Here is a 54,890-nt window from a genome sequence, read left to right as displayed (position 1 = left end):
GTTCGTCAGCACGTAGCCGGAGACGATCGGCGAGCCGGAGCAGGTCCACAGGCGGTCCTGCGCGGGCTGCTGGAACCAGGAGCCGTGGTTGCTGCAGCCGCTGGGGTTGTACATGGTGATGACGTAGCCGGCCGGGACGGGAGCCCCGGAGCAGCTCCAGCTGCCGGCCGCGGTCGCGGTCGCCGACGCGGTGCCGGCCGTCGTGCCGGTGAGGGCGGCCGCCAGCACGGCGACCGTGGCGGCCACCCGGCCCGTACGGGTCATCAGCTTGCGCAGGATCTTGGTCACGGTGACACCGTTCCGATCGGTCGTCTCCCCGCCGTCGGCACGGTGGGGGAGGGGCTGGGCGTGACAACGGGGACGCGCCGCACAGTAGCGGCGACGATCAGCTCGCTGATAGATCCAGAACGGTGAACAGACGTACCTGACCGGAAATGATCGATCCGCATCTGTTGGAACGGTGATGAAACCGCGAAACCGCCCCCGCCCCGACCCGGAGGCGTGACGCCTGCCACGGTAGTGTGCGCTGATGGCGGCCGGAGGCGGAGGCTGGGCGGGTGGGGCGGAAAGCGAACTACCGGACCATGTAGCGGTACACCGGGGCACCTTCCCAAGCGGGCGTCTTGTCCCCCAACTCCCGGTAGCCGAGGGCTTCGTACATCTTCATCGCAGCCTCGGCCTCGGGCCGGACCGCGAGCGTGACGCGCTCCACCCGGGGCCCTCCAAGAACGGCGGTATGCAGCTGCCGGCCCAACCCCTGCCGACGCTGACCCGGAGCCACGGCGAGTTCCCGGATCACGAACGTCCGGTGCCCGTCGTCGCGCGTGAAGTCCTCGTCCAGGCCGAGGCCGTCCCACCAGTGACTGCCCGACTGGAGCAGGACGCCGAAAGCGAATCCGACCAGCGAAGCACCTGAACGAGCCAACACCAACCGGAAGCCGGGCATGGTCCGGAACGCCTCGTAGCCCTCCAGGAACCCGGCCAGGTCGCGGGGACCCTCGAAGTACGGCGGCTCAGCGAACACCTGCTCGTACAGTGGCGCTATCTCGTCCAACACCCGGGCAGCGGCATCCGGATTTGTGATGGTCTCGAACACGGGCGTCTGCACGGTTCTCCCTTCAGGCGATCAGAGGCGCGGAACTGGCGGCTGCCAGGGAGGGGTTCAACAGCTTGAGGTGGGAGTGCGCCTCCTGCATCGAGGTGCGCGCCCGGCCGGACGACACCTCGGGTACGGGCACCGCCCGGGCCTCCGGCTCCCTACGACACGCCGGTGCGTGCGGCGAACTCGCGCACGCCGGACACGCTCGCTGGTGCGTACAGGAGGTCTGTCGTCAGCGCCCGCAGCGCGGGCCGGCGCACTTCCTCCGGGGCGACCTGCTCGGTGAACCGCAGGGCGGCGAACGTACGGTGGTGATCGCCGAGGTGGTGCCACATGCGGGCGCAGTCCGTGCCGTACCGGGCCCGGCGCTCCGCGGTCGGCAGCCGCCCCGGGGCGATCCGTGCCGCGTACGGAACACCCTCGTCCGGAGTGCCCAGCGCGGTGTGCACGCCGACCCAGTACAAGTCGGCCTGCGCGCTGGTGGCGTCGACCGTGAACAGCTGGCTCGGCGCTCTGGTGCCGGCGGAGGCCAGGCGGCTGACCGCGTCCTCGGCGCCTCCCATCAGGCCAAGGGCGTCACTGCGACGCCGCCCGCACGCGGCCGTGTAGGCCGCCGTCATCAGCAGTGTTGCCGCGACCGCCTGGGACGTGGCGTCCGGATCCCGGCAGAGAGAGTCGGCAGTGCGACGCAGGAGGTCGACGGCGGCGGCCGGTCGACCGGCACGTCGCATCGTGATCGCCAGCACCCGGGCGGCCTCCCCTTGGACCACCGGGTTTCCACTCGACTGAGCCGCAGCCAAGGCCCGCTCTGCCGCCGGCCAGGCGACGTCCTCGTGCCCCTTCACCGCGAGTTCCGTCGCCAGTACCCAGGCGCGGGCCACATACGCGTGCGCCTCCTCCCGGGCCCGGCCGGACAGCGACTCGCGGGTTGCCTGTGCCGTGCCCAGCAGGCCGGGAAGCGCGGCTCCGAGATTCTCGTACCGGGCCGCCGTGAACTGGTCGCGCGCCAAAGCCAAAGCCCGGCCGAGTTCCTGCAGAGACACGGGCGCTGAGTCGGTCTGTCCGTACAGCGCCCCGACGATCCGGGTCGACGCGTCCGGGCGGTCGGCGGCTGTCGCTGCCGCCGACGGGAGCATTGATGTCCCAGCCGCCGCCATGCCGGCCACGAGCAGCTGCCTGCGGAGCATGGCGTCCTCCTGATCTAGGGTCACATCTCGCGACAGATTAGCCGGTTGGTCCAGGCCGAGGGCGTCAAGCTGCAGCCCCAGCACCTGAACGATGACCGCGAGCGGCTGGTCGGCAGGCCGAAGTAGGCCCGACTCTATCCGGCTGATCGCGGACGCCGAGTAGCCACAGGCCCGGCCCAGTTGGGCCTGTGTCATCCGCTGCGCACACCGGGCGGCCCTGATAGCCGTTCCGAGCCGACGCTGATGTGACACGGCGCCCCTCCGATCCTGTGGGGCCGCCACCGTATCGGCGGGACCGCGCCCGCAGGCAGGGCGTGCACAGGTGGTGCGGGGCACGCACACGGCGTGCGGGAGGCCCCTGCAGGCCTCCCCACGCGGCCGCCAGGCGAGTTGCCTGGTGAGTGCCCCGGCCGGGCGCATCCACATCCCACCCCTCATCCAGAGGAGAGTGCGTCATGAGCGCAGCCCTGATTGACTGCCCCGGGACCCCGAAGCCGACCCACGACACCCCGCAGCCCGGTAACGTGCCGAACAGCGACCAGCCCGCGGCCGCCATGTCGTGCCCGATGTGCGGGTCGGGCGCCACCTACCAGACCATGGACGGCCGGTGGGGCTGCACCCAGTGCGGCTCGACCTGGGCCTGAGCGAGAGGAAGAGGCATGCAGGTCTGCGCCGAGTGCCGCACAGCGAACGCGGTCATCGAGGACCTGGACGTCGATCCCCCACGGCCGTGGTGCCTCGGGTGTGCCACCGCCCTCGTGGCCGCAGGCGATCCGGTGTTGCGCTACCGGGACCTGACCGACGGAGCAGCCCGCTACTCACGCGCCTTGACCACCCGCAGCACTGCGGTGCTGCCGTTCGGGTAGCTGCCGCCGAACACAACGAAGCGCCCCCGCTCGGCCACGGCCGAGCGGGGGCGCTGTGCGGTGCCTTCAGGGAGGCTGACCCCCGCAGGTGCGGGGAGAACCTCGCGCTGCCCGGCGACGTGGAGCGCGTCTACGGCTGACCCCCGCAGGTGCGGGGAGAACAAGGTCGGAGTGACCAGGCCGGTTCCGGTGACCGGCTGACCCCCGCAGGTGCGGGGAGAACATGACGGTGGCGCCATCGTGGCCGTGGATCTCCGGCTGACCCCCGCAGGTGCGGGGAGAACGCTCTGAGCTCCGGCGCCGCCGCCGCGTTCGACGGCTGACCCCCGCAGGTGCGGGGAGAACGCCGGCGGGGTCCTGGAGAAGGCGTCCGGCTTCGGCTGACCCCCGCAGGTGCGGGGAGGACTTGTCCCGCCAGTCCGGGGTGTAGGCGTCGAGCGGCTGACCCCCGCAGGTGCGGGGAGGACAACCCGAAGCCGCCGGCCTTGGTGGGGGTGGTCGGCTGACCCCCGCAGGTGCGGGGAGGACCCTTTTTGACCTGGGGTGATGTGGCGGGTTTGCCATTTCTTTGCAAGGCCTGGTGCGTTGCGGCTTCACGTGTCTCGATGCCACAGTGGAGTTGTTGAGGTGTCAAAGGTCGCGCTAATCATTCCACGTGTCGTCACCGTTGGGCTGCGCGAAGGCTGGCGGCGGCTTTGTCTCTCCCGGACCGTCGTGGTGTCGGTGGCGTGTGCTTGGGTGTGACGACCTGCTATTCGGCCTTGATGACATCGACTGGGCCGCCCTGGGGCACGCCTACGGGAACGCGGCGGACGTGCCCGGCCTCCTGCGGGTGGCCTGCGGGGCCGACAAGAAGGCGCGAGAGGATGCCTTCCGGAGTCTGTTCGGCAACATCTTCCACCAGGGGACGCGATACTCGTCCTCCCCGTACGCGGTGCCGTTCATTGTCCGGATCGCCGTTGACGGTCCGCCGTCCGCGCGGGTGGACGCGCTGTGGTTGCTGACCCGGCTGGCCGTCGACTGGCACGACGCGTACGACCTGCCGCTGGGTATCGACACCGCCGCCTGGCGGGCCGCCGCAGTCCCCCACGAGACGCGTCTCCGCTGGTATGAGGAGCAGCTTGCCGCCGAGACGGACGAGCGGCGTCGCGAGGGGCTCAGCGAGATGCGGGACTACGCGGCGGCCGGCCATCCGATCGACAGCCGCGAGGGCGCGCTGCGCTCCTACGACGCCGTCCGCGCCGAACTGCCCCGGCTGCGCCCGCTCCTGGACGATCCGGACCCGAAGGTCCGCACCCGCTCCGCCTATCTACTGGCCTGGTTCCCCGAGGAGGCCACCGAGAGCCTGCCGCTTCTCGTCCGCCGCGTTGCGGTCGAGCGGGATCTGAAGACGGCGGCCACCGTGCTGCTCTCCGTCGGGCTGCTCGGGAACCCGGGGCAGGCCGAACTACTGGTGCCCGGGCTGGACGCGGAGCACCCGCTGATTCGGTGGGCGGCGGCCACGGCCCTGGCGAGGCTGTTTCTGCTCCCGAGTGAGTCGCGGCTCGTCGACGGCCGGTTGCTGGAACGTGTTCTCGCGGAGCTTGTCGCGGCCTCGGCCGCGCCGGTGCCCGAGCCAGGTACCGACCACGACAGTGACGACCTCCACCGCTACACCTCCCGCACCCTCTTCACCCTCAGAGGCCTCGCCCCGGACGACGGCCGGCTCCTGACCGGAGTTGCCCACTGCCTCCGGTTCATTGACATCCTTGCCCTCAACGACCTCGCTCCGAGCCTGCTGCGAACCGAGTTCAAGCCGGTCGGGGATGGCGAAGGCGCTGTTGCCTTCGAGGACTTGGCGCCTGCCTTGCAGGGCGTCCTGCACGCGGTGGCCGAGCGGATTCCCGGCGACTGGTACGACAACTGGCTCACCGGCTCGAAACTGCGGGATGCCCTGGCCGCCCTCGGACTGCCCGACACTGCCCCCGCGCTGCGCGCCTACGCCGGGCTCCCCATCGAGGAGCCCGCAAGCGGCGACCTCTACCGCCGCCCCGGCCGGCAGAAGGGTGGGGGAGATTAATCAGGGCCGGGACGGCGGCTCGGCAGATCCGGCCTGTGACGGAATCAAGGAGCCATATCGCCGCCTGGTCGGCCGTCAGGTGGCAACGAGTGAGGACGGTGTCCCCGAGTCAGGCCGGGTGACCCCCGCAAGTGCGGGGAGAATGAGACGTTCCTCGTTGCGACCTTCAAGGACGGCGGCTGACCCCCGGGTACAGGGAAGAGGACTCGGTGGTCTCGGTGACCCGCATGCACCACGGCTGACCCCCGCTGGTGCGGGGAGGACTTCGAGGCTGGCCACGGCATCGCAATGGCCACCGGCTGACCCCCGCAGGTGCGGGGAGGACACCACCGCGACGAGCACGAACACCAGCGCCCCGGGCTGACCCCCGCAGGTGCGGGGAGTACTCCGTGGGGCGTGGTTCGGGCTGCTCCAGGGGCGGCTGACCCCCGCAGGTGCGGGGAGGACGTAGAGCAGGGGGCCGTCGGGGATCGGAAGCGCGGCTGACCCTCGCAGGTGCGGGGAGGACGCGCCCGTGGTGGTGGGCGAGGTGACCGCCGACGGCTGACCCCCGCAGGTGCGGGGAGAACTCGGCGACCTTCGCGGCGAGTTCCTCGGCGCGCGGCTGACCCCCGCAGGTGCGGGGAGAACGGAGGAGGCAGATCAGATCACCGATCATCATGTGGCTGACCCCCGCAGGTGCGGGGAGAACCACGAGCACCAGTGGAGCCTGCTCCAGAAGTACGGCTGACCCCCGCAGGTGCGGGGAGAACGTCACCCGGGCCGACGCCGCCGCCGCGATCGCCGGCTGACCCCCGCAGGTGCGGGGAGAACGAGCTGAGTTCTCGGGCGGTGTCCTGCTGAAGCGGCTGACCCCCGCAGGTGCGGGGAGAACCCGAACGTCTCGGCCGCCGAAGCAGGCCCTGAACGGCTGACCCCCGCAGGTGCGGGGAGAACTGCGAGGTCAGGCCCTGGACGTAGAGCAGCTCCGGCTGACCCCCGCAGGTGCGGGGAGAACGTGTGCGCGCCACCTGCGACAGATGGCCCACACGGCTGACCCCCGCAGGTGCGGGGAGGACAGCGGCTCCATTTCCATTACCCGGGCAGGCTCCGGCTGACCCCCGCAGGCACGGGGAGGACCCGATGACCTGACCGTGTCGATCGACGGGCACCGGCTGACCCCCGCAGGTGCGGGGAGGACCTCGCCGCCCTGCGGTTCTGGGTGAACGAGTTCGGCTGACCCCCGCAGGTGCGGGGAGGACCGGCCGACCAGCTGCAGCTCGGCGACGATCTCCGGCTGACCCCCGCAGGTGCGGGGAGGACCAGGCGAGGGTCGCGATGACCAGCTCGGCCGGCGGCTGACCCCCGCAGGTGCGGGGAGGACCCCGACTACCGGCACATCCTGCCCACCCTGGCCGGCTGACCCCCGCAGGTGCGGGGAGGACCCCACCCCGCGCTCGCGGTGGCGTTGCGCGCACGGCTGACCCCCGCAGGTGCGGGGAGGACACCAAGCGCCCGGCCAAGCTCGACAAGTTCCGCGGCTGACCCCCGCTGGTGCGGGGAGGACCGACTCCTGGACGACCTGTCCGAGACCGGCGACGGCTGACCCCCGCTGGTGCGGGGAGGACGGCCTGGAGGGCTCCACCACGATGGAGCACCACGGCTGACCCCCGCTGGTGCGGGGAGGACGTCACCCGGGCCGACGCCGCCGCCGCGCTGGCCGGCTGACCCCCGCTGGTGCGGGGAGGACCCTTCGTGACCTGGGGTGATGTAGCGGCTTTGCTGTTTCTTTGCCAGGGCGTCGCCGCCCCAAGTGGGTGGACGACGGTTGGGAGTTGTTGAGGTGTCAAAGGGCCAGTGCATCGTCCCACATGGCGGTGCGGGTGGTGGCCGAGGTGGGCGTCCGGAAGCCCGACTCGGCCACCGAGGCGGGCCCGACCGCCCGGCTACTTGGTGAGGCGGGACCAGTCCGCAGGCTGCGCCGGGTCGAGTTGGCGGAGCTTGTCGAGGACCTTCGGGTCCTGGGCGTCGAGCCAGTCGGCGACCTGGCGGAAGGAGACGCAGCGGACGCCGTCGCGCTTGCAGACGGTCTTCATCACGTCCTCGATGGCCTGCATGTAGATGCCGCCGTTCCAGTTCTCGAAGTGGTTGCCGATGAACAGCGGGGCGCGGCTGCCGTTGTAGACGCGTTCGAAGCCGGCGAGGTAGCTGTCGCGGGTCTCCTTCTCCCAGGCGTCGTACTTCTTGGGGTCGCCCTTGGTGCTGTCCCCGGACTGGCCGGCCAGGAAGTTGAAGTCCATGGAGAGGCCCTGGGTGGACTTGCCCGGGTAGGGCAGCATTTGGAGTGGGAAGTTCCAGATGCCGTCCTTCTTGTTGGGCCAGACCTGGAACTCGCCGGGTGAACTGGCGTCGTAGCGGAAGCCCTTGGCCTTTTCGGCCACCAGCAGGTTCTTCTGGCCCTCCAGGCACGGGGCGCGGCCGCCGACCAGTTCCTTGGTGAAGTCGAAGGGGAGGGAGGGGAGGTCCTTGTAGCCGGTGTTGGTCTTCCAGTTGGTGACGAAGGAGATCGACTGGTCGAGTTCGCTCGTCCACTCGTCCGTGCTCCAGTCGCCACCGCCCTTGGCGCCGCAGAAGTGCCCGTTGAAGTGGGTGCCGATCTCGTTGCCGTCGAGCCAGGAGAGCCGCAGCTGCTCCAGTGTGTCCTTGATGTGCGGATCGGTGGCGAAGTCGATGGAGGCCTCGCCGGGCTGGTGCTGGGGCGGGTGGTAGAGGCTGCCCTTGGACTTGGGGAGGACGTAGAGGCCGGTCAGGAAGAACGTCATCTGGGCGTTGTTCTCCACTCCGAGCTTGCGGAAGCGGGAGAACTGGCGCTCCTCGCCCTCCAGGGCGCCGTCCCAGGAGAAGACGACGAACTGCGGCGGCTTCTCGCCGGGTTTGAGCTTCTCGGGCTTGGGTGGCTGCTTGGGCTGGGGCCCGGTGTCGGAGGTGGAGCCGTCGCCGAGGATCTTGACCTGACCGTCCCAGGTGGGGGTGGGTGCGGGTGGTGGCGGGGCGGGGGTCTCGGCCGGGCCGCTGGTGGCGGGGGCGGCGGAGCTGGTGTCGCCGGCGGTCGTGGGTCTGCTCGACGTGCTGGAGCATCCCGTCGCCAGGGCGGAGGCTCCGAGGACCCCCATTGCCAGCAGGATGGCCGAGCCGCGAGCAGGTCGCACCGGACCCCCGTTTCTCTGATCTCTGATCAGGACATGTCCGAAAGACGATCGGTGAATACGATCATCAGAACACTTTTGATCGATGTCTGTCGAGGCGGGGCCGGTGCGGCTGCGGTGGACGCCGAGTCGGGATCAACTCCCTTGCGTCACAAGGAATCTGGCGGTGAGGAGTGAAGGAGTCGGTGGAACGCCCGGGCGGCGTCGACGGTGTACCAGCGCTCGATGCGCTCCGGGGCGCGGGCCACGCGCAGGTAGTCGTGACGTTCGCGGTCCCAGATGCCCCAGCACTCCAGCAGGCGGAAGTGCGGGCTCCTGGAGTCGATCAGGCGGACCTCGAACCTGTCGTCGGCGGTGGCGGCGTCGGGCATCACGCGCACCGCCAGGCCGTCGCCACCTGGATGAAGGCGGAGGCCTTCTCCACGCGCTTGGCGAAGTCGTTGAACTCGCCGTCGATGGGGGAGATGGTCGCCTTGCTCGGGACGAGGATCGCGCCGGCCTGGCGGTCCTGGAGGCGCTGGAGGGCGGCCCGGAGCATCGGACGCCGCTCGGGCTCGGCGCGCGTGGTCTCGTCGTCCACGACGATCAGGTCGATGCCCCAGTTGAAGGCCTTGGCGTAGGCCTCGCAGGTGCGCAACTCGCGCTCGGGGAAGTGGGAGTGGGTCTTGGCCAGGTACATCACGACCTGGAGGCGGTCGACGGCCTCGATCCGGCGGGCGTTCATGCCTGCTCCTCTCCGTAATGAAACGGCTACCAGGGGTGCTCACTGTGCTCTAGGCTTGGGAGTCGTTCAACTTGTCTGCATCCCGAGTGGAATTGGATGTGAGCCATGAATCGCAGGGAGCTCGACCCGACGGCATCCCCTCGCGAGGCCTTCGGCGCACTGCTTCGCAGCTCGCGCGAGGCGTTGGGCTGGACGCAGGAGGAACTGGCCGAAGTCAGCGGGTACTCGGACAGCTACATCTCGGCGGTGGAGACGGGCCGCAAATCCACCAGCCTCGTGTTCGTCAGGGCCATGGACAAGGCGCTCGGGACGGGGCAGACGCTGGAGCTGATGTGGGTCGGGATGAGGCGCAGGGGGTTCCTGGAGGGTTTCCCGGAGCATGCTGCGCAGGAGGCGCGTGCGGCCGAGATCAGGATCTTCGAGCCGAACCTCATCCCTGGGCTGTTCCAGACCAAGGACTATGCCTTGGCGCGAGAAGCGGCGGCAGTTCAACGAGGCCGGAGCACGCCGGATCAGGCCGAGGAGCGAGTGAGGTTCCTCATGGCACGACAGCGGCTCCTCAAGCGCGCCGAGCCGCCAATCATCCATGCGGTGATAGATGAGAGCGGCATCCGTCGGCCGGTGGGTGGCGCCGCCGTCATGCGCGCGCAGCTTGAGCATCTCGCTGAGATCGCGACGAGGCCTCATGTGATCTTCCAGATCGCCCCGTTCAGCCTGGCGGAGCATGCCCCGTTCCGATCTGTGGTCACCTTGTTGACCTTTGCCGACCGTTCGGTGGTCGGCTATACGGAAGGCGCGGATCAGGGCCGCGTAGTGCGGGACGACAAGACTGTCCGGGCGTGGGAGAGGGACTACGATCGCTTTCGGGTGGAAGCGCTGGCCCGAACTGCGTCCCTCGACCTGACCCACAAGGCCAGAAAGGAACTCTGACTCATGAGTCGCCCCGACCTGTCCCGTGCTTGCTGGTTCAAGTCGTCCTACTCCGACAACGGCGGTACTTGCGTCGAGGTTTCGGCGGACTATCCCGGTGTGATCCCCGTTCGTGACTCGAAGGACCCGGAGGGGCCGGCGCTCGTCTTTCCGGCGGATGCGTGGCGGTCCTTCGTTGCGGCCGTGGTTGCCGGTGGCCTTGGCGCCGTCTGAGCAGGTTTCGAAGAACAGGAAGGAACTCCGGCCTATGAACCACCTTGATCTGTGTCGCACCTCCTGGGTCAAGTCCAGCTATAGCCAGAACGGTGGCAACTGCATCGAGGTCGCCCCGGGCTTCCTCGGCGTCATCCCCGTGCGCGACTCCAAGGACCCCGAGGGGCCGGCGCTCGTCTTCCCTGCCGCCGCGTGGCGGTCCTTCATCGCCGCCACGGCCGCCGGTGAGTTCGGCTCCATCTGATCCACGGCCTTCCCCGAGAGCCCCCGAGCGTTCAGTTCGGGGGCTCTCGGCATTGACACGGACGCCCCGCCGCTGAATGCTAAGCAAGCGCTTAGTCATCCATAACGCCAAGGAGCCGCCCGATGGCCGAGACCCCCGTCGACCCGCCCGGCCTGGATCTGGCCCGCCTCCGGTCCCACCTCGACCGCGAGCTGCCCGACACCCTCCACGGCCCGCTGCGCGCCGACCTCATCGAGGGCGGCCGCTCCAACCTCACCTACGTCCTCACCGACGGCGCCTCCCGCTGGGTCCTGCGCCGCCCGCCGCTGGGGCACGTCCTCGCCACCGCGCACGACATGGGCCGCGAGTACCGGGTGATGACCGCGCTGCGCGACACCGGAGTCCCCGTTCCCCGCACCCTCCTGCTCGACCCCACCGAGGACACCCTCGGCGCCCCCTGGTACCTGATGGAGTACGTCCCCGGGACTGCTCACCGGGACGCCGCCCCGCTCGCCGCCCTCGGCGAACCCCGGGTGCACGCGCTCGGGAGCCGGCTGGTCGAGACCCTCGCCACCCTGCACCGGATCGACCCGGACGACGTCGGCCTCGCGGACTTCGGCCACCCGGACGGCTACCTGGAGCGCCAGCTGCGCCGCTGGTCCAAGCAGCTCGCCGCCTCCCGCAGCCGCGACCTGCCCGACCTCGACCGGCTGCACGCCCTGCTCGCCGAGCGGCTGCCGGACTCGCCCGCGCCCGCCCTCGTCCACGGTGACTACCGTCTCGACAACGTCCTCGTCGACGACCACGACGCCATCACCGCCGTCCTGGACTGGGAGATGTCCACCATCGGCGACCCGCTCACCGACATCGGCCTCCTGGTGATGTACACCGAACTGGCCGGCGTCGGCGGCGGCATCATCCCCTCCGCCATGACCGCCCCCGGCTTCCCCAAGGCCGACGAGATCGTCGCCCGCTACGCCGAGCTGACCGGCCGCCAGGCCGCCGACCTCGACTGGTACGTCGCCTTCGCCTCCTTCAAGCTCGCCGCCGTCGCCGAGGGCATCCACTTCCGCTTCCAGCAGGGCCGCACCCTGGGCGCCGGCTTCGACCGCGCGGGCGAGATGGCCCCGATCCTCGCCCGGCACGGCCTGGGCACCCTCAAGGAGAACTGAGACCGATGGACTTCGCCTACGACGCCCGGACGAACGAACTGCGCGAGCAGCTGCTCGCCTTCATGGACGAGCACGTCCACCCCGCCGAGCCCGTCCTCGCCGCCCAGCTCTCCGACCCGGCCCGCGACCGCTGGGCGATCCCGCCGGTCGTCGCCGACCTCCAGGCGCAGGCACGCAAGCAGGGCCTGTGGAACCTGTTCCTGACAGGTGAGCACGGCATCCCCGGCGAGCACGGTGCCGGGCTGACCAACCTCCAGTACGCGCCGCTCGCCGAAATCACCGGCCGCAGCATCCAGTTGGCCCCGCCCGCGCTCAACTGCGCGGCCCCCGACACCGGCAACATGGAGCTGCTCGCCCAGTTCGGCAGCGCCGAGCAGCGCGAGCGCTGGCTGCGCCCCCTGCTGGACGCCGAGATCCGCTCCGCCTTCGCGATGACCGAGCCCGAGGTCGCCTCCTCGGACGCCACCAACATCGCCACCCGGATCGAGCGGCACGGCGACGAGTACGTGATCAACGGGCACAAGTGGTACATCACCGGGGCGATGAACCCGGACTGCAGGATCCTCATCGTGATGGGCAAGACCGACCCGTCCGCCGAGCCGCACCGCCAGCAGTCCATGGTGCTCGTCCCGCGCGACACCCCGGGGGTGACCGTCCGACGCGGCATGACGGTCTTCGGCTACGACGACGCCGACCACGGCGGCCACGCCGAGGTGCTGTTCGAGGACGTCCGCGTCCCGGTGGAGAACCTGATCGGCGAGGAGGGCACGGGCTTCGCCATCGCCCAGGCCCGGCTCGGCCCGGGCCGGATCCACCACTGCATGCGGGCGATCGGCCTCGCCGAGCGGGCCCTGGAGCTGATGTGCCGCCGGGCCGGCGAGCGGGTCGCGTTCGGGAAGCCGCTGGCCGAGCAGGGCGTGGTGCAGGACTGGATCGCCGAGTCCCGGGTGCGGATCGAGCAGTTGCGGCTGCTGGTGCTGAAGACCGCCTGGCTGATGGACACCGTCGGCAACCGGGGCGCGCACACCGAGATCCAGGCGATCAAGATCGCCACCCCGCGCACCGTCGAGTGGATCCTGGACAAGGCCGTCCAGACGTACGGCGCGGCCGGCGTCAGCCAGGACACCCCGCTCGCCCAGCTCTGGGCCGGCAACCGCACCCTGCGGCTGGCCGACGGCCCGGACGAGGTGCACAAGCGCTCGCTGGCCCGGCGTGAGCTGAGGAGGTTCCGGTAGGGGGGACGGGGGCGGGCCGCCCGCGCCCTCGACCGGGTCGCCCGCGCCCTCGATGGGGCCGCCCGCGCCCTTGACCGGGGCGACACGGCTGCGGGAGCTTTGCTGCCATGCGAATGCACTTCATCGGCGCCGACCCGCTGGGCGGCCCGGCCATGGTCTGGGTCAACCTGGACACGGGCGGCATCATCGTCAAAGGCCTCAAGGCCCTCCCCGAGGACCTGCGGGCCGCCCCGCCGCCCGGCACCGAGGCCATCGAGCTGCCGGACCGCATGAAGCCGATCCTCCTGGAGGCGGCCGAGTTCTCCCGGTCGCTCGGTCTGGACCGGGACTGACAGGCCCGTGCCCACGGCGCCCCTCGTCGACGCCACCCCTGAGCGACGCCGCCCCTCGACAGCGGTGACCCGTAAGGGTGTCATGCCCGGATATTCAGGGGCCGGTTGGCTCCCTGGGAGGACGGCCGCGACCCGCACCCGCCCGTAGTGTCCTGCGTGTTCGATCGATCGGAACACGGAGGACGACCATGGGCAATCCGGGACGGGCCGCGGTGGCGGTCCTGCTGGCGGCGGCGACGGCACTGGGCACGATCGCCGCGACCGGGGCGGTCGCGGCGGGGCCGGGGGACGCGGGCCCCGGGCGGCGGGCGCGGGCCTGGCTGCCGGAGCCCAGCGGGCCGTACCCGATCGGCACCACCGCGCTGCACCTCACCGACGCCGGACGGGAGGACCCGTGGCGGTCCGGGCAGCGGCGCGAGCTGATGGTCAGCCTCTGGTACCCGACCTCCCACCCGGCCGCCGGCGAGGACCGCGCCCCGTACATGGAGCCCGCCGCCGGGGCGCACTTCGACGGCCCGGACGGCGTCGCCCTGCGCAACTACGGCACCGCGCCCGGCCGCACCGACTGGTCGGCCATCCGCACCCACGCCCGCAAGGACGCCCCGGCGTTGCCCGGCGGCCCGCGCCCGGTCGTGTTGTACTCGCCCGGCCTCGGCGACCCGCGCACCTGGGGGACGGCGCTGGTCGAGGACCTCGCCTCGCGCGGCTACCTGGTCGTCACCGTCGACCACACCTACGAGGCCTCCGAAGTCGCCTTCCCCGACGGCGACCTGGCGACCTCGGTGTTCCCCGGGATGATCGGCACGCCCGGTCTGGACATCGGCGCGGTGCTGCGCAAGGCGCTGGACACCCGGGTGGCCGACACCCGCTTCGTGCTGGACCAGCTCGCCCGGCTCGGCGAACGGCCGGGCCTGCCCGCCGGGTTGGCCGGGTCGCCCGACCTCGGGCGGATCGGCATGGTCGGCCAGTCGGCGGGCGGGTTCACCGCGCTCCAGGCCATGCACGACGACCCGCGGATCGCGGCCGGCATCAACATGGACGGGCAGATGCACTTCCCCGGGCCGGACGGCCACGAGGGCGTCTTCCTGCCCACCGTCGCCGAGGACGGTCTGCACCGGCCGTTCCTGCTGATGGGCTCCGGGAGCGAGGAATCCGGCAACTACCGCAACCAGCCCGGCTGGAAGGCCCTCTGGCAGCACAGTACCGGCTGGCACGCCGACGTCACCCTCACCGGCTCCCGCCACGGCTCGTACACCGACGCCCAGTCGCTGCTGCCGCAGCTCGCCCGGCAGGGCGTGCTCAGCTCGTCCCAACTGCGGCAGGACGTCGGCGACATCCGCCCGGGCCGCGCCGAACTCGCCACCCGCTCGTACGTCGCGTCCTTCTTCGACCGCTGGCTGCGCGGCCAGGACGACCACCTGCTGGACGGGCCCTCGGCGCGCTTCCCGGAGATGGCGTACGAGCGGTAGGGGCCGGTGGAGACGGTTCGGCGGTCGCCGTACGTGACGGGGAAACGACCGATCCGGTACGGGTGTCGGCACCGGCGACTATCCTGATCGCCGTTCCGGGCGGTGAGTTCCGGATGGTGACCGGCGGGCGGCAGGGGAGAGCATGATCGACGTCGACAGGTACCTGGCCGCGCTGGGGGTGGACCGCCCGGCGGCCCCGACCGCCGAGGCACTGTGGGCGCTGCACCGGGCGCACGCGGAGCGGATAGCCTACGAGACCATCGACATCCACCTGGAGCGGCCGACGGGCATCAGTGCCGAGGAGTCCGTGGCCCGCATCCTGCGCGGGCGCGGCGGCTACTGCTTCCATCTCAACGGGGCCTTCAGCGAGTTGCTGACCGCCCTCGGCTACGACGTCACCCGGCACTGGGGCTCGGTGCAGGACCACCCGGACGACCCGGCGGGCGTGGTCGGCAACCACCTCACGCTCAGCGTGTGGCTCGACGGCGAGCGGTGGCTGGTCGACACCGGGCTCGCCAACATCCTGTACGAGCCGCTGCCGCTGCGCGAAGGCACCTACACCCAGGAGCCGTACAGCTACACACTGGCCCCGTCGGAGGCGCTGCCCGGCGGCTGGCGGTTCACCAAGGTGCCCGGCGGTGGGTTCACCGCGCTGGACTTCGCGACGGGCCCGGTGGAACTCTCCTCCTTCACCGAGGAGCACGTCCGGCTGTCCACCTCGCCGGAGTCCGGCTTCACCCGCGTCCTCATGGCCCAGATCCGCGACGCCAAGGGCGCGTACTCGCTGCGCGGCTGCGTGCTGCGCCGGATCGAGGCCGGGGGCACGGACGAGCGGACCATCGACTCGGCCGAGGAGTGGTTCGACATGCTGACCGGCGTGTTCCGGCTGGACCTGGCCGACATCGACGCCCCCGCCCGGGAGCGGCTGTGGCGGCGCGTCCGGACCGCGCACGAGCTGCGGGAGGCCGAGAAGTAGCCGCCCCGGACCCCGCCGCCGGACCCCGTCGCCGGACCTTAGCGGATCTCGGAGCCCGGGTTGGCCGCGTCCCACCGCTGCCGGGAGTCGACGATGGCGTCGTGGTGGTCGTACGACCAGTCCGTCATCGCCCGCACCAGGTGGGTCAGGCTGTGGCCGAGCGGGGTCAGCTCGTACTCCACCTGCGGCGGGACGGTCGGGTGGACGGTCCGCGAGACCACGCCGTCCCGCTCCAGGCGGCGCACGGTCAGCGTCAGCATCCGCTGGGAGATGCCCGGCAGCGCGCGCTGCAACTCGCGGAACCGCCGCACGCCCTGGGCGAGTTCGACGACGGCGAGGACGGACCACTTGTCGCCGAGGCGGTCCAGCAGATCGCGGATCCCGCAGTCCACGCCGTCCTCGCACCAGACCACCGGGCGGGGGGTGGTTACCGCGGTGTGCCCTGCTGACATGAAAGTGCCTCCTTACGCCGGACGCCCAGGCTATCGAGGATGGTCACGTCGCCGACGACCGATCGCGTCCGCCGATCACCCGTCGATCATCCCTGGAGGAACCCCATGCTGCTCGTCACCGGTGTCAACGGAGGACTGGGCGCGCTCGTGCTGGAGCGGCTCGCCGGACGCGAGGGCGTGGTGGCCGGCTCGCGCACCCCGGACCGCGTCCCCGCCACGGCACCGGCCGGAACGCCGGCCGGAACACCCGCCCGGCTGGTGGACTTCGACCGCCCGCGGACGCTGGCTGAGGCCTTCGCCGGCGTGCGCACCCTGCTGCTGATCTCGGCCGGCGCCGCCGAGGACGACGTGGTGATCGCCCGGCACGGCGCCGCGATCGAGGCGGCCGAGCGGGCCGACGTCCAGCACGTGATCTACACCAGCCTCTCCGGCGACGGCGACCACCTGCCCTACGCCCTCGCCCACCGGTGGACCGAGCGCCGGCTGCGCGAGTCCGCGACCCTGCGCTGGACGGTGCTGCGCAACGGCCTGTACGCCGAGTTCCTCGGGACGATCGCCGCGCCCGGCCCGGAGGGGGTGATCGGCGCCCCGCTCGGCGACGGGAAGCTCGCCGCGGTGGCCCGGGCGGACCTCGCCGAGGTGGCGGTGAACGTCGCCCTGGACCCGGGGGCCCACGCGGGCCGGACCTACGAGCTGGTGGGGGAGCGGGGGTTGGGCGGGGCGGAGGTGGCCGAGGCGCTCGGCGCCGAGTACCGGCCGGGCCGCCTGGCCGACGCCCGGACGGCGGCGGCGGCCTCGGACGCGCTGGACGTCCAGGTGCCGATGCTGGTGGGCACCTACTCGGCCATCGCCCATGGCTTCCTGGCCGGCCCGGGCGGGCCGGGCGACCTCGCCGCCCTGCTCGGCCGCGCGCCCCGCCCGGCCCTGGAGGTCATCGCCGCGGGGCGCTGAGCGCGCCCCTCGGGGTTCAGCCGCTCGGGGTCCGTCCCCTCGGGGTTCAGCTGCGAGGGGTGCAGCCGCGCGAGGCCATTCGCCCGGCGGTCACAGACCGCCGCCGAGGGTGACCCCGCCGTCCAGGACGAGGGTCTGGCCGGTGATCCAGCCGGCGTCCGGGGAGAGCAGGAAGGCGACGGCGCCGGCGATGTCCTCGGGGACGCCGAGGCGGCCGAGCGGGTAGGCCTTGGCGACCTTCTCCTCGCGGCCCTCGTACAGGGCCTCGGCGAACTTGGTCTTGACCACGGCGGGGGCGACGGCGTTGACCCGGATGCCCTGGGGGCCCAGCTCGGCGGCGAGTTCGGTGGTGAGCCGGATCAGCGCGGCCTTGCTCACGCCGTACATGCCGATGCCGAGCGAGGAGCGGATGCCCGCGATGGAGGCGACGTTGACGACCGAGCCGCCGTGCTCGCCCATCCAGGCGGCGTGCGCGCGGCGGGTCCAGGCCAGCGGGGCCAGCACGTTCACGGCGAGGATCTTGGCGGCGGCGGCCTCGTCGGTCTCCAGGACCGGCCCGTACACCGGGTTGATGCCGGTGTTGTTGACCAGGTGGTCGAGCCGGCCGAAGGCCTCCAGGGTGCGGGTGACCGCCTCCTCCTGGTGCGCCGGGTCGTCGGCCTTGCCCGCGACGGCGATCGCGTGGTCCGGGCCGCCCAGGTCGCGGACGGCCTCGGCGAGCGGCTCCGGGTTGCGGGCGGTGAGGCAGACCTGGGCCCCGCGGTCGACCAGCTCGCGGGCGATGCCGAGGCCGATGCCCCGGCTCGATCCGGTGACGACGGCCACCCTGCTCTTGAAGGAGTGCACCACGGATCGTCCTGCCTTTCGTGCGGGGATCGCCGCCAGCCGATGACTAAGCGCTTGCTCAGCATGCTGTCGATGCGGGAGCCTGTCAACAGTCCGCCGGCCTCGCCGAGCGCGACGGCCCGCCGGGTCCGCCCGTCGAACGTCCGTCCGGTCCGCGGGGCGCCGGGCGGGAATGCCTGTACGAGTTCTCTGGGAGGATGACGCCATGACCAGCACCCCGCTCGCCGACCTCTGGCCGACCCTGCCCGGCGCCGACGCCCGCCCCGAAGCGGCGTACCGGCTGCTCCAGGCCGCCGTCGAGTCGTTCGCGGAGCGCGGCTTCCACGCCACCACCACCCGGGACATCGCCACCGCCGCGGGGATGAGCCCGGCCGCCCTGTACATCCACTACCAGTCGAAGGCCGCGCTGCTCGCCGAGATCAGCCAGGCCGGGCACACCGCCACACTGGCCCTGGTGCGCGACGCGGCGGCCGGACCGGGCGGCCCGGCCGAGCGGATGCGCCGGCTGGTCGAGCAGTTCACCGCCTGGCACGCCCGGGCCCGCACCGTCGGCCGGGTGGTCAACTACGAGCTGCACGCGCTGCCCGAGGACGCCTACGCGGTGGTCGCGACGCTGCGCCTGGACATCGAGCGCGAGGTCAGCGCGCTGATCGAGGAGGGCGCGGCGGCCGGCGAGTTCCAGGTGGCCGAGGTGCGGACGGCGGCCCGGGCGGTCACCTCGCTGGGGATCGACGTCTCCCGCTGGTACACCGGAAACTCCACCGAGGTGCCGGAGGAACTCGGCCGCCGCTACGGGGAGTTGGTGCTGCGGATGCTGGGCGCCCGGGTCTGAGCCGGGAAGCCGCCCGATCCGCCCTTGACCTGCTCGCGGGGTGCGAGCAGACTCGTATACGAAGTACGTGTCCCTCGTACGTGTGCCTCGTACGCATACGGCGCCGCAGCCCGGCGCCGCCCGGCCCGGACAGACGGACGGACCCCCGCGCGGCCCAGCGCCGCGCACCCCAGCAGCACCCCTCCCGCGGCGGCCACGCCCCCGACCGGCGGCTCCGACGGGAGCAGACCCCGACCCGGGCCGGTCCGGCCGGCCGCGCCAGTGGGCCAGTGCGGCCCGGCGGCGCGGGGACGGCGCGCCAGACGCGCCCGGCGCGGCCCGGGTGGAGGGAGAGGGGAGGCGCAGTGATGCCTCTCCGGCAAGCCGGACCCGACCGACGGCCGAGTTCCGACCGGCGGCCGAGTTCCGGCCGGCGATCGAGCCCCGACCAACCACCGAGTCCCAACCGGCGACCGACCCCCGACCAACCACTGAGCCCCGACCGGCGATCGAGTCCGGTCCGTCCCCGCTTCTGGCTGGAGACGGCCCTCGGCGGGCTGTCCGGGCTCCTGTTCCTGCTCACCCTCCTGTGGCCGCAGTGGATCGAGACGCTGCTCGGCCTCGACCCGGACGCCGGCAGCGGCACGGTGGAATGGCTGGTGGTCGCACTGGCGGCCGCCGTCACCGCCGCCTGTGCGCTCGGCGCGCGGTTCGAGTGGCGCCGGGAGCGCCCGGCCCCGGCCCTACGGCCCGGTGACCGGATCGGAGGGCCGTCATGACCGGCACCGCACCCGCCGCCGCACCCGCTACCGCACCCGCTACCGCATCCGCCGCCGCCGCACCCGCCGCCGCGGCCCGGCTGACCGAGCTCGTCCGGAGCGCGCCGCTGAGCTTCCTGGGCACCGTCACCCGGGTCGGCGGCACCTCGCTCGCCGCCGTCCCGGCCGAGGCCAGGAACGAACGGACGGCCGTGGTCCGGGTGGACCAGGTGCTGCACGCGCCCGACGCCTTCCGGCAGCTGGGCGGCAGCGAGATCACCGTCCAACTGGCCGCCGACGCCGAGCTGTTGAAGGTCGGCGACGCGGCCGCCTTCTTCACCCGGGGGATGGTCTACGGGGAGGGCCTGGGTGTCACCGAGGTCGGCAGGCTGCCGGTCGAGGCCGTACGCCCGCACGTCTCGCTCGCCGCCACCACGGCCGACGAACTGCCCTTCTCCTCGGTGCAGCGGGAGATCCGTGACCAGGACCTGGCCGCGCACGCCGACGAGGCGGACGCCGTCGTCGTCGCCACCGCGGTCGGCCTGGAGGATCTCGGGCTGCCGGAGTACTCCGAGCACGCCCCGCACTGGTGGCGCGCCACGCTCGACGTCTCGCACGTCGAGTCCGGCGGGCTCACCCCCGGACGGACCACCGTCCTCTACCCGAGCAGCGGGGACGTCCGCTGGAGCCGGGTGCCCAAACCGGTGCCGGGACAGCTGGGCCTGTGGCTGCTGCACGCCACCGAGGGCGACCTGGCCGCCCGGGCGCCGTACCGGCTGCTCGACCCCGACGACTACCAGCCGGCGCAGAAGCTCGCCGTGCTGCGGGAACGGAGGTGACCCGGCATGCCCACCATCAAGGTCGTCGACATCACCCCCAGGGCGCTGAGCGGCGACACCAACCTGGACAGTGAGCCCAACCTCGCGGTCAACCCGGAGAACCCGGCCGAACTGGTCGCGACCGCCTTCACCCCCGACCCGATGAACGGGCCGCTCGCCCCCGTCTACGTCTCGACGGACGGCGGGGACACCTGGGTGCTGAACAGCGTCGTCCCCGGCAACGGACGGCTCGGCACCGGGGACATCAGCGTCGGCTTCGGCGGACAGGGAGGCCGCCTCTACACGGGCATCCTCAACGGCACGACCGGGGACCTCCAGATCCTGCGCGCGCCGGCCATCACCACGAGCACGCCGATGACCGTGCTGGTCGACCGGCGCGTGGAGGACCAGCCGTGGGTGGTCGCCGCCACCGTCACGGCGAACGGCCACAGCACCGACCGGGTGTACATCGGCAACAACGACGTCGGGCTGGAGCCCGGCGCCAGCGCCACCGTGGACGTCTCGGCCGACGCCGGAAGCGGGCCCGCGCCGGCCGGGTTCGCGCCCGTGCGGCTCGACCGGCGGGCCGGCACGCTCTTCGACGGGCCGCCGGTGCGGATCGCCGTACACCCGGACAACACGGTCTACATCGCGTTCATGAGCGTCACCGCCACCGGCCAGGCGGCCCGGATGACCTTCGACGTCGTGGTGACCCGCGACGACAAGGGCGGCATCGGGCCGACCCCCTTCGAGGACCTCCTCGACTCGGCCGACGGCACGGCCGGCCAGCGCGCGGCCACCGCCCGGACGGTCCGGTTCAACCCGCAGCTGCGCACGCTCGGCCAGGAACGCACCGGCGCGGACCTGTCCATCGCGGTGGATCCCACGGACTCCAACAGCGTGTGGATCGCCTACTGCGACAACCTCGGCGGCACCGCCCCCACCGACTACGTGCTGCACAGCCTGCACTCGACCGACCGGGGGCAGACCTGGTCGACGGCCCGCGCGGACGTGATCGACGGCAAGAACCCGTCGTTCGCGGTCAACTCCGCCGGTCTGGTCGGGCTGGTCTACCAGCAGCTGGTCCACAACCAGTGGTCGACGGTCCTGGAGCTGACCGCCGACGGCTTCGCGACCACCGAGAGCCAGGTGCTGCACCAGGCCCCGGGCGACGTCCCCCCGGCGGGATCGCAGCTGCCGTACCTCGGCGACTACATCCGGATGGTCACGGTCGGGACGGACTTCTACGGCGTCTTCGCCGGCAACAACACCCCGGACCAGGCCAACTTCCCGGTCGGCGTGACGTACCAGCGCAACGCCAACTTCACCACCCACCAACTGCTCAGTACGGACGGCGTGACCAGGGTGCCGCCGTCCATCGACCCGTTCTTCTTCCACCGGGCCGCCTGATGCCGGGCCGCCCCATGTGCCGGGCCGCCTGAGCTGAGCAGGCGCGCCCGGGCGCCCGTCACGATCGGTCGTGGCGGGCGCCCTGCTGTCGGGCACGGTGGTCGGGTGGTTCGGTGATGCCGTTCGGGGTGCGGTTCGACGGTGCGGTCCGGTGGTTCAGGCGGTGGCCAGGCAGAACTGCACGAGCCCGGCGTCCACGTCGAGGACGATCTCCTCCATCTCGGCCCACGGCGGGTGGAACCGGGTGCCCCACTCGACGGTGAAGCCGAGCACCCTGCCCTGGTCGGGGTCGTCGAAGTGGCGGGCGAAGACGTAGTCGTCGCTGGTGCCGCTGGTCGGGTACAGGTGGAAGCCGCTCAGCGGCTGGTAGGTCAGCCCGCGCACGCCGTGGAGGCCCTGGCAGAAGGCCTCGGCGAGCAGCACGGCGGTGTCGAGGTCGGTCTTGGGGATGTACTCCGCGTACGCGAGGTCGCCGGGCAGGCCGCGCTTGCCGTCGTACTGGCTGTTGCGGAAGTTCATGTCGGGGGTGGTCGACTGGTTGTCGTCGTCGCCCCAGTTGTAGAGCATGTCCTGGGAGTAGCTGTGCACGTCGACGAACCACCCGGTCCGCGGGAACTGGTCCAGCAGCCAGCGGACGTTGCGGGTCTCCGGCTCCGAGAAGGCGCTCGGGCCCTCGTACACCTGCTGGTCGCACGGGTCGGCCGACACCTGCGGGGTGGCGGTCGGGGCGAAGGCGGTGGCGAAGTCGAAGAGGAAGTCGTAGTTGCGGTTGAGATCGACGCCGACGCAGTCCGGGTTCGAACTGCCGCCGGAGTTGGCGGGGTCGCGGTTCTTGCGCCACATCGGGTCGACGGTCTGGCTGAACAGCCGGCCGTCCGGATTGACCAGCGGGAAGAACACCAGGTCCAGCCGCTGGAGCAGGCCCTGGACCTGCTCGGCGGTGAACACGGTGCCGCCGTAGCCGAGGCCGGTGCCGTCGCGCTGGGCCTCCAGCAGGTCGGCGGCGAGGTGGACGAGGATCTCGCAGCTGCCCCACTCGCGGGCGTGCACGCCGCCGATCAGCATCACGCACTCCTTGGGGACCGGGGCGGGTGCGCCGACGTGAAGGGCGTGGGCCGTGCGGCCCTCGATCGAGGGCTCGGGCAGGGTGAGCAGCCGGGACGTTCCGGGGTAGGCGGTGGCCAGGCTGGTCACGGCGGATTCGACCTCGGTGATGTTCAGGTACGGCATGATGACGGCCTCCCGGGTCAGCGGGCGGGCTTGGCGGCGAGGCCGTGCGGGACGGCGTCGGCGGCGGCGAACCGGTCTCCGGTGCCGACCTCGGCCTGGGCGGCGCGGCCGGCCTCGCTGGCGTTGCCGATCCGGGTCACCGTGACACCCGCGCGTTCGAGGGCGGGGATCCGGTCGGCGGGGGCGTAGACGTCGATGCCGACGCTGCCGTCGGCCTCGAGCCGGGGCCGGCCGCCGGTGTCGGGGCGGGCCTCACGCAGCAGCGCGCGCAGGACGTCCGGATCCCTGGCGGTGACACGGAGCCGGAGGACGTCGGGTCGGGATGGTCGGATGGGAACGGCGGACATGGTGGCCTCTTCTCGGGCACCGGGGGAGCGTGGCCTGCGGGGCCCGGCTCCACGGCGCCGATGGGAGCGGATATGTCCGACGTGTACCTCGTATCCTCAGGATGCGTCGCCGCCGTAGAACCCGTCAAGGGGCGGTTCCGGCATCCCGCCGAGCAGGCTGTCCAGGCCGGCCAGCATCTCCGCGTCGTCGTCGAAGTCGGCGAACCGGGGCACCAGGGCGCGCAGCCGGGGGTAGTCGGCGGCGGGCAGCCGGTGCAGGCCGAGCCGCAGGACCGGGTCCGGCTCACTGGGGTTGTCGACCACCTGGCGCTTGTCCACCAGCATGCAGCCGAGGTTCCAGGCGACGAAGGTGCGGTAGACGGTCAGCGATCGGGCGTCGTCGAAGCCGGCCCGGCCGAGCACGGCGAGGATGTGCTCGGTGAGTTCGAGCACCGAGGCCGGGCGGCGGGCCACCGGGACGGCCAGCGGGCGGGTCGCGACCAGCGGCAGGATCTCCGGGTGGGCGTGCGCGGTGGCGGCGAACGCCTGGGCGATCCGCCGCAGTTCGGCCCGCCAGCCGTCCGCGCGGGGCGCGTCGCGCCGGGTGCCGGCGCGCAGCCGGGCGTTGATCTCGTCGAAGTAGGCCTCGACCAGGCCGTCGATCAGGGCTTCCTTGCCCGGGGTGTAGCGGTACAGGGCCATCGACTCCACGCCGAGCTCGGTCGCCAGCCTGCGCATGGTCAGCGCCGCCAGGCCCTCGCGGTCGACCAGGGCCACGGCGGCACCCAGCACCAGCGGGCGGCTCAGCCGGCCCCGCTTCTCGGGGGCGCCCTGCTCGGCCATGTCCGCACTCCTCCGGGTCGGTGGCAGCGTCGTCGGCCCGGGGCCGGGCCGGGGCCGGGCTGGGTCTTCGGCGGATGTCACTCAACGGATACAGAACCAGGATACAAGGTAGGAATCGGGCGTCGGTGGATGTGTGGATTCCGGTGCCGGGCGGGCCGATCCCGCTGGTCAGCGGGGTGGCTGGTGCGGTGGGGGCGGCGGTGGCGGGAGGCGGCGGAGCGCGCTGCGCTGCGTAGCGGCCCTGGGGCCTTCGCCCGTCATGGCCTGCGCCCCTGCGCCCCTGCGCCCCTGCGGCCCTGTGTCCGGTTGGATGGCCGCCGCCCTGCCACCCCGCCGCGCTCAGGCGAGCAGCAGCCGGGCGGCGAGGGCGGTGAGCAGCCCGTCCGCGGTGGCCACGCCGAGTGCCGGGCCGGCGCCGGTGCGCAGCGAGGTCCGCGCGGTGAGCGAGACCAGGTAGGCCCCGGCGGCTCCGACCGGGACGGCCACGCCGAACCGGGGCGCCGGGTAGCGTGGGGGCGACCCCGTGGTCCCGCGGTCCCGAGGAGAGCCGATGAGCAGTCAGAACGATCCGGTGCGAGTCCTGTTGGCCGAGGTCTGGGCCTCCTGGGCGGAGCGCGGCGCGGCCCTGGACTCCGAGGACTGGGACCGGCCCACCCGGCTGCCCGCCTGGACGGTGCGGGAGCTGTACGCGCACGTGGCGCCGGTGCCGGAGATGTTCACCGGTCTGCGCGCCGCCGTCCTCGACGGACCGGCCGAGGTGACCGACGGCGCCGGCATCCTGCGCGCCTACAACCGGCCGGGCGGCATCGCGCACACCGCTGCCGGGCAGGTCGCGGAGGCGGCGAAGCAGGCGGCCGAGGTGGCCGAACCCGCCGCGCTGATCGTCCGGTTCGGCGTCGAGGGCCCGGCCGCGTTGGCCGGTCTCGCCGACCTGTCGCCGGGGGCCACGGTGGCGCACCCGCTGCTGGGCAGTGTGACGGTCGGCGCGCTCGGTGAGGTGGCGCTGATGGAGGCGACGGTCCACCTGCTCGACCTGATCGCGGCCGTCGGCGGACCGCCGCCCGCCGAGGCCGCGCTGCACTTCACCCGTGGGTTGCTGGCGGAGGTCGCCGATCCGGTGGCGTTCATCGAGGCGGCGACCGGCCGCGGTTCGCAGGCGGTGCTGCCGCTGCTGCGCTGATTCGGCGGGCTCGGGTGTGGTCCCCGCACCGGGTGGTCCGGTCCGGTCCGGTGCGGGGACTGTCGCCGGGCGGCCCGGTCAGCCCAGGGCGAGGGCGCGGAGGCGGTCGGCCGCGCCGTTGAAGTAGTTCTGGTCACCGGGGAAGGTGCCGGAGTCGGCGAACTGCCAGAAGGTCTGGTAGCCCCAGCCGGCCGGCAGGGTGCCGACGGTGGAGGCGTAGCGGGCTATCCACAGCGGGTTGGTGGCGCCGAAGCCGCTGTAGTTGCCGGTGCACTGACTCCACCAGTTGGTGGTGGTGTAGATGGTGGGATAGCGGCCGGTGCGGGTGTGGACGGTGTCGCTGAAGGAGCGGATCCAGCTGACCATGGCGCTCTGGCTGAGGCCGTAGCAGGTGGCGCCGTAGGGGTTGTACTCGATGTCCAGCGCGGGCGGCAGGGTCTTGCCGTCGGCGGACCAGCCGCCGCCGTGGCCGACGAAGTAGGTGGCCTGGGTGGCGCCGGAGGAGACGTCCGGCAGCGCGAAGTGGTAGGCGCCGCGGATCAGTCCGGCGTTGTACGAGCCGTTGTACTGCTGGGCGAAGCTCGGGTTGGTGTAGCCGGTGCCCTCGGTGGCCTTGACGTAGCCGAACCTGGCGCCGTTGGCGGCGACCGAGGACCAGTTGACGTTGCCCTGGTAGCTGGAGACGTCGAGCCCCGGGGTCTGGGTGGCGGCGAGGGAGGCGAACGGGGCGGCGCCGTTGCCGCGGCCCTCGTGGGCGGCGACGGTGGAGCCGGCGAAGTCCTGGTCGGGGTGGAAGCCGGGGCGGGCCTGGGAGGCGGGGGCGACAGGGGCGGGCTCGGCCGCGTACGCCGGGGCGGCCGCGCCGGCGACCAGGGCGGTCGCGGCGGCGAGGGCGGCCACGGCGGGCAGGCGGCGGCGGGCCGGTCTGTCGGCGGGGGCGGTACGGGCGGAACGGGAAGAGCGGTGCATGGGGCACTCCTCGGGAACCGAGCGTGGGGAAGGTCGAAATGACCCGGTACGGCCGGGGTCTGACCGGCCGTACCGCAGAGTAGCCATGTACCCGCCACCGTCGCCAGGCATCTTTTTTCACATGGTGAACGCACGTCAGACGGGCCGGAGCGCCGTGACCGGCAGTCGGCGTTGCCGGTTTTGCCGGTTCCGTCGACCGTGAAACGAGGCCGGGGGAGCGTCCGGCGGCGCCGGGCGGACGCGGGGCGCCGCCGGGGCGGCCCGGGGTGGCCCGCGGTCGGTCCGCGGTCGGCCCGGGGTGGCTCCGGGACGGGCCCGGCGGCGGGCTCGCCCGGGCTCCGGGCGCCTCCGGCGCGCTGTGGCACGATGCCCGTGGGCCGGCCACCACGGGCGGCCCCGCACGTGAGGAGAGAGCAAGCCATGACCGACGCCGCCACCGACCCCGCGACCGACCCCGCGACGGACGCCGCCGCCGACACCGCGGGGCCCGGCGGGAAGCCCGCCTTCCGGCCCGCCACGACCGCCGACGTCCCGGCCCTGGTCGACCTGGTCGAGTCCGCCTACCGCGGCGACTCCAGCCGGGCCGGGTGGACCACCGAGGCGGATCTGCTGGGCGGCCGGCGCACCAACCCGGAGGCCGTCACCGCGGCGGTCGGCCACCCCGACGGTCTGGTGCTGCTGGCCGAGCGCGACGGCGAGCTGCTCGCCTGCTGCCAGCTGGAGCGGCGCGGCGAGCTGGCCTACTTCGGCATGTTCTCGGTGCGCCCGGGGCTGCAGGGCGGTGGTATCGGCCGGGCCGTGCTGGCGGAGGCGGAGCGGCTGGCCGCCGAGGAGTGGGGCGTCGGCGCGATGGAGATGACGGTGATCGAGCAGCGCCCCGAGCTGATCGCCTGGTACGAGCGGCGCGGCTTCCGGCGCAACGGCGAGTTCAGCCCGTTCCCGTACGGCGACGAGGACTTCGGCGTCCCGCGGCGGCCGGACCTCCGGTTCGTGCACCTCGTCAAGGAGTTGACGGCCCTCTGAAACGGCTCGCCCTCGGGGTCCGGTTCAGCTTCGCTCGACCGGATCTTCGCAGGTGACGGGGGGTCAATTCGGTGAGCAGGGGCGATGCGGAGATGTCATACCTCGTTCATTATTGGTCTAGGCCAATGTGAGAGGCTGGGCGCGAACGGCCACGTACCGTCCGCTGCCCAGGGGGGCCATTTCCGCATGCCCGTACTCCATGGCACCGCCATGCCCGCACCCGAAACCGGTCCGCGCCGGACACCCGCGGACCCCGACGGCCACCGACTGCCCGGCCCGCCGGACGACCAGGAGCTCTACTGGTACTTCGGCCCGCAGCGCCGATGGGTGCTGCTCTGCGCCACCCTCTCCTACGCGGGAGCCACCGCCACGCTCGGCCTGTTCGCCCTCAGCAAGCCGCTGCTCTGGCCGTTCCTGGTGCTCACCGTGCTCAACGCGGCCACCTGGCTGCTCTCGCTCGCCGACGGCCAGCGCGCCCGCCGCTTCACCCGAGACTCGCACGACCTGCTGCTGCGCGCCTGGAGCCCCGCCCGCCACCCGAGCGTGGACCTGCTGCTGCCCACCGCCGGCGAGCCGCTCGCCGTCCTGGACAACGCCTACCGGTACACCGCCGCCGTCCGGTGGCCCGGCGAGCTGACCGTCCTGGTGCTCGACGACGCCGACCGCCCCGAGGTGCGCGAACTCGCCGAGTCCTACGGCTTCCGGTACCGTGCCCGCCCCGACCGGGGCCGGTTCAAGAAGGCCGGCAACCTCAACCACGGCCTGGCCGAGGGCAGCGGCGAGATCGTCGCCGTCCTGGACGCCGACTTCTGCCCCCGCCCCGACTTCCTGCATCACCTGGTGCCCTACCTCGACAACCCCGAGGTCGGCATCGTGCAGAGCCCGCAGTGCTTCGACACGGACGCCGACATGTCCTGGCTCGAACGCGCGGCGGGAGCGACCCAGGAGATCTTCTACCGCTGGATCCAGCCCTCCCGGGACGCCCAGGACGGCACCGTCTGCTGCGGCACCAACGCCCTCTACCGCCGCGCCGCGCTGAAGCGGATCGGCGGCTTCGCCGAGATCGACCACAGCGAGGACCTCTACACCGGCCTCGCCCTCGCCCGCGCCGGATGGGCCACCCGCTACGTCCCCGCGCTGGTCGCCAAGGGCATGTCGCCCACCGGCCTGCCCGCCTTCATCAGCCAGCAGTACCGCTGGTGCCTCGGCTCCCTGGCCCTGGTCCGCGACCCGGACTTCCGCCGCGGCCCGCTGCCGAGGTCCGCCCGGCTCTGCTTCTGGAACGGCATCCTCGGCTACGTCACCAGCGCGGTGAACGTCTTCGCCGTGCCGCTGCCCGCCCTGATCATGCTGTACTTCAGGCCCGAGGAGATCCGGCCCTGGCAGGTGCTGCCGTTCCTGCCGCCGATCTGGGTCGCCCTGGTGCTGCTGCCCGCGATGTCCCGCACCCGCTGGCGCTTCGAGGTCACCCGGGTCCAGCTCCTCGGCGGGCTCTGCCACGTGGTCGCCATCGCCCACGCGCTGCGCCGCCGCTCCGCCGACTGGGTGCCCACCGGCGCCGTCTCCGGCGGCGGTTCGCTCGCCCGTGCCGTCGCCCGGATCGGGGTCGGCTGGCTCGGGCTCGTCGTCCTCGCGGGCGCCGCCGGGCTGGTCCGGGCCGCGCTGCTGTACGGCTGGCGGCCGTACTGGGCGCTCGCCGGGCTGCTCGCGCTCACCGCGTACACCATGGTCCCGCTGATCCGGGAGCTGTGGCCGCTGTCGAAGGGCGCGAACGGTGGCAAGGGCGCCGCCGTCGGTGAGGTCGCCGCGCCCGCGCCGGGGCGCTCGGACCTCGGGTTCGGACGCTCCGAGGCCGTCGCCGTCACCGCCGTGCTGCTGCTGTGCGGGCTGCTGGCATCCGGCTGGGCCGATCCGATGATGTTCTGACGAATCGTCAATTCGCTGTTCCGGAACCAAGGTTCCTTGCGCGTCGCCCCACCGGCGCGGACACCGCCCGGCCGCCCCATCGGCCCGGCGGGCCCGACAACCGCTGCCAGCCCTGCAAGGAGCACCGCCGTGCCAACGGCCGTACCACCGACGTCGTCCTCCTCCGAGACGCACACCGACCTGCTGCCCGGCGTCGTCCGGGTGGACCGGAATCCCGCCGACCGACGGCGCGACACCGTCGCCGAGCGCGGGCGGCCCGGGCCGCGCACCGCCTTCCGCCCCGACATCGAGGGGCTGCGCGGCCTCGCCGTGCTCTCCGTCCTCGCCTTCCACTCCGCCGTCCCGGGCCTCACCGGCGGCTACGTCGGCGTCGACGTCTTCTTCGTCATCTCCGGCTTCCTGATCACCGGCCTGCTCGTCGGCCGCCCGCTCGGCCTGGGGGACTTCGCCGCCCGCCGGGCCCGGCGCATCCTGCCCGCCGCCGCCACCGTGCTGGTCGCCACCGCCGCCGCCGGCGGCGCGCTGCTCGACCCGCTGCGCGGCACCGACCTCGCCCGCGACCTGATCGCCGCCGCCGGACAGTTCGCCAACTGGCGCTTCGTCGGCGAGCAGACCGACTACCTGGCCGCCGGACGCGACCCCAGCCCCCTGCAGCACTTCTGGTCACTGGCCGTGGAGAACCAGTTCTACCTGCTGTGGGGCGTCCTGCTGCTCGGCCTCGCCCGCTGCCTGCACGGGCGCCGCCGCACCATCGCGATCACCACCGCCACGCTGGCCGTCGGCGGCCTCTCGCTGGCACTCTGCCTGCGCTGGACGGCCACCTCGGCGCCGCTCGCCTACTTCTCCACCGGCAGCCGGCTCTGGGAGTTCGCGGCCGGTGCCTGCGCGGCCCTCGCGGGCCCGGCCCTGGCCGCCCGCGCCGAGCGGCGCCCGGTGCGCCGGACGCTGCGGGTGCTCGGCTGGGGCGGCCTCGCGGCCGTGCTGGCACCGGTGGTCCTCTACGACCGCACCACGCCGTTCCCCGGCACCGCCGCGCTGCTGCCCGTCCTCGGTGCCGCCGCCGTCCTGCTCGCCGGGCACGGCCCGCTCGGCGCCGCCGACGCCGGGCGGGGCCCCCTCGACGCCGGACGCCTGCTCGCCGCCCGCCCGCTGCGCGCCGCCGGACGCCTCTCGTACGCCTGGTACCTGTGGCACTGGCCGGTGCTGACCATCGCCCAGGCCCGCTACGGCGCGCTGCCCTGGACCACCCTGCTCGCGCTCACCGCCGCCAGCGCGCTGCCCGCCTGGCTCACCCTGCGGCTGGTCGAACAGCCGCTGCGGTACGGCAGCAGCCCCGCGCCCCGGCGCGGGCTCGCGGTCGGCGCCAGCGCCCTGGTCATCCCGCTGATCGCCGCGCTCACCCTCGGCGGCGGCACCGTGCGGGCCCTCGGCGACCCCTCCGCCGCGCCGGTGGCGGCCCCCGCCGGGGCCGTCGACGGCCCCGGCCTGCTCGCCCCCGGCGGCCGGGTGCTCGCCCTGACGCCCCCGCTCGCCCGGGCCCGGGAGGACTTCCCGCCCGGCCAGGGCTGCGAGATCCCGCTCAACGCCGACCGCAGCCCGCGCTGCCTGTTCGGCGCCGAGAGCGGCTCAGACCGGATCGTGCTGCTCGGCGACTCGCACGCCGGGCAGTGGATCTCCGCCGCCCTCGCCCTCGCCGAGCAGCGCCACTGGGGCCTGGAGGTCCTGGTCAAACCCGGCTGCCCGCTGGCCACCCTCACCGTGCGCAACGACGTGCTCGGCCGCACCTTCGAGGAGTGCGACCGCTGGCGCGAGAACACCCTCACCCGGCTGGCCTCCGGCCCCGCGCCGCGCCTCGTGCTGATGGCCGGCCTGAACCGCTACGGCGGCCCGCAGGAGCGCGCCGAGGGCTGGACCCGCACCCTCGACCGCCTCACCGCCCTCGGCGTCCCGCTCGCCTACCTCGGCGACACCCCGATGCCCGGCAAGGACATCCCGACCTGTCTGGCCGCCTCCGACGGGCGCTCGGACGCCTGCGCCTTCCCGCGCGACACCGCCTTCGAGCCGGACCCGCTGCTGGACGGCGGGCTCGCGGCCCGGTACGGCGTACGGACCCTGGACCTCGGCCCGCTGCTGTGCCCCGGCACCGGGCCCTCCTGCCCGGCGGTGCTGGAGGGCGTGGTGCTGTACCGGGACACCGGGCACATCACCGACACCCTGGCGCGGGTGCTGGCACCCCGGCTGGACAAGGGGCTGCTGGGGGCCGCGACCGGTCCGGGTGCGGCCGTGCCTGCGAGCGCGTCCGTTCCGCCGGGCGCGTCCGGGGCTCCGAGCGCGTCCGTGCCTGCGAGCGCGTCCGGGGCTCCGGGGCCGGCTCAGCCGTAGACGCTGTGGCAGAGCCGGGCCTGGTCCGACCCGGCCGGCCAGTGACCGGCCCGCTCGGCCTGGTCGCAGATGCTGGTCCGGCCGCCGCCCGACCCCGCCCCGGCACCCGTCGGGGCGGCCGCGCCCGACGAGCCGTGGGCGGGCGCGGTGCTGTGCTGGCCGTGCGCCGGCTTGGGGTGGGCGCTCGCCGAGGCGGGCTGGGAGTCGGCCGCCGGGGCGGCCCCGGGGCTCGTCGCCGCGCCCAGCCCGCCCGCGGTGCCGGGCCCGCCCGTCGTCGCCCCCGGGGTGGGCGGCGGCAGCGGGGAGGGCGCGGGCGTGAGCGCCGACGGGGAGGCCGACAGCTGGTGCGCCCCCGACTCCGAGGCGGAGGGCGAGGCGTCCGGCAGCGCCGTCAGCTGCGTCTCGTCACCCTCTCCCGGACCGCACATGGCCAGGACCGAGGCCAGCAGGGCGCCCGTCCCCACCATCGCGGCCGTCCAGGCCTTGCGCGACAGGCGCCTCGGCGGCGGAGGCGCGAAGGGTGGGGTGTGCGCGGGGGCCGGCGGCGGCTGCCAAGCGTTCTGCGGCCACTGCCACTGCCCTCCGGTGGGCTGGTCAGTCATGCGCTCGTCCTTCCAGCGGCCCCCCTCGAACCTTTTTGTGCTCAACGACTGCGCCGACGCCGGGACATGACCCGGAAGAGGGGTTTGAACGGGCGTTGATTGCCACAGCGCCACATGCTGGGGGGCATGGAGACCAACAAGACATCCAACGCCCTCGTCGAAGTGGCCGAGTTCGGGACCGACAGCCGCTACCGGCTCGTCCACTTCGACGGCCACGGCTGGGAGCCGCTCGCGCCCGAGGAGTTCGAGCCGCGCGTCCACCAGCTCTTCCCCGACCTGGACCCGCACGACCCGCAGCGGGTGCGCTGGGCCGACCACCCCTGGGAATGGCCCGCCTGGCACCCCGGCGAGGCCTGAATCCGCCCTGTGTGGCGTGAACCCGCTGCGCACGGGGGCGTGGCCCGGCGCGGGGGAGCCGGGTTCGTTACGCTGAGCGGGTGAGTGTGGATCATTTCTGGTGCCGGCTGCCCGGCCGGTCCGTGGACACCTGCTCGCCGGAGGAACTCGGCGAGCTGGTGCCCCGCGACCTGGGCGTCCGGTACGACGGGCTGGCCGCCGCCGGGCTCGCCTTCGGGGTGCGGCGCACCGCCGTCCTGATGGAACTCGTGCTCACCGAGAACGGTCTGCACCCCGACCCGGCCGCCCGGCTGCCCGTCTACGGCGGCGGGCGCCACGCGGCGGACGGTGCGGCCGCGGACGACACACCGCCGGACGGCGCGCTGCCGGTGCTGCGCCCCGAACAGGTCGTCACGGCCGCCGCCTTCCTGCGCGACTCGGCGCTCGGCGAACTCGTCTGCCAGCAGGGCAGCGTACTCGCCCGTACGGCCGCGGGCCTGGACCTCCCGACCCCCTGGTCCGAGACCTGGGCGGCGCTGGTGGTCCACGACCTGCGCGAACTGCGGGACTTCTTCGCGGGCGCGGCGGCGGCCGGGGACGCGGTGGCCGTCCGGGAGACGCGATGAACGGCACCACCGGTCCGGCCGGCACCGCGGGCTACGGCGAGGCGGCCGAGGAACTCGCCGTCCAGTACGAGAGCGTGAGCTTCGCCGAGGTCCACCGCGACCTGCACCACCTGTACCCGGCGGCGCCCGTCGCCGTCCTCGACATCGGCGCCGGCACCGGCCGCGACGCCGCCGCCCTCGCGGCCCTCGGCCACCGGGTCGTCGCGGTCGAGCCGACCCCCGAACTCCGCGCCGTCGGCGAGCGGTTGCACGCCGGCCGGGGCATCCGCTGGGTCGCCGACGCACTGCCCGAGCTGCCGCTGCTCGTCTCCGAGGGCGCGCGCTACGACCTCGTGCTGCTCACCGCCGTCTGGATGCACCTGGCCCCCGACGAGCGCCCACCCGCGATGGCCGCCCTCGCCCGGCTCCTCGCCCCCGGCGGACGCCTCGCCCTCACCGTCCGCCACGGTCCCGTCCCGCCCGGCCGCCGGATGTTCGACCTCCCGCCCGAGCCCACCATCGACCTCGCCGCCGCCCACGGCCTGCGCCTGCACCACCGCGCGGCCCGCCCCGACCTGCACGGCCGGGGCGGGGTGCACTGGACGGCGCTGCTCTTCGAGCGGGAGGCGTAGCCGCCCCGTCGCGGGCGCCCACCGGCGGAGCGGGACCACGGCGGCGGCGGTGTCCTCCTGCTCCTCCTCCGGTTCGCGGACTTCCGCCGCCAGGGCGTCGGGTGGCCGGACGCCCTGGACCCGCCGGAGGCAGAGCGCCGCCCGGTCCGCGGCCACGACCGTCGTGGCGGGGACGTGGTGGACGCTCCCGTCCTGCCGGTCCACCAGGTGGGGCCCGCCGCCGAGGACCCCGCCGCCGGCGTCACGCGACCGGGCCAACGAGGGGTGCGCACCCGGGGGAGCCGACCTACGGTGAGGGCGGGACGCCGGACGGCCGTCCGTCGGCGACGGCGCTCCCTCCGTCGAAGGCGATGACCTGCTCGCCCGGCGGCCGCACCCTACACGGCCGGCCCGGTGAGGCATCGTCGAATCCGGTCATTCGGACACCATGACACTCGTCGCCGCGACGAGTGGGAGGCACCATGAGAAAGCTCCCGGTCGCACTGGCCCTGATCCCCGCCGCCGCGCTGATCACGTCGTGCTCCGACAACGGGGGAACGGCGTCCGGCGGCAGCACCGCCGCCCGGCAGGCCGGTGTCGTCACCGCCGAGCCCGTGCAGTCCCAGGCCCCGCAGACGCCGCAGACACCGCAGACGCAGGCGAAGGTGGTGACGGACGGGTTGGGAGACCCGTACGAGCTCACCTACGGCCCCGACGGTCAGCTTTGGGTCAGTGAGAAGTCCGGGCTCAAGGTCACCCGGGTCGACCCGCAGAGCGGTGCCAAGAGCACCGCCCTCGACCTCACGGGGAAGGCCTTCCACAGCCAGGACGGGCAGGACGGCGTCCTGGGCTTCACGCTGCACCCGGACTTCGGCAAGGGCAAGGACAGCGACTACGTCTACCTCGCCTACACCTACAAGAACGGCAGCGACTCGGCCACGAAGATCGTCCGGTACACCTCGAAGGACGGTCAGCTCTCGGACGAGAAACCGATCCTGACGGGACTGCCGGGGCACAACCAGCACCAGTCGGCCAGGCTCCGGTACGGGCCGGACGGCAAGCTCTACTACACGATCGGCGACCAGGGCCACAACTACCTGGCCGACTACTGCCTGCCGAACCACGCGCAGGACCTGCCGACCGCCGCCCAGGTCGCCGCGTCGGACTGGTCGCTCTACCAGGGCAAGGTGCTCCGCATCAACCTGGACGGCTCCGTCCCCGACGACAATCCCGAGCTGAACGGGGCCCGCAGCCACATCTACGCCTACGGGATGCGCAACCCGAACGGGATGGACTTCGGCGGCAAGGAGCTCTACACGTCCGAGAACGGCCCGCTCACCGACGACGAGTTCAACCACATCGAGAAGGGCGGCAACTACGGCTGGCCCAACGTCGCCGGGTGGAAGGACGACAAGGCGTACGTCTACTCCAACTGGTCGCAGGCCAAGGGTGGTTGCGAGAAGCTCACCTACAACCCCGACCCGGGCTCGCCGCCGGCCGAGGTGCCGACGATGAAGGAGTCGGACTTCACCAAGGAGATGGTCTCCCCGCTCAGCACGTTCGGGACGACCGTCGAGAGCGGACACAACTTCGGCACGACGCCGGTCTGTCCCGACGCGGCCTCCGCCTACATGTGCTGGCCGACCATGGCCCCCGGCAGCCTCAAGGTGTTCGGCGACGACGTCCTCGTCACCTCGATGAAGAACGGCACCGTCTTCCGGCTCACCAAGGACGGCAAGCACTACGAGGAGCTCTACCGGACGATCAACCGCTACCGCGACGTCACCCTCAGCCCGGACGGCAAGACGCTGTACATCGCCACCGACAGCGAAGGCCAGCACATGGTCCGCGGCGAGGGCGGCACCCCGACCACCCACCTGGCCAATCCGGGCGCGATCCTCGCCGTCCCCTACGACCGGAACGCGAAGCAGTGAAGTCCCCACACGGAGGTGAGACAGTCATGACCCGTCACGACGAACAGCCCCGGCGTGCCCCGCAGCCCCGGGAGCGCACCACCCACCAGCCGAACACCCCGACGGGCGGCGCCGGTTGGCGCAAGCCCAGCTACCAGGTGGTGGAGGCGTCCCTGGAGGTCTCGGCCTACTACCTCGCCAAGCGGTAGCGACCGCCGGACCGGACCGTACCGGTAGGACCACCACTCGAAGAGGGAGGAAACGCTGTGCGACTGCACGTACTCGGTACGGCAGCCGGCGGCGGCGTCCCGCAGTGGAACTGTGCGTGCCCCGGCTGTGCCGGGGCACGCGCGGTTCCCTCGCGCCGACGGCTGCACGCGTCCATCGCCGTGGAGACCGAGCCCGGCCGGGTGTACCTCGTGAACGCGACCCCGGACGTCGCCGAACAGATCGAGCGCTGCCCCTGGCTGCGCCCCGACGGACGGCGGACCCGGCTGTCCGGCGTCATCCTCACGGACGCCGAACTCGACCACACGCTCGGCCTGGCGCGGCTGCGCGAGGCCGGCGAGCTGGAGGTCATGGCGACCGACGCGGTGCGGGAGGCCGTGCACAAGGCGCTCGGACTCGGAGAGGTGCTCGCGCCCTACACCCGGCTGTGCTGGCGGGACTTCGACGGCGTCGCGCTCGAACCGCTCTCGGGCAAGCGCCCCCGGTACGCCCGGGACGCCTGCGACGGGGACTGGGTGAGCGCCCTGAGGGTGGGCGGACTGCTGTACGCGCCGTCGACCGGCGTCTGGCCCGACGGGTTCGGCGAGGACGCCGACCTGGTCCTGGTCGACGGCACCTTCTGGGACGACGAGGAGCCCCGCACCGCCGGGTTCTCCACGAAGACCGCCACCGGGATGGGCCACCTGCCGGTGCTCGCCACCCGCGACCGGCTCGCCGCCCTGCCCGCCCGGTGCCTCTACACCCACCTGAACAACACCAACCCGCTCGTCGACCCGGACTCGCCCCTCCACGCGGAGCTGGCGGACCGGGGCATCGAGGTGGCCGCGGAAGGAGCGGTCCTCACATGGTGACGACCTTCGAGAGCGAGCTCAGGGCCGTGCCCGAGCGCCGCTACCACCACCGGCACCCCTTCAACCTGAGGATGCACCAGGGGTCGCTGAAGCCGCGGGAGCTGCGGACCTGGATCGTCAACCGCTTCCACTACCAGCGGCACATCCCGGTCAAGGACGCGCTGATCCTCGCCAAGCTGGAGGATCCCGCGCTGCGCCGGCTGTGGATCCGCCGCATCACCGACCACGACGGCAGCGACGGCGACGAGGGCGGCATCGAGCGGTGGCTGCGCCTCGGCGAGGCCGCCGGAATCGACCGCGCCGACCTGCTCTCGGGCCGCGAGGTGCTGCCCGGCGTGCGGCTCGCCGTCGACGGCTACGTGAACCTCTGCCGCAACGGGACACCCCTCGAAGCCGTGGCCGCCTCGTTGACCGAACTGTTCGCGCCGGACCTGATGGCCACCCGGATCGCCGCCTTCGAACGCCACTACACCTGGATCGAGGCCGAGGGTCTCGCCTACTTCAAGGCCCGTGTCCGCCAGGGCCGCCGGGACAGCGACGAGGCGCTGTCCCTGGTGCTCTCCTGGGCGCGCACCCGCGCCGAGCAGGAGTCCGCCATCGCGGCGCTCTCCTACAAGTGCGAGGTGCTGTGGACCCTGCTCGACGCCGTCGAACGGGCGCCGGCGTGACCTGGCGACCGGCGCTGAGCCGGTACGCGCGCCTGCGCCACTGCCCGGTGCGGGGCAGCACCCTGCTGGTCGTCCCGGAACGCATCGTCGTCCTCAGCGCCGAGGCGGCCGCGATCGTCGGACGGTGCGACGGCACCCGGACCGTACCGGAGATCGCCACCGGGTTCCCGGCCGAGGGCGCCGAGGACGTGGTGGTCTTCCTCGACGACCTGAAGGAGCGGGGATGGCTGCGGTGAGCCCGCCCTGGGCGATGCTGGCCGAACTCACCCACGGCTGCCCGCTGCGCTGCCCGTACTGCTCCAATCCTCTTGAACTCACGGCCAGATCTGATGAACTGACGACAAGTCAGTGGATCGACGTGCTGGCACAGGCAGGTGAGCTCGGGGTCGCGCACGTCCACCTCTCGGGAGGCGAACCGCTGCTGCGGCGCGACCTGACCGAGATCGTCGCGGGGGCCGACCGCGCCGGGATCTACGCCCAGCTCGTCACCAGCGGACTCGGTCTGACCCGCGAGCGGCTGGCCGACCTGACGGCCGCCGGGCTGCCCAGCGTGCAGCTCTCCGTCCAGGGCGCCGACGCCGCCTCCTCCGAGCTGATCGCCGGGCGGCGGTCGTTCGCCGCGAAGGAGCGGGCCGCCGCGCTGGTCCGGGAGGCCGGACTGCCGCTCGGCCTCAACGTCGTCCTGCACCGCCTGAACCTCGACGACATCGACGCGATCGTGGACCTCGGCATCGCCTGGGGCGCGGTGCGCATCGAACTCGCCAACACCCAGTTCTACGGCTGGGGGCTGGCCAACCGGGCCGCCCTCATGCCCACCCGCGACCAGCTGGCCCGCGCCCGGGAAGCGGTCGAGCGCCGGCGGCGGGGGACCGATGCCGAACTCGTGTGGGTCGTCCCCGACTACTTCGACGGCGTCGCGAAGCCCTGCATGGGCGGCTGGGGCGCGGTCTCCCTGACCGTCGCCCCCGACGGCCGGGTCCTGCCCTGCCCCGCCGCCTACGACCTCCCGCTGGACCCGCCGAACGTCCGCGACCACGACCTCGCCTGGATCTGGTCCGAGTCCTCGGCCTTCCGGGCCTACCGCGGCACCGACTGGCTGCCCGAGCCCTGCGCCTCCTGCCCCCGTCGTGAAACCGACTTCGGCGGCTGTCGCTGCCAGGCCTTCGCCCTCACCGGCGACCCGGCGCGCACCGATCCCGCCTGCGCCCTGTCACCGGACCACGGCCTGATCACGGAGCTCGCCGACCGGCGGGGCGGGGACCTCGTCTACCGGGCGCCCGCCCGCCGTTGAGGTGCCGCCGCGCGAGCGCCGGCGGCCCCCTCAGGCCCTGTGGGCCCGGTCGAGAGTGCCGGGCCGGTCTGCGGCAGGCGCATCGTGCCGAAGCCGATGCGGTGGACGGTGCGGTCGCCGAGCTTCCAGATGCCGGAGGCCGCGGCGGTGACGGTGCCGGCGGCGGTGCTGTCGGAGATCATGCCGATCATGATCGCCACTGCACTGGCCTGACCGCCAGGAATTTCGAACATGCCTGAACCCGCGGACGCTCGGCGGGAGGTCTGCGTCCGGTCGGGCGGACGGCGCGGGTGACGGACCGCATACTGACGGCATGACGAGTGCGGACGGCGGACGCGGCGGCCCAGGCCCGGACCGGCGCGGGGTGCTGCGGGCGGGAGCGGCGGCGCTGCTGCTGGGCGCGGCGGGGTGCACCGGCGGGGGCACGCCGCGGGCGACGGGCACGAGCCCGGCGGCCACCCCGACCGGGGCCGCGACCCCGACCGGCACCCCGAGCCCCACGCCCACCCCGACCCCCACCCCGCTGTCCCGCCCGCCGCTCTGGCAGCCCGGCCCCGGCGAGATCCAGCCCGACGTCAAGCGCCGCGCCGTCGAACTGGTCGCCGCGCTCGGCGCCTGGCCGCCCGGGGGGCCGGGCGTGGAAGCGGCCCGGGCCCGGGTGGCGGCGCTGGGCCTGCCGCCCGGGCTGGCCGACGCGGCGGGACCGTTGGCCCCGGAGGCGGCCGAGGCGAGCCTGGAGGTGGTCGTCGCCCAGTACGGCGGCATCCTCGACGACTCGGCGAGCGTGCTGGTGGTCTGCCGGCAGTGGACCCGCGGCCCGGACGGCTCGGTGACCGAGGGCGGCACCACGGTGGACGTCCGGCTCGGCCGGGCCGAGCCGCGCTGGACCGTCACCGACCTGCGCCCGGGCGTCGCGGGCCCGGCCGCCGCCTCCCCGTCGGCCGCGGTCGCCCGGGCGCTGGCCGAGCCGAGGATCGAGCTGCCGCCCGAGGCCGCCGCCGACCTGCGCAGCGGTACGGTCCACGACAGCGCGGTGGAGGCGATGCTGCGGCTGGCCGGCCCGTACACGCTGTCGGTGAGCGTGGTGCGGACGGGCCACCCGCTGGACGTCTTCGGGACGACCCGGCCCAGCGACCATCCGCTGGGCCGGGCCTTCGACGTCTGGCGGATCGACGGCCTGCCGGTGGTCGACCCGGCCACGCCCCGGCAGCTGATCGAGTCCTTCATGCGGGACGCGGCCGCCGCCGGTTCGTACAACGTGGGCGGCCCGGTGGCGATCCCGGGCGTCGGGAACCGGTTCTTCACCGACGACACCCACCACGACCACTGCCACGTCGGGTTCGACCACTGAGGGACCACTGAGGGACCGTTGAAGGCCGGCGTCAGCTGACGCTGACCCCGCCCCAGGCCGCCGCGACCGCGTTGTACTCGGTGCTGCCGGCGCCGTACAGGTCGCGGGCCGCGTTGAGCGAGGCGGTGCGGGCGCCCTTGTAGGTGGTGGTGGAGGTCATGTAGACGGTCAGCGCGCGGTACCAGATCCTGGCGACCTTGTCGTTGCCGATGCCGGTCACCGTGGAGCCGTCGCAGGTCGGGCTGTTGTAGGTGACGCCGTTGATCGTCTTGCTGCCGCTGCCCTCACTGGCCAGGTAGAACCAGTGGTTGCCGACGCCCGAGGAGTAGTGCACGTCGAGCTTGCCGACGCCGCTGCTCCAGCAGTCGGCCGAGCGGCCGTCCAGCGAGGGCTTGTCGAAGCGGCGCAGCCACGGCGGGGTGGACTGGTCGCTGAACAGGTAGTCGCCGGTGTCGACCTTGTTGTTGGCGTACCACTCGACCATGGTGCCGAAGATGTCGCTGGTGGACTCGTTGAGGCCGCCGGACTCGCCGCTGTAGCGCAGGTTGGCGGTGGCGCTGGTGACGCCGTGGGTCATCTCGTGGCCCATGGTGTCGAGGTCCACCTGCTCCGGGTCGGTGGTGCCGTCGCCGTCGCCGGTCATCATGCAGAAGCAGCTGTCGGACCACTGGGCGTTGTCCCACTTGGTGCCGACGTGGACGAAGACGGTGGCGCCCTTGCCGTCGTTCTTGATGCCGTTGCGGCCGTGGACGTTCTTGTAGTAGTCGTACGTCCAGGCGGTGTTGGCGTGGGCGTCGACGGCGGCGGTGGAGCGGTCGGAGGAGAACTTCCGTCCGTCGCCCCAGACGTTGGTGGTGCTGGTGAACGCGGTGCCGGAGGTGGCCTTGAGCGAGCTCGCGGAGAGGTTGTTGGCGTCCTTGGTGACGTGGCCGCGGACGGGGTCGGTCAGGGTGTAGCCGCCGCCGGACCTGGCGGTGGTGTCGACGGTGACCGTGCCGGTGTACTCGGAGTTGCCGGTGCCGGCCGCCTGGTGCTCGGCGTCGTAGGACTCGATCCGCTCGCCGGTGGTGGCGTCGGTGACGACGACCTCGCCGGCCGGCTCGCCGTGCGCGCCGGTGCCCTCGACGGTGGTGCGCCAGGCCAGCCGGGGCGTGCCGTCGGCGGCCCAGACCACCAGCTCGGGGGTGCTGACGGCGTCCCTGACGCCCGGGGCGGCGGACAGCGCGCCGGCCGCGCCGGACTGGGCGGTCACCTTCGGGACGGTGGACTTCACGGCGGCGTCGTGGGCGGCCGCGCGGGAGGAGTCCTTGAGCCTTCCCTTGGCGTCCTGGTGGACGACCAGGTCGCCGCCGACCACCGGCAGGCCCTGGAAGGTGCGGTCGAAGCGGACGTGCGAGGCGCCGTCGGCGTCCAGGACGACGTCCTTGAGCACGAGGCCCTGGCCGGCGCCGAAGCCGAACACCCCGGCGTTGCGGGTGACGTTGGCGCGGGCCTGGGATATCGCGCCCTCGCGCGCACCCGGGGCACCGGAGGCGGCGGAGGCCGTGGCGGCGGGCACGGTGGCACCGGCGAGGGCGGCGACGACGGCGACGGCTCCGGCCACGCGGGCACGGCGGGAGGAGGGTGTGGGGGTCACGCGGACTCCAGTGGGGGTAGCTGTGCAGGGAAAGGAGCTGCGACCGAGATTGACGGGGTTCAGTCAGATTGAGCTAGGGGGAAGGTCATAACTTTGCCAAGTCGTGTCCTTGGTCAATAAAAAAATGATCGGAAGTCAACAAGCGCTCTACAGTGCGGTCGTGACGATCGACTACCACTGGCGCGGCCGGCTCACCGACCCGGAACTCGACGCCCTGCACGCCGAGGGCTTCGGCGACCCCGGCGGAAACCCCGGCGGAAGCTCTGGCGGAAACCCCGGCGACGCCCCGGTGGAACCCGGAGCCTGGCTCGCCCGCCTGGAACGGCACAGCCTCGGCTGGGTCACCGCCCGTCGCGCCGTCGACGGCGCCCTGGTCGGCTTCGTCAACCTGGCGTGGGACGGCGGCGCCCACGCCTTCCTGCTCGACACCGTGGTCTCCCCGGACACCCGCCGCCGGGGCGTCGCCACCCGGCTGGTCGCCGAGGCCGCCGACGGGGCCCGCGCGGCCGGCTGCGCCTGGCTGCACGTGGACTTCGAGCCGCACCTGCGTCCCTTCTACCTCGACGCCTGCGGCCTGCGCCCCACCGACGCGGGCCTCCTGGCGCTCTGAGACCGCCAACTCCGGTGGGGCGCCCGGGGGCTGGCGCGCCACCGACGAGTCCACCCCTCGGACGGCCCGACCCACCCCCGGCCGACGGTTGTACTCTGCACGCGGACGGACGGCGCCGGCCCGTCCGGTGCGGCGCCCCCGCCCGCACCCTGCCCCGGCGCCGCGATCGGAGTCCCATGAACACTTCCGCCCCCGACTTCGACGGACCGCTGCTGCGCACCCGGGACGTGGACGTGGTGCGCGACGGCCGCCACCTGCTGCGCGGGATCACCCTGGAGATCCGGCCCGGCGAGCACTGGGCGCTGCTCGGACCCAACGGCGCGGGCAAGTCCACCCTGCTGGCGCTGCTCGGCGCGGTCTCCCACCCGACCCGGGGCGAGGTCGACGTGCTCGGACGCCGGCTCGGCCGGGTGGACATCCGCGAGCTGCGCGCCCACCTCGGGCATGTCAACCCGCGCCACCCGCTGCGCTCGCCGCTGACCGTGCGCGAGGTGGTGCTCACCGGGCACACCAACACCATCGAGCCGGAGTTCCACCGCAAGCCCGAGCCGGAGGCGCTGGAGCGCGCCGAGCAGCTGATCGACACGCTCGGCATGCGCGCGATGGCCGAGGCCGCCTGGACCACCCTCTCCCAGGGCGAGCGCGGCCGGGCGCTGATCGCCCGCGCGCTGATGCCCAGCCCCCGTCTGCTGCTGCTCGACGAACCCGCCACCGGGCTGGACCTGACCGCCCGCGAGCTGCTGCTGGACAGCCTCGACCTGCTGCGCCACCAGCACCCGGAGCTGGCGAGCGTGCTGGTCACCCACCACCTGGAGGAGCTGCCGGAGAGCACCACCCACGCCCTGCTGCTGCGCGGCGGCGAGTGCGTCGCGGCCGGGCCGGTGGGCGAGGTGATGACCACCGAGCTGATCAGCGAGACCTTCGGCCACCCGATCCGGATCAGCCGCCACGAGGGCCGCTGGACGGCCCGGGCCGCGGCTCGCCGGACGCCGGGAAGGTAACGGTTGAGGGGGCGGGTGTAGACGTAAAACAGTCTTTACGTAAGGTATGCCTTAGCTAACGATGGTCTGCCGGTCCCCGGCCGGCCTCACTGCCTCGGCACACCCATGCCCTTTTCCGTTGGAGCCCGCATGTCCGCCCGCCGCCGTTCCACCGCAGCCGCGCTGCTCACCCTCGCCGTGGCGACCGCAGCCCTGGCCGGCTGCGCGTCCAAGAAGGACGACAAGGCGGGCGGCTCCGACGCGGTCAAGGTGAACGCGACCGACACCGCGTGCGAGGTCTCCAAGACCAGCTTCCCGGCCGGCCACGTGGTGCTGGACATCAGCAACAAGGGTTCCAAGACCACCGAGGTCTACGTCTACGGCGACGGCGACAAGATCGTCACCGAGCGCGAGAACATCGGCCCCGGCACCAAGGCCAGCATCAACGCCGAGATCAAGGCCGGCTCCTACGAGATCGCCTGCAAGCCCGGCATGGTCGGCAACGGCATCCGCCAGAAGATCACCGTCACCGGCGAGGGCGGCAGCGCCGCGGCCGCCGACCCGCGCCTGGCCGCCGCCGTCGACGCCTACCGCACGTACGCCCAGGAGCAGGCCGACGCGACCATCCCGGCCGTCGAGGCCTTCGCCGCCGCGATCAAGGCGGACGACCTGGAGAAGGCCAAGTCGCTGTTCTCCCCCTCGCGCACCGGCTGGGAGCGCACCGAGCCGGTCGCCGAGAGCTTCGGCGACGTCGACCCGAAGACCGACACCCGCGAGGACAAGCTGGAGCCCGGCCAGGCGTGGACCGGCTGGCACAAGCTGGAGAAGTCGCTCTGGGCCGACGCCAGGATCGGCGACGACGAGAAGAAGCTCGCCGACCAGCTGGTGGCCGACCTCAAGGACTGGCAGAAGAAGATCCCGCAGGCGGAGATCACCGCGACCAGCATGGCCAACGGCGCCAAGGAACTGCTGGACGAGGTCGCCACCAACAAGATCACCGGTGAGGAGGACCGCTACAGCCACACCGACCTGGCCGACTTCCAGGCCAACGTCGAGGGCGCGCAGAAGGCCTACGAGCTGCTGAAGCCGGTCGCCTCCGAGAAGGACCCGGAGCTGGCCAGGACGCTGGACTCCGAGTTCGCCGAGATCAACACCCTGCTGGCCAAGTACAAGCAGGCCGACGGCACCTTCACCTCCTACGACAAGGTGACCGAGGCCGAGCGCAAGACCTTCTCCGACGCGGTCAACTCGCTGGGCGAGCCGCTGTCGAAGCTGGCCGCCGCCGTGGTCGTCAAGTAACCGGCCCACCGCCACCCGAAGTACCCCACCGACGCCGTGGCCGCCCGTGATCCGGGCGCCACGGCCTCCGTGGGTCAGCGCAGAGACCGTCCGGCACAGCAGAGAAGTCCGGCACAGGAGAAGGGCCCGCCCGCCGATGGACGCGGAGAACGAGCAGCAGAACGGGACGCCGGCCGCCGGCGCCACCGCGACCAAGGGCGCGGTCAGCCGCCGCGCCGTCATGGGCTGGGCCGGCGCGGGGGTGGCGCTCGGCGCCGCCGCCGTCGGCTCCGTCGCCGCGGCGAGCCGGCAGGACGACACCGCCCCGGTGGCCGCCGCCCAGGCCGGCGCCGAGGTGCCGTTCTACGGCGACCACCAGTCGGGCATCTCCACCCCGGTCCAGGACCGGCTGCACTTCGCCGCCTTCGACGTCTCCGAGAAGGCCACCAAGGAGTCCCTGGTCAAGCTGCTCAAGGAGTGGACCAAGGCGGCCGCCGCGATGACCGGCGGCCGCGAGGTCGGCACCGGCGCGGTGCCCGGATCGGCGGAGGCGCCGCCGGACGACACCGGCGAGGCCCTCGGCCTGCCCGCCTCCCGGCTCACCCTGACCATCGGCTTCGGGCCGAGCCTGTTCGAGAAGTCCGCCCCGGACGGAACCACAGTGGACCGCTTCGGCCTCCAGGCCAAGCGCCCCGAGGCCCTGATCGACCTGCCGAACTTCAAGGCCGACAAGCTCGACCCGGCCCGCAGCGGCGGCGACATCTGCGTCCAGGCCTGCGCCGACGACCCGCAGGTCGCCGTGCACGCGATCCGCAACCTGGCCCGGATCGGCATGGGCACCGTCAACATCCGCTGGTCGCAGCTCGGCTTCGGCAAGACCTCCTCGACCACCCCGGACGAGCAGACCCCGCGCAACCTGATGGGCTTCAAGGACGGCACCCACAACATCGCGGGCACCGACACCGGGAAGCTGGCCGACCACGTCTGGGCCGCCCCCGGCGACGGCCCGGAGTGGATGACCGGCGGCTCCTACCTGGTCGCCCGGCGCATCCGGATGCACATCGAGACCTGGGACCGCGCCTCGCTCAAGGACCAGGAGGACACCTTCGGCCGCACCAAGGGCGAGGGCGCCCCGTACGGCAAGGGCAAGGAGCACGACGCGCCGGACCTCGCGGCGATGCCCGCGACCGCGCACGTCGCGCTCGCCCACCCGGACGCCAACAACGGCCTGATGATCCTGCGCCGCGGCTTCTCCTTCACCGACGGTACCGACGGCCTCGGCCGCCTGGACGCGGGGCTGTTCTTCCTCGCCTACCAGCGCGACACCCGCAAGGCCTTCGTCCCGCTCCAGCAGAAGCTCGCGGCGAGCGACAAGCTCAACGAGTACATCCAGCACGTCGGCTCCGCCCACTTCGCCTGCCCGGCGGGCGTGCGCAAGCCGGGGGAGTGGTGGGGCCAGGCCCTGTTCGGCTGACCTCCCGCCCCTCGTACCACCTCTACACCCCCCAGGAGCCCGCGTGTTCGGCAACTACCTGATCGGCCTGCGCGAAGGCCTCGAAGCCAGCCTGGTCGTCTGCATCCTGATCGCCTACCTGGTCAAGACCGGGCGCAAGGACAAGCTGCCGCCGGTGTGGATCGGCGTCGGCTCGGCCGTGGCACTCTCCATGGCTTTCGGAGCGGTGCTCCAGTTCGGCTCCTCGCAGCTCACCTTCGAGGCCCAGGAGGCGCTCGGCGGAACCCTGTCGATCATCTCGGTCGGCCTGGTGACCTGGATGGTCTTCTGGATGCGGCGCACCGCCCGGCACCTGAAGACCGAGCTGCACGGCAAGCTGGACGCGGCGATCGCGATGGGCACCACCGCGCTGGTGGTCACCTCCTTCCTGGCCGTCGGCCGCGAGGGCCTGGAGACCGCGCTGTTCATCTGGTCGGCCGTGCAGGCCACCGACGACGGCTGGAACCCGCTGATCGGCGCCGCGCTCGGCCTGCTCACCTCGGTGGTGCTCGGCTGGCTGTTCTACCGGGGCGCGCTGAAGATCAACCTGGCCAAGTTCTTCACCTGGACCGGCGCGATGCTGGTCGTGGTCGCGGCCGGCGTCCTCGCCTACGGCGTGCACGACCTCCAGGAGGCCGGCTGGCTGCCCGGCCTGCACAGCACGGCCTTCGACATCTCCAGCACCATCCCCAAGGACAGCTGGTACGGCACCCTGCTGAAGGGCGTGTTCAACTTCCAGCCGGACCCGACGGTGCTCCAGCTGGTGGTCTGGCTGCTCTACCTGGTCCCGACGCTGGCGGTGTTCTTCAACGTCCTCGGCGGCGGCCGCAAGACCGGCAAGCCCGCCCAGCCGGTGGCCGCCAAGCCGGCCGCCTGACCGGCCGGTTCACCGCGCCGAACCGCGCCGCACCGCGCGAAACCCCCACCGCCCCGTCCGGCCTCCGCCGGGCGGGGCGGTTCGCGTACGCCCGGTGGAACCGATCCACCGGGACCTTCGTAGTCAAGGTGACGAATTTCCGTACCATGACTCACCCTTGGGGGGAACATGACCGTTCGCAGACCTGCCGGGCTGGCCGCCGCCGGTGTGCTGGCACTCGCGCTGACCGCCGCGCTGACCGCGTGCGACCGGGTGCGGGAGACGGACGACCGGCCGGGGGACCCGAAGGCGAGCGCCACCGGGGCGACCGTCCCCGGCGATCCGATGGCCGCCCAGGCGGCCGCGTCGCGGTGCAGGAGCGACGAGATCGGCGCCACCGTGCAGGTCAAGGGCGCCGGTTCGGCCCTGCTGACGGTCAGGAACAAGAGCGACCACACCTGCACGCTGTACGGCTACCCGGGCATCGGCGGCCTACGGGCCGACAACACCGTGGACGTGCTGCCGGGCACCCACGAGGCGCGACCCGCGGGGCCGGTGCTGGTCACCCTGAAGCCCGACAAGTCCGGCTACGCGGGCTTCAGGTGGAGCGCCTGCGAGAAGTCGGACGCCACCTGCCACACGATCACCGGTCTCCAGGTCACCCCGCCGGACGAGCGGGCGCCGGTGATCGCCGAGGTGCTCGGCGCCGACGGCAAGCCGGTCGGCGAACTGCTGGTCTCGGCCGCCGGGTTGACCGTCGGCACCCTCCAGCCGAGCGACGAGAAGGTCCTGTCCGACTGATCCCGGCCGGCCAGTGGTCCAGCCGACGGCACGCCGGAGCCCCCGGGCGGTTCCTTCGAACCGCCCGGGGGCTCCTGGTGTTCAACTGCCGGACTACTGGCTCTTGATCGCGCCCAGGATGTCCAGCTTGGACGCCCGGTAGGCCGGCCAGAGCGCGGCCAGCAGGCCGATCACGGCGGCCGCGAGCAGGTAGCAGGCGGTCTGCACCGGCGGCACCACGGTGGTGATGCCGTGGAGGCTGTCCGCCAGGGTGCGTACGGCTGCCCAGGCGACCAGGATGCCGAGGCCGACACCCACCAGCCCGCCGAACAGCGCGATCAGCAGCGACTCCAGCCGGACCATCCGGCGGATGCCGAGCCGGTTCAGGCCGACCGCCCGCAGCATGCCGATCTCCCGGCGGCGCTCGAACACCGACATCGCCATGGTGTTGACCACGCCGAGCACCGCGATCACCACGGACATGCCGAGCAGCCCGTACATCATGTTCAGGATCCCGGTGACCATCGAGCGGTTCTCCGCCTTGATCTCCTTGGCGTCCTTGACGGCGATCAGCGGGTTGCCGCCGGTCGCGTCGCGCAGCGCCTGCTTCAGCTCCGGGGTCGCACCGTTGACGCCCTTGACCAGCACCTTCTGCGGGCCGGAGCCGGGCAGCGCGTGCGGGCCGACCACGGACTCGGGGGCGACGATCCCGGCCAGCATGGTGCTGGACTCCAGGATGCCGCCGACGGTCAGGGTGCCCTTGGCGCCGTCCGGGTAGGTCACGGCGAGGGTGTCGCCGAGCTTGTAGCCGCCGTGCTCGGCGCGGCCCGAGCTGACCAGCAGCTTGCCCTGCTTGAGGGCGTCGGCCGAGCCCTCGGTGACCTTGACGGTGGCCACCTGGTCGATGGTGGCGGCGTCCATCGTGGTCAGCCACTCGCTGTCCTCGCCGTTCGCCCCGACCTTCACCGGGACGCCGCGCTCGGCGCCGATCGCGCTGACGCCGGGCGCCTTGGCGAGCTGGGTGGCGACCTCGGGGGAGAGCGCCGAGAAGTTCTGCATCGTGACCGTGTAGTCGGCCTTGAGGTCGGTCGCGGTGAGCTTGTCCACGGCCTGGTTCACCGAGGCGCCGATCACGGTCAGCGAGGTGATCAGGGTGACGCCGATGGTCAGCGCCGAGGCGGTGGCGGCGGTGCGGCGCGGGTTGCGGACCGCGTTCTCCTGGGCCAGCTTGCCGGGCGCGCCGTACACGGCCCGCAGCAGCGGGGCGATCAGCGCGATCAGCGGCCGGGACAGCAGCGGGGTCAGCACGAAGACGCCGATCAGCAGCGCACCGGAGCCGAGGCCGACCAGCTTGACCTCCTTGCCGGACACACCGGCCAGCAGCGCGGCGGCACCGGCGGCGGAGAACAGCAGACCGATGGTGTTGCGGACCCGCAGGCCCTTCTGGGTGGCGGGCTGCTCGACCGCGCTCATCGCCGCCACCGGGGCGATCCGGGAGGCCCGGCGGGCGGGCAGCCAGGCGGCGAGCACCGTCACCAGTACGCCGACGGCCAGCGCGGTGATCACCGTGCTCGGGCCGACGATCAGCGGGCCGTCCGGCAGGTTGGCCTCCATCGGGCCGTTGAGCAGCGACTTGAGCCCGGCGGCGATCCCGATGCCGGCCAGCAGGCCGGTCACCGAGGCGGTCAGGCCGACCAGCAGGGCCTCGACCAGGACGGACCGGGTGATCTGGCGGCGGCTGGCGCCGATGGCGCGCAGCAGGGCCAGTTCCTTGGTGCGCTGGGCGACCAGCATGGAGAAGGTGTTGGCGATGATGAAGATGCCGACGAACAGCGCGATGCCCGCGAAGCCCAGCAGGAAGGTGCTCAGCACCCGGGTGCCCTGCTTGATCATCCGGTCCTGCTCGTCGGCGAGCTCGCGGCCGGTCTTGGCGTCGATGTTGTCGCCCTGCGGGGCGGCCTGCTTGACGGCGGCGAGCAGCGCCGCGTCGTCGGTGCCCGGCTCGGCCTTGACGTCCAGCTCGGCGAAGCGGCCCGGGGTGAGGTAGAGCCGCTGGGCGGTGGCGGTGTCGAAGGCGGCCAGCGAGCCGCCGGCCACCACGCGGGGGTCGTTGGTGTGCACGGTGCCGGTGAGCTTGAGGTTCATCACCGGGCCGTTGACCGCGACCCGGACGGTGTCGCCGACCTTGAAGCCGCCCTTGTCGGCGGTCTTGGCGTCCAGCACGACCTCGGTGGCGTCCTTCGGGCCGCGGCCCTCGACCAGCGGGTAGCGCGGGTCGGTGCCGTCGGCGCCCGGCACGTAGTTGGTGCCGGTGGTGGAGAAGCCGTTGCCGATCAGCGCGCCCTTCTTGTCGGCGATGCCGGCGAAGCCGCTGACGATGCCGCGGACCTCGGCGGCGCCGGGCAGCGCGGCGACCTTCTGCCGGGTCCCCTCGGTGATCGTCGGGCCGTCGACGGCCCGGTCACCGTGGTCGTAGCTGCGGTTGGCGGCCTCGCGGTCGCTGACCGTGACGGCGATGTCGGTGTAGCTCTTGGAGTTCTGGGTCCTGAGCGCGTTGCCGAGGGTGTCGGAGAAGACCAGGGTGCCGGCCACGAAGGCGGTGCCGAGCATGACGGCCAGAACCGTCATCAGCAGTCGGCCCTTGTGGGCGAGCACATTGCGCAGTGCGGTGCGGAACATGAGGGTGTGTCAGTCCTGGGGGTACTCGGGGGACGGGTGGCGGTTCGGGGCCAGGGCGATCAGCTGGTGCGGCCCTTGGCGTCGAAGCGGCGCATGCGGTCCAGGACGGTGTCGGCGGTGGGCTGGTGGAGTTCGTCGACGATGCGGCCGTCGGCGAGGAAGACGACGCGGTCGGCGTAGGAGGCGGCGACCGGGTCGTGGGTGACCATGACGACGGTCTGGCCGAGCTCGCGCACGGAGTTGCGCAGGAAGGAGAGGATCTCGGCGCCGGAGCGGGAGTCGAGGTTGCCGGTGGGCTCGTCGGCGAAGACGATGTCGGGCTTGGAGGCGAGGGCGCGGGCGCAGGCGACGCGCTGCTGCTGGCCGCCGGAGAGCTGGGAGGGGCGGTGGCTGAGGCGGCCGGAGAGGCCGACGGTGTCGACGACGCGGTCGAGCCAGGCCTTGTCGGCCTTGCGGCCGGCTATGTCCATCGGGAGGGTGATGTTCTCCAGGGCGGTCAGCGTGGGGAGCAGGTTGAAGGCCTGGAAGATGAAGCCGATGTGGTCCCGGCGCAGCTGGGTGAGCTGCTTGTCCTTGAGTCCGACGAGTTCGGTGTCGCCGATGGTGGAGGAGCCGGAGGTGACGGTGTCGAGGCCGGCCATGCAGTGCATGAGGGTCGACTTGCCGGAGCCGGAGGGGCCCATGATCGCGGTGAACTCGCCCTGGGGGAAGGTGACGCTGACGTTGTCGAGGGCGACGACGCGGGTCTCCCCCTCCCCGTAGACCTTGTTCAGGCTGGTGGCGCGGGCGGCCGCACGACCGGTGTGGACGGCGGTTGCGGGGAACGTCACGTGGACTCCTCGGGCGGATGAACGGAATATCTGACTCCGATCAATCATCCCAAGATGTTCGAATGCGATGCGTATGCCACGCGGGTGGTCGGCCCCCGCCGACCCGGCGGTACGGCGGGGGGCCTTCTCCTCCTCAGGTATGACCCCGACCCCTGAGGGCCGCCGGCCCGGCCGTCTACTCGACCGCCACGCCGAAGGCCGTCGCCAGCCCGGCCAGACCGTTCGTCACCACCTGGCCGGACGGGCCGAACTCCCAGCCGCCCCGGGCCCGTCGGAACGCGCCCAGCAGCATCGCGCTGTCCGGCACCCCGCCGGTCGGGCCCTCCCAGGTGGCCGGACCGCCCGCGCCCGTCCCGTACACGGCGGCGAGCGCCAGCCCGTGCACATAGCCGAGCGGCAGCGCCGGGTGCTCCTCCTCCTCGGTGGAGACGGCGACCACCACCTCCTCGACGGCGGCCGGCAGCCGGTGCAGGTCCAGCGCCAGCCGGGCCGCCCGGGTCGGCTCGCCCGGCACCGAGCGGGTCGGATGCAGCCGGACGGCGCCGTCCGGGTCCTGCGGGCTGTTGAAGAAGACGAAGTGCTCGTCACTCAGCACCCGCCCGCCGCCGCACAGGAAGGCGGTGACGTCCAGCTCCACCGCGTCCCCGCCGGCCGTCCGGCTCTGCCAGCTCACCGTGAGGGCGGTCTCGCGGGCCTCTTCCCCCTCCGGCTCGCCGTTCGCGGCAGGGGCGACGGCTTCGGTGGCCGCCCCGGGGCCGAGGCGGCCACGCAGGCCCTGCTCGGCGAGCAGCACCACCAGCTCCGGGCCGCTCACCAGGGTCAGCGGCTTGCCCTCGATGTAGCTGTACGACCCGCGCCCGAAGCCCGCGGTGGTGACCAGGATGCCCTTGTTCGCGCCGTGGTGACGGACCGTGGACTCCAGGTCGCGCACCGCCGTCGGCGGCACCGTCTTCCTGTAGCGCTTCGCCTGGATCACGATCTTGCCCCCGGTCACCGGGTCCAGGTCCTCGGCCACCACGTCCACCCCGACGTCGCCGCTGCGGGCCGTGGTCATCACCGTGAAGCCGCGCAGCCGGAACAGCTCGGCGATCAGGTCCTCGAAGTCGAGCGGGTCCATCTCGAACAGGTCCGGCTCCTCCTCGCCGCCGTGCCCGGCCAGGCTCCCGCCGACGCTCTGCGGCCGCCGGTCCGGCCGCACCTCGTCCAGCCGCTCCGGGCGCGCCGACAGCCGGCCGCCCAGGCCCTGGAAGCACTCCACCGGGGCCACCCGGTCCAGCGCCAGGCCGGCGAAGCCCGCCCGGGCGGCGGTCAGCGTGGAGAGGAAGCGCTCGGCCTCCCGGCCGGTCGCCGGGTCGATGCCCAGGACGAAGCCGTTCACCACCACCGAGTCCAGCAGCCCGTCCCGGTCCGCCCGGAACAGCTCCGCCGCCACCCGCAGCGCCGACTGCGCCAGCACCTCCCGGTACAGCGCCTTGCGCTCCGTCGCCGGGCGGGCCACCTCCGCCTCGCGGTCGTCCGCCTTCACGTACCGCACCCGGGCCGCGGCCGGCACCACGTCCGGCCCGGGCAGCTCCCAGTCCACCACCAGCTGGCGGCTCCCGGCGTCGAAGGCCGCCACCAGCCGGTGCGGGAAGCCCTCCGGCCAGGCCGCCGAGGCGTACAGGCCCGCCGTGAAGTACTCCTGCACCGCCTCCGGCTCGCCCGCCCGCAGCCGGCGCAGCAGCTCCTCGGTCCGGGCGCCGAGCTCCCGCCGCTGCCGACGCGACTGCTCGACCCGGGCCAGGTACTCCTGCTGGTACCCGGCCAGCCGGCGCTGCCGGTCCGCCTCCCGGGCCTGCGCGGCGTACCAGTCCTGCTCGAACCGGGCCCGGGCCTGGGCCAGGTACTGCTCGTACTGCCGCCGCACACCCTGGTCGCGGGCCCGGACCGGGTCCGGCGGCGGCACGAAGTACGCGGCCGAGGCCTGGTCGGGCATCGGCACCGGCACGCCCAACGGGCCTGGGTCGAAGGCCGGTTCGGCCAGAGGCGCCAGCAGCGCCTGCGGACCGAACGCCGGGGCGGCCAGACCGGCGGCCAGCAGGCCCCTCAACTCCTCGACCCGGGCGTCCAGTTCGGCCGTCCGCCGGGCCACCTCGGCCTCCCGCGACTGCTGGTGGGCGCGCTGCGCCTCCCGCTCGTCACGGGCGGCCGCCTTCTGCGCCTCGCGCTGCTCCCGCTCCCGGCGGCGCAGTTCCGCCGCCTCGGCGCGCCAACGGGCCTCTTCCCGGCGCTGCTGCTGCCGCTGCGCCTCCGCCCATATCGCCAGCACCCCGCCGCTCCGCCGCCCCGACACCGTCCGCCCACCCCATTCGCCTCGCCGTCGACCCTCGGGCCCGGTCGCGCCGCGTCGCCTCCCGGCCACGCGCTGCCGACCGCGCCCGCAACAATAGAGCGTGAACACCCTGTCGGGCCAAGTGCCGGTGGTGTGGCCGTCCGGGTGGTGGGGCAGGGGCGCCGACCGGTGCCACGGGGCCGGGAGGAGGGGTCGGAGCCCGGCGCCCGGTGGGGTCGTTCCCGAGGTTCCCGCGGGGTGGCCCGTCGTGTCGGCCGAGCGCCGGTGGTCCCGGCCGCCGGTCCCCGGGGATCCCACCGGGCGGCCCCGCCCCGTCGGTGGCTCCGGGTAGTCTCGACGGTCACCGACGGCAAGGAGAAACGTGACGATCCCCCCGCAGAGCGCCCCGCAGCACCCCCAGCCCGGCGGCTGGATCTCCACCGGCCTGAGCTGGCAGGACGGCAGGGCCGTGCTCGCCGCCGCGCGCGGCGCCCAGGTGCACGAGCGCGCCGTCACGCCGGGTGCGGAGGTGGGCTGGCTGCTGGGCGGCCCGCGCCGCTGCGTCGGGGCCTGGCTGGCCGGGGCGACGGAGCGCACGCCCTGCCCGCACCACGCGGTGATCGATCCGGCCGCCGGTGCGACACAGTGCCCGGCGTGCCAGAGCGTGGACCGGGGCCTGGCCCTCGCCCGGGACCAGATCCTCGACGACGGCCGCACCTACCTGCTCTACCTCGCCTGGTTCGGCGAGGGCCTGCTCAAGGTCGGCCTGACCGCCGAGCAGCGCGGCGACAGCCGGCTGCTCGAACAGGGCGCGCTGGCCTACGCGTTCACCGCCCGCGGCGGCCTGCCGGCCGTCCGGCGCGCCGAACTCACCGTCGCCGCCTCGGGCCTGGCCCGCGAGCGGTTCAAGTCCCGGCTGAAGACGGACCAGTGGTGGTCGCACGGCGACGCCCCGTACCGCCGTACGGTGCTCACCGAAGCCCGCGCCCGGGCGCACCGGCTGCTGGACGGGCACGCCGTGGAGCCGCTCGCCGACCGCCCGGTGGTCGACCACGTCGAGCGCTACGGCCTGGCCGGCGGCGCCCCGGAGGCCTACCGGGAGATCGCCGGGCTCGCCGACGGTGCGGTGGTCGCGGGGCGGCTGAGGCCACCGGTGGGCCGGCACCTCTTCCTCGACCAGACGGACGGCTCCGGCCCGCTGCTGCTGGACACCCGGCTGCTCACCGGCTGGACGCTCAGCCCGGTCACCGGCCGCGGCTCCGAGGGCCTCACCCTGCACGAGCGGCTGCGCCCGGCGGAGCCGGACACCCAGGAGGCGCTGTTCTGACGGCGGCCCGTCCGGGCGCACCGGGAACGGCTCCGGCCCGCACGCGCGAGGTGTGCGGGC

Annotated in this window: 54 protein-coding genes, 2 pseudogenes and 2 CRISPR repeat arrays (1 of these 58 running past the window's edge); of the genes and pseudogenes, 37 read left to right on the top strand and 19 right to left on the bottom strand. The window is 73.1% G+C overall.

Annotation, left to right across the window (positions count from 1 at the left end):
* The 3 genes from ACFRAR_RS19260 to ACFRAR_RS19250 form a co-directional block, all read right to left on the bottom strand.
* Window positions 1-288, bottom strand: the 5' portion of a protein-coding gene (locus ACFRAR_RS19260; protein WP_380699302.1) for a hypothetical protein. It extends 165 nt beyond the left edge of the window; only the first 288 of its 453 coding nucleotides appear in the window; it begins with the start codon at window positions 286-288; its stop codon lies off the left edge, out of view.
* A gap of 286 nt (window positions 289-574) precedes the next feature.
* Complete coding sequence (locus ACFRAR_RS19255) at window positions 575-1,096, bottom strand: GNAT family N-acetyltransferase (protein WP_380699301.1); 522 nt, start codon at window positions 1,094-1,096, stop codon at window positions 575-577.
* A 161-nt stretch (window positions 1,097-1,257) separates the two neighbouring features.
* Window positions 1,258-2,538: a helix-turn-helix domain-containing protein gene (locus ACFRAR_RS19250; RefSeq protein WP_380699300.1), complete on the bottom strand. Its 1,281-nt coding sequence runs from the start codon at window positions 2,536-2,538 to the stop codon at window positions 1,258-1,260.
* A 203-nt stretch (window positions 2,539-2,741) separates the two neighbouring features.
* Between ACFRAR_RS19250 and ACFRAR_RS19245 the strand changes: the two genes are divergently transcribed.
* From ACFRAR_RS19245 to ACFRAR_RS19235, 3 genes are all read left to right on the top strand, one after another.
* A complete protein-coding gene (locus ACFRAR_RS19245) occupies window positions 2,742-2,930 on the top strand; it encodes a hypothetical protein (protein WP_380699299.1) in 189 nt (62 codons plus the stop codon).
* A 15-nt stretch (window positions 2,931-2,945) separates the two neighbouring features.
* A complete protein-coding gene (locus ACFRAR_RS19240; protein ID WP_380699298.1) occupies window positions 2,946-3,152 on the top strand; it encodes a hypothetical protein in 207 nt (68 codons plus the stop codon).
* 72 nt (window positions 3,153-3,224) lie between these two features.
* Window positions 3,225-3,680: direct repeats of the CRISPR family, unit length 28 nt; unit sequence GGCTGACCCCCGCAGGTGCGGGGAGAAC.
* 127 nt (window positions 3,681-3,807) lie between these two features.
* Window positions 3,808-5,211 (top strand): hypothetical protein, encoded by a 1,404-nt coding sequence (locus ACFRAR_RS19235; RefSeq protein ID WP_380699297.1) that lies wholly within the window; start codon window positions 3,808-3,810, stop codon window positions 5,209-5,211.
* Window positions 5,212-5,387: 176 nt separating this feature from the next.
* Window positions 5,388-6,940: a CRISPR direct-repeat array (repeat unit 28 nt; unit sequence GGCTGACCCCCGCAGGTGCGGGGAGAAC).
* A gap of 196 nt (window positions 6,941-7,136) precedes the next feature.
* Here the strand turns inward: ACFRAR_RS19235 and ACFRAR_RS19230 are convergent.
* From ACFRAR_RS19230 to ACFRAR_RS19220, 3 genes are all read right to left on the bottom strand, one after another.
* Window positions 7,137-8,363 (bottom strand): hypothetical protein, encoded by a 1,227-nt coding sequence (locus ACFRAR_RS19230; RefSeq protein WP_380699296.1) that lies wholly within the window; start codon window positions 8,361-8,363, stop codon window positions 7,137-7,139.
* Between the two features lie 182 nt (window positions 8,364-8,545).
* Window positions 8,546-8,767, bottom strand: a complete 222-nt coding sequence (locus ACFRAR_RS19225; protein ID WP_380699295.1) for a hypothetical protein — start codon at window positions 8,765-8,767, stop codon at window positions 8,546-8,548.
* Window positions 8,767-9,120 (bottom strand): hypothetical protein, encoded by a 354-nt coding sequence (locus ACFRAR_RS19220; RefSeq protein WP_380699294.1) that lies wholly within the window; start codon window positions 9,118-9,120, stop codon window positions 8,767-8,769. The genes ACFRAR_RS19225 and ACFRAR_RS19220 overlap by 1 nt, the downstream gene beginning before the upstream one ends.
* Window positions 9,121-9,225: 105 nt before the next feature.
* Here ACFRAR_RS19220 and ACFRAR_RS19215 point away from each other — a divergent pair, with 105 nt between their 5' ends.
* The 8 genes from ACFRAR_RS19215 (at window position 9,226) to ACFRAR_RS19180 (ending at window position 15,670) form a co-directional block, all read left to right on the top strand.
* Window positions 9,226-10,050, top strand: coding sequence for a Scr1 family TA system antitoxin-like transcriptional regulator (locus ACFRAR_RS19215; protein ID WP_380699293.1), 825 nt, complete (start codon window positions 9,226-9,228; stop codon window positions 10,048-10,050).
* A gap of 3 nt (window positions 10,051-10,053) precedes the next feature.
* Window positions 10,054-10,263 (top strand): DUF397 domain-containing protein, encoded by a 210-nt coding sequence (locus ACFRAR_RS19210; RefSeq protein ID WP_380699292.1) that lies wholly within the window; start codon window positions 10,054-10,056, stop codon window positions 10,261-10,263.
* 34 nt (window positions 10,264-10,297) lie between these two features.
* Window positions 10,298-10,507, top strand: coding sequence for a DUF397 domain-containing protein (locus ACFRAR_RS19205; RefSeq protein ID WP_380699291.1), 210 nt, complete (start codon window positions 10,298-10,300; stop codon window positions 10,505-10,507).
* Between the two features lie 122 nt (window positions 10,508-10,629).
* Window positions 10,630-11,658, top strand: coding sequence for a phosphotransferase family protein (locus tag ACFRAR_RS19200; RefSeq protein ID WP_380699290.1), 1,029 nt, complete (start codon window positions 10,630-10,632; stop codon window positions 11,656-11,658).
* A 5-nt stretch (window positions 11,659-11,663) separates the two neighbouring features.
* A complete protein-coding gene (locus tag ACFRAR_RS19195) occupies window positions 11,664-12,893 on the top strand; it encodes an acyl-CoA dehydrogenase family protein (protein WP_380699289.1) in 1,230 nt (409 codons plus the stop codon).
* A 107-nt stretch (window positions 12,894-13,000) separates the two neighbouring features.
* Window positions 13,001-13,225, top strand: coding sequence for a hypothetical protein (locus ACFRAR_RS19190; RefSeq protein ID WP_380699288.1), 225 nt, complete (start codon window positions 13,001-13,003; stop codon window positions 13,223-13,225).
* Window positions 13,226-13,413: 188 nt separating this feature from the next.
* Window positions 13,414-14,694 carry an esterase gene (locus tag ACFRAR_RS19185; protein WP_380699287.1) on the top strand — a complete coding sequence of 427 codons (1,281 nt, stop codon included), beginning with the start codon at window positions 13,414-13,416 and terminating at the stop codon, window positions 14,692-14,694.
* Window positions 14,695-14,836: 142 nt separating this feature from the next.
* A complete protein-coding gene (locus ACFRAR_RS19180) occupies window positions 14,837-15,670 on the top strand; it encodes an arylamine N-acetyltransferase (RefSeq protein ID WP_380699286.1) in 834 nt (277 codons plus the stop codon).
* A 38-nt stretch (window positions 15,671-15,708) separates the two neighbouring features.
* Here ACFRAR_RS19180 and ACFRAR_RS19175 read toward each other — a convergent pair whose 3' ends face one another.
* Complete coding sequence (locus ACFRAR_RS19175; protein ID WP_380699285.1) at window positions 15,709-16,122, bottom strand: winged helix-turn-helix transcriptional regulator; 414 nt, start codon at window positions 16,120-16,122, stop codon at window positions 15,709-15,711.
* A 105-nt stretch (window positions 16,123-16,227) separates the two neighbouring features.
* Here ACFRAR_RS19175 and ACFRAR_RS19170 point away from each other — a divergent pair, with 105 nt between their 5' ends.
* The gene (locus ACFRAR_RS19170) at window positions 16,228-17,073 is read left to right on the top strand and encodes an NAD(P)H-binding protein (protein WP_380699284.1); all 846 of its coding nucleotides are present in this window, start codon (window positions 16,228-16,230) and stop codon (window positions 17,071-17,073) included.
* Between the two features lie 90 nt (window positions 17,074-17,163).
* Here ACFRAR_RS19170 and ACFRAR_RS19165 read toward each other — a convergent pair whose 3' ends face one another.
* Window positions 17,164-17,922 (bottom strand): SDR family oxidoreductase, encoded by a 759-nt coding sequence (locus tag ACFRAR_RS19165; RefSeq protein WP_380699282.1) that lies wholly within the window; start codon window positions 17,920-17,922, stop codon window positions 17,164-17,166.
* 202 nt (window positions 17,923-18,124) lie between these two features.
* Here ACFRAR_RS19165 and ACFRAR_RS19160 point away from each other — a divergent pair, with 202 nt between their 5' ends.
* From ACFRAR_RS19160 to ACFRAR_RS19145, 4 genes are all read left to right on the top strand, one after another.
* Window positions 18,125-18,751 (top strand): TetR/AcrR family transcriptional regulator, encoded by a 627-nt coding sequence (locus ACFRAR_RS19160; RefSeq protein WP_380699280.1) that lies wholly within the window; start codon window positions 18,125-18,127, stop codon window positions 18,749-18,751.
* A gap of 347 nt (window positions 18,752-19,098) precedes the next feature.
* Entirely contained in the window at window positions 19,099-19,509 is a 411-nt protein-coding gene (locus ACFRAR_RS19155) for a hypothetical protein (protein ID WP_380699279.1), read from the top strand.
* The gene (locus ACFRAR_RS19150) at window positions 19,506-20,327 is read left to right on the top strand and encodes a hypothetical protein (protein WP_380699278.1); all 822 of its coding nucleotides are present in this window, start codon (window positions 19,506-19,508) and stop codon (window positions 20,325-20,327) included. Before ACFRAR_RS19155 ends, ACFRAR_RS19150 begins: the two co-directional genes overlap by 4 nt.
* Window positions 20,328-20,333: 6 nt before the next feature.
* Window positions 20,334-21,716 carry a hypothetical protein gene (locus ACFRAR_RS19145; protein WP_380699277.1) on the top strand — a complete coding sequence of 461 codons (1,383 nt, stop codon included), beginning with the start codon at window positions 20,334-20,336 and terminating at the stop codon, window positions 21,714-21,716.
* Window positions 21,717-21,872: 156 nt separating this feature from the next.
* Here ACFRAR_RS19145 and ACFRAR_RS19140 read toward each other — a convergent pair whose 3' ends face one another.
* The 4 genes and pseudogenes from ACFRAR_RS19140 to ACFRAR_RS19125 form a co-directional block, all read right to left on the bottom strand.
* Entirely contained in the window at window positions 21,873-22,946 is a 1,074-nt protein-coding gene (locus ACFRAR_RS19140) for a M14 family metallopeptidase (protein ID WP_380699276.1), read from the bottom strand.
* A gap of 17 nt (window positions 22,947-22,963) precedes the next feature.
* Window positions 22,964-23,293 (bottom strand): hypothetical protein, encoded by a 330-nt coding sequence (locus ACFRAR_RS19135; protein WP_380699275.1) that lies wholly within the window; start codon window positions 23,291-23,293, stop codon window positions 22,964-22,966.
* A gap of 96 nt (window positions 23,294-23,389) precedes the next feature.
* Window positions 23,390-24,115, bottom strand: coding sequence for a TetR/AcrR family transcriptional regulator (locus ACFRAR_RS19130; RefSeq protein ID WP_380699274.1), 726 nt, complete (start codon window positions 24,113-24,115; stop codon window positions 23,390-23,392).
* 357 nt (window positions 24,116-24,472) lie between these two features.
* Window positions 24,473-24,667, bottom strand: a pseudogene (locus ACFRAR_RS19125) (hypothetical protein); the annotation flags it as partial.
* Between ACFRAR_RS19125 and ACFRAR_RS19120 the strand changes: the two are divergent.
* Window positions 24,666-25,295, top strand: a complete 630-nt coding sequence (locus tag ACFRAR_RS19120) for a maleylpyruvate isomerase N-terminal domain-containing protein (protein WP_380699273.1) — start codon at window positions 24,666-24,668, stop codon at window positions 25,293-25,295. The pseudogene ACFRAR_RS19125 and the gene ACFRAR_RS19120 sit on opposite strands and share 2 nt — an antisense overlap.
* Before the next feature lie 78 nt (window positions 25,296-25,373).
* On the opposite strand, the gene ACFRAR_RS19115 is transcribed toward ACFRAR_RS19120, so the two are convergent.
* Entirely contained in the window at window positions 25,374-26,264 is an 891-nt protein-coding gene (locus tag ACFRAR_RS19115; RefSeq protein WP_380699272.1) for a lysozyme, read from the bottom strand.
* Window positions 26,265-26,684: 420 nt separating this feature from the next.
* Here ACFRAR_RS19115 and ACFRAR_RS19110 point away from each other — a divergent pair, with 420 nt between their 5' ends.
* The 3 genes from ACFRAR_RS19110 (at window position 26,685) to ACFRAR_RS19100 (ending at window position 31,595) form a co-directional block, all read left to right on the top strand.
* Window positions 26,685-27,287: a GNAT family N-acetyltransferase gene (locus ACFRAR_RS19110; RefSeq protein ID WP_380699271.1), complete on the top strand. Its 603-nt coding sequence runs from the start codon at window positions 26,685-26,687 to the stop codon at window positions 27,285-27,287.
* A gap of 186 nt (window positions 27,288-27,473) precedes the next feature.
* Window positions 27,474-29,213: a glycosyltransferase family 2 protein gene (locus ACFRAR_RS19105; protein ID WP_380699270.1), complete on the top strand. Its 1,740-nt coding sequence runs from the start codon at window positions 27,474-27,476 to the stop codon at window positions 29,211-29,213.
* A 129-nt stretch (window positions 29,214-29,342) separates the two neighbouring features.
* Window positions 29,343-31,595, top strand: coding sequence for an acyltransferase family protein (locus ACFRAR_RS19100; RefSeq protein ID WP_380699269.1), 2,253 nt, complete (start codon window positions 29,343-29,345; stop codon window positions 31,593-31,595).
* Here the strand turns inward: ACFRAR_RS19100 and ACFRAR_RS19095 are convergent.
* Complete coding sequence (locus ACFRAR_RS19095; RefSeq protein ID WP_380699268.1) at window positions 31,586-32,197, bottom strand: hypothetical protein; 612 nt, start codon at window positions 32,195-32,197, stop codon at window positions 31,586-31,588. The two genes, ACFRAR_RS19100 and ACFRAR_RS19095, sit on opposite strands and share 10 nt — an antisense overlap.
* 126 nt (window positions 32,198-32,323) lie before the next feature.
* Here ACFRAR_RS19095 and ACFRAR_RS19090 point away from each other — a divergent pair, with 126 nt between their 5' ends.
* The 9 genes from ACFRAR_RS19090 to pqqE all read left to right on the top strand — a co-directional run bounded on the left by ACFRAR_RS19090 (window position 32,324) and on the right by pqqE (window position 38,700).
* Complete coding sequence (locus ACFRAR_RS19090) at window positions 32,324-32,554, top strand: hypothetical protein (protein WP_380699267.1); 231 nt, start codon at window positions 32,324-32,326, stop codon at window positions 32,552-32,554.
* 80 nt (window positions 32,555-32,634) lie between these two features.
* On the top strand, window positions 32,635-33,159 hold the full coding sequence (locus tag ACFRAR_RS19085; protein WP_380699265.1) for a hypothetical protein: 525 nt from the start codon (window positions 32,635-32,637) through the stop codon (window positions 33,157-33,159).
* Window positions 33,156-33,770: a class I SAM-dependent methyltransferase gene (locus ACFRAR_RS19080; protein ID WP_380699264.1), complete on the top strand. Its 615-nt coding sequence runs from the start codon at window positions 33,156-33,158 to the stop codon at window positions 33,768-33,770. The genes ACFRAR_RS19085 and ACFRAR_RS19080 overlap by 4 nt, the downstream gene beginning before the upstream one ends.
* Window positions 33,771-34,231: 461 nt before the next feature.
* Window positions 34,232-35,683 (top strand): glucose/sorbosone family PQQ-dependent dehydrogenase, encoded by a 1,452-nt coding sequence (locus ACFRAR_RS19075; RefSeq protein ID WP_380699262.1) that lies wholly within the window; start codon window positions 34,232-34,234, stop codon window positions 35,681-35,683.
* 26 nt (window positions 35,684-35,709) lie between these two features.
* Window positions 35,710-35,871, top strand: coding sequence for a hypothetical protein (locus ACFRAR_RS19070; RefSeq protein ID WP_380699261.1), 162 nt, complete (start codon window positions 35,710-35,712; stop codon window positions 35,869-35,871).
* Window positions 35,872-35,928: 57 nt separating this feature from the next.
* Entirely contained in the window at window positions 35,929-36,741 is an 813-nt protein-coding gene (gene pqqB / locus ACFRAR_RS19065) for a pyrroloquinoline quinone biosynthesis protein PqqB (RefSeq protein ID WP_380699260.1), read from the top strand.
* Window positions 36,735-37,409 (top strand): pyrroloquinoline-quinone synthase PqqC, encoded by a 675-nt coding sequence (pqqC, locus tag ACFRAR_RS19060; RefSeq protein ID WP_380699259.1) that lies wholly within the window; start codon window positions 36,735-36,737, stop codon window positions 37,407-37,409. Before pqqB ends, pqqC begins: the two co-directional genes overlap by 7 nt.
* Window positions 37,406-37,645, top strand: a complete 240-nt coding sequence (gene pqqD, locus ACFRAR_RS19055; RefSeq protein ID WP_380699258.1) for a pyrroloquinoline quinone biosynthesis peptide chaperone PqqD — start codon at window positions 37,406-37,408, stop codon at window positions 37,643-37,645. Before pqqC ends, pqqD begins: the two co-directional genes overlap by 4 nt.
* The gene (gene pqqE / locus ACFRAR_RS19050; RefSeq protein WP_380699257.1) at window positions 37,633-38,700 is read left to right on the top strand and encodes a pyrroloquinoline quinone biosynthesis protein PqqE; all 1,068 of its coding nucleotides are present in this window, start codon (window positions 37,633-37,635) and stop codon (window positions 38,698-38,700) included. Before pqqD ends, pqqE begins: the two co-directional genes overlap by 13 nt.
* A 53-nt stretch (window positions 38,701-38,753) precedes the next feature.
* Here pqqE and ACFRAR_RS19045 read toward each other — a convergent pair.
* Window positions 38,754-38,882, bottom strand: a pseudogene (locus ACFRAR_RS19045) (aldo/keto reductase); the annotation flags it as partial.
* Between the two features lie 131 nt (window positions 38,883-39,013).
* Between ACFRAR_RS19045 and ACFRAR_RS19040 the strand changes: the two are divergent.
* Window positions 39,014-40,051 carry a hypothetical protein gene (locus ACFRAR_RS19040; protein ID WP_380699256.1) on the top strand — a complete coding sequence of 346 codons (1,038 nt, stop codon included), beginning with the start codon at window positions 39,014-39,016 and terminating at the stop codon, window positions 40,049-40,051.
* Window positions 40,052-40,082: 31 nt separating this feature from the next.
* Here the strand turns inward: ACFRAR_RS19040 and ACFRAR_RS19035 are convergent, their stop codons facing one another.
* Window positions 40,083-41,687: a M4 family metallopeptidase gene (locus ACFRAR_RS19035; RefSeq protein WP_380699255.1), complete on the bottom strand. Its 1,605-nt coding sequence runs from the start codon at window positions 41,685-41,687 to the stop codon at window positions 40,083-40,085.
* 160 nt (window positions 41,688-41,847) lie between these two features.
* On the opposite strand from ACFRAR_RS19035, the gene ACFRAR_RS19030 reads away from it, so the two are divergent.
* The 6 genes from ACFRAR_RS19030 (at window position 41,848) to ACFRAR_RS19005 (ending at window position 47,704) form a co-directional block, all read left to right on the top strand.
* Window positions 41,848-42,297 (top strand): GNAT family N-acetyltransferase, encoded by a 450-nt coding sequence (locus ACFRAR_RS19030; RefSeq protein WP_380699254.1) that lies wholly within the window; start codon window positions 41,848-41,850, stop codon window positions 42,295-42,297.
* Window positions 42,298-42,473: 176 nt separating this feature from the next.
* Entirely contained in the window at window positions 42,474-43,298 is an 825-nt protein-coding gene (locus ACFRAR_RS19025; protein ID WP_380699253.1) for an ABC transporter ATP-binding protein, read from the top strand.
* A 129-nt stretch (window positions 43,299-43,427) separates the two neighbouring features.
* Entirely contained in the window at window positions 43,428-44,576 is a 1,149-nt protein-coding gene (efeO, locus tag ACFRAR_RS19020) for an iron uptake system protein EfeO (protein WP_380699252.1), read from the top strand.
* A gap of 136 nt (window positions 44,577-44,712) precedes the next feature.
* Complete coding sequence (gene efeB / locus ACFRAR_RS19015; RefSeq protein WP_380699251.1) at window positions 44,713-46,029, top strand: iron uptake transporter deferrochelatase/peroxidase subunit; 1,317 nt, start codon at window positions 44,713-44,715, stop codon at window positions 46,027-46,029.
* 43 nt (window positions 46,030-46,072) lie between these two features.
* Window positions 46,073-46,924, top strand: coding sequence for an iron uptake transporter permease EfeU (gene efeU, locus ACFRAR_RS19010; RefSeq protein ID WP_380699250.1), 852 nt, complete (start codon window positions 46,073-46,075; stop codon window positions 46,922-46,924).
* A 168-nt stretch (window positions 46,925-47,092) separates the two neighbouring features.
* Window positions 47,093-47,704 (top strand): DUF4232 domain-containing protein, encoded by a 612-nt coding sequence (locus ACFRAR_RS19005; RefSeq protein WP_380699249.1) that lies wholly within the window; start codon window positions 47,093-47,095, stop codon window positions 47,702-47,704.
* A 93-nt stretch (window positions 47,705-47,797) separates the two neighbouring features.
* Here ACFRAR_RS19005 and ACFRAR_RS19000 read toward each other — a convergent pair whose 3' ends face one another.
* From ACFRAR_RS19000 to ACFRAR_RS18990, 3 genes are all read right to left on the bottom strand, one after another.
* Window positions 47,798-50,362 carry an ABC transporter permease gene (locus ACFRAR_RS19000; protein ID WP_380699248.1) on the bottom strand — a complete coding sequence of 855 codons (2,565 nt, stop codon included), beginning with the start codon at window positions 50,360-50,362 and terminating at the stop codon, window positions 47,798-47,800.
* A gap of 59 nt (window positions 50,363-50,421) precedes the next feature.
* The gene (locus ACFRAR_RS18995) at window positions 50,422-51,240 is read right to left on the bottom strand and encodes an ABC transporter ATP-binding protein (RefSeq protein ID WP_380699247.1); all 819 of its coding nucleotides are present in this window, start codon (window positions 51,238-51,240) and stop codon (window positions 50,422-50,424) included.
* Between the two features lie 127 nt (window positions 51,241-51,367).
* Entirely contained in the window at window positions 51,368-53,500 is a 2,133-nt protein-coding gene (locus ACFRAR_RS18990) for a restriction endonuclease (RefSeq protein ID WP_380699246.1), read from the bottom strand.
* 385 nt (window positions 53,501-53,885) lie between these two features.
* On the opposite strand from ACFRAR_RS18990, the gene ACFRAR_RS18985 reads away from it, so the two are divergent.
* Window positions 53,886-54,830, top strand: a complete 945-nt coding sequence (locus ACFRAR_RS18985) for a DUF2797 domain-containing protein (protein WP_380699245.1) — start codon at window positions 53,886-53,888, stop codon at window positions 54,828-54,830.
* Window positions 54,831-54,890 lie beyond the last annotated feature (60 nt).

The sequence above is a fragment of the Kitasatospora sp. NPDC056651 genome, assembly GCF_042792155.1.
Classification (GTDB): domain Bacteria; phylum Actinomycetota; class Actinomycetes; order Streptomycetales; family Streptomycetaceae; genus Kitasatospora.
This window is presented reverse-complemented; position numbering and strand designations above follow the sequence as displayed.

What these genes read in the sequence shown, in the direction of transcription:
- ACFRAR_RS19115 (WP_380699272.1), bottom strand. Translation starts at nt 26,264, where the DNA reads ATGCACCGCTCTTCCCGTTCCGCCCGTACCGCCCCCGCCGACAGACCG.
- ACFRAR_RS19095 (WP_380699268.1), bottom strand. Translation starts at nt 32,197, where the DNA reads ATGACTGACCAGCCCACCGGAGGGCAGTGGCAGTGGCCGCAGAACGCT.
- ACFRAR_RS19145 (WP_380699277.1), top strand. Translation starts at nt 20,334, where the DNA reads ATGCCCACCATCAAGGTCGTCGACATCACCCCCAGGGCGCTGAGCGGC.
- ACFRAR_RS19195 (WP_380699289.1), top strand. Translation starts at nt 11,664, where the DNA reads ATGGACTTCGCCTACGACGCCCGGACGAACGAACTGCGCGAGCAGCTG.
- ACFRAR_RS19220 (WP_380699294.1), bottom strand. Translation starts at nt 9,120, where the DNA reads ATGAACGCCCGCCGGATCGAGGCCGTCGACCGCCTCCAGGTCGTGATG.
- ACFRAR_RS19200 (WP_380699290.1), top strand. Translation starts at nt 10,630, where the DNA reads ATGGCCGAGACCCCCGTCGACCCGCCCGGCCTGGATCTGGCCCGCCTC.
- ACFRAR_RS19155 (WP_380699279.1), top strand. Translation starts at nt 19,099, where the DNA reads ATGCCTCTCCGGCAAGCCGGACCCGACCGACGGCCGAGTTCCGACCGG.
- ACFRAR_RS19075 (WP_380699262.1), top strand. Translation starts at nt 34,232, where the DNA reads ATGAGAAAGCTCCCGGTCGCACTGGCCCTGATCCCCGCCGCCGCGCTG.
- ACFRAR_RS19090 (WP_380699267.1), top strand. Translation starts at nt 32,324, where the DNA reads ATGGAGACCAACAAGACATCCAACGCCCTCGTCGAAGTGGCCGAGTTC.
- ACFRAR_RS19205 (WP_380699291.1), top strand. Translation starts at nt 10,298, where the DNA reads ATGAACCACCTTGATCTGTGTCGCACCTCCTGGGTCAAGTCCAGCTAT.
- pqqE (WP_380699257.1), top strand. Translation starts at nt 37,633, where the DNA reads ATGGCTGCGGTGAGCCCGCCCTGGGCGATGCTGGCCGAACTCACCCAC.
- ACFRAR_RS19005 (WP_380699249.1), top strand. Translation starts at nt 47,093, where the DNA reads ATGACCGTTCGCAGACCTGCCGGGCTGGCCGCCGCCGGTGTGCTGGCA.
- ACFRAR_RS19105 (WP_380699270.1), top strand. Translation starts at nt 27,474, where the DNA reads ATGCCCGTACTCCATGGCACCGCCATGCCCGCACCCGAAACCGGTCCG.
- ACFRAR_RS19170 (WP_380699284.1), top strand. Translation starts at nt 16,228, where the DNA reads ATGCTGCTCGTCACCGGTGTCAACGGAGGACTGGGCGCGCTCGTGCTG.
- ACFRAR_RS19135 (WP_380699275.1), bottom strand. Translation starts at nt 23,293, where the DNA reads ATGTCCGCCGTTCCCATCCGACCATCCCGACCCGACGTCCTCCGGCTC.
- ACFRAR_RS19210 (WP_380699292.1), top strand. Translation starts at nt 10,054, where the DNA reads ATGAGTCGCCCCGACCTGTCCCGTGCTTGCTGGTTCAAGTCGTCCTAC.
- ACFRAR_RS19230 (WP_380699296.1), bottom strand. Translation starts at nt 8,363, where the DNA reads ATGGGGGTCCTCGGAGCCTCCGCCCTGGCGACGGGATGCTCCAGCACG.
- ACFRAR_RS19040 (WP_380699256.1), top strand. Translation starts at nt 39,014, where the DNA reads ATGACGAGTGCGGACGGCGGACGCGGCGGCCCAGGCCCGGACCGGCGC.
- ACFRAR_RS19140 (WP_380699276.1), bottom strand. Translation starts at nt 22,946, where the DNA reads ATGCCGTACCTGAACATCACCGAGGTCGAATCCGCCGTGACCAGCCTG.
- ACFRAR_RS19150 (WP_380699278.1), top strand. Translation starts at nt 19,506, where the DNA reads ATGACCGGCACCGCACCCGCCGCCGCACCCGCTACCGCACCCGCTACC.
- ACFRAR_RS19245 (WP_380699299.1), top strand. Translation starts at nt 2,742, where the DNA reads ATGAGCGCAGCCCTGATTGACTGCCCCGGGACCCCGAAGCCGACCCAC.
- ACFRAR_RS19225 (WP_380699295.1), bottom strand. Translation starts at nt 8,767, where the DNA reads ATGCCCGACGCCGCCACCGCCGACGACAGGTTCGAGGTCCGCCTGATC.
- ACFRAR_RS19130 (WP_380699274.1), bottom strand. Translation starts at nt 24,115, where the DNA reads ATGGCCGAGCAGGGCGCCCCCGAGAAGCGGGGCCGGCTGAGCCGCCCG.
- ACFRAR_RS19175 (WP_380699285.1), bottom strand. Translation starts at nt 16,122, where the DNA reads ATGTCAGCAGGGCACACCGCGGTAACCACCCCCCGCCCGGTGGTCTGG.
- ACFRAR_RS18995 (WP_380699247.1), bottom strand. Translation starts at nt 51,240, where the DNA reads ATGATTGATCGGAGTCAGATATTCCGTTCATCCGCCCGAGGAGTCCAC.
- ACFRAR_RS19000 (WP_380699248.1), bottom strand. Translation starts at nt 50,362, where the DNA reads ATGTTCCGCACCGCACTGCGCAATGTGCTCGCCCACAAGGGCCGACTG.
- ACFRAR_RS19080 (WP_380699264.1), top strand. Translation starts at nt 33,156, where the DNA reads ATGAACGGCACCACCGGTCCGGCCGGCACCGCGGGCTACGGCGAGGCG.
- ACFRAR_RS19120 (WP_380699273.1), top strand. Translation starts at nt 24,666, where the DNA reads ATGAGCAGTCAGAACGATCCGGTGCGAGTCCTGTTGGCCGAGGTCTGG.
- ACFRAR_RS19190 (WP_380699288.1), top strand. Translation starts at nt 13,001, where the DNA reads ATGCGAATGCACTTCATCGGCGCCGACCCGCTGGGCGGCCCGGCCATG.
- ACFRAR_RS19160 (WP_380699280.1), top strand. Translation starts at nt 18,125, where the DNA reads ATGACCAGCACCCCGCTCGCCGACCTCTGGCCGACCCTGCCCGGCGCC.
- ACFRAR_RS19240 (WP_380699298.1), top strand. Translation starts at nt 2,946, where the DNA reads ATGCAGGTCTGCGCCGAGTGCCGCACAGCGAACGCGGTCATCGAGGAC.
- efeO (WP_380699252.1), top strand. Translation starts at nt 43,428, where the DNA reads ATGTCCGCCCGCCGCCGTTCCACCGCAGCCGCGCTGCTCACCCTCGCC.
- ACFRAR_RS19070 (WP_380699261.1), top strand. Translation starts at nt 35,710, where the DNA reads ATGACCCGTCACGACGAACAGCCCCGGCGTGCCCCGCAGCCCCGGGAG.
- ACFRAR_RS19025 (WP_380699253.1), top strand. Translation starts at nt 42,474, where the DNA reads ATGAACACTTCCGCCCCCGACTTCGACGGACCGCTGCTGCGCACCCGG.
- ACFRAR_RS19185 (WP_380699287.1), top strand. Translation starts at nt 13,414, where the DNA reads ATGGGCAATCCGGGACGGGCCGCGGTGGCGGTCCTGCTGGCGGCGGCG.
- ACFRAR_RS19180 (WP_380699286.1), top strand. Translation starts at nt 14,837, where the DNA reads ATGATCGACGTCGACAGGTACCTGGCCGCGCTGGGGGTGGACCGCCCG.
- ACFRAR_RS19215 (WP_380699293.1), top strand. Translation starts at nt 9,226, where the DNA reads ATGAATCGCAGGGAGCTCGACCCGACGGCATCCCCTCGCGAGGCCTTC.
- pqqC (WP_380699259.1), top strand. Translation starts at nt 36,735, where the DNA reads ATGGTGACGACCTTCGAGAGCGAGCTCAGGGCCGTGCCCGAGCGCCGC.
- ACFRAR_RS19110 (WP_380699271.1), top strand. Translation starts at nt 26,685, where the DNA reads ATGACCGACGCCGCCACCGACCCCGCGACCGACCCCGCGACGGACGCC.
- efeB (WP_380699251.1), top strand. Translation starts at nt 44,713, where the DNA reads ATGGACGCGGAGAACGAGCAGCAGAACGGGACGCCGGCCGCCGGCGCC.